The sequence below is a fragment of the Ruegeria sp. BG6 genome, from assembly GCF_056538465.1.
On sequence record NZ_JBQFTB010000022.1, the window covers coordinates 1 to 43,452 of the forward strand.

42 protein-coding genes and 4 pseudogenes are annotated in these 43,452 nt (G+C 53.8%); 21 read left to right on the plus strand and 25 right to left on the minus strand.

The window, feature by feature from the left end; genetic code table 11:
• Positions 1-250 precede the first annotated feature (250 nt).
• Positions 251-1,983, plus strand: a pseudogene (locus ACR0JW_RS22720) (DUF3604 domain-containing protein).
• Between the two features lie 211 nt (positions 1,984-2,194).
• On the opposite strand, the gene ACR0JW_RS22725 reads toward ACR0JW_RS22720, so the two are convergent.
• Positions 2,195-3,148 carry an SDR family oxidoreductase gene (locus tag ACR0JW_RS22725; RefSeq protein ID WP_170682799.1) on the minus strand — a complete coding sequence of 318 codons (954 nt, stop codon included), beginning with the start codon at positions 3,146-3,148 and terminating at the stop codon, positions 2,195-2,197.
• Positions 3,149-3,316: 168 nt separating this feature from the next.
• Here ACR0JW_RS22725 and ACR0JW_RS22730 point away from each other — a divergent pair, with 168 nt between their 5' ends.
• Entirely contained in the window at positions 3,317-4,210 is an 894-nt protein-coding gene (locus ACR0JW_RS22730) for an AraC family transcriptional regulator (RefSeq protein WP_170682798.1), read from the plus strand.
• A 225-nt stretch (positions 4,211-4,435) separates the two neighbouring features.
• On the opposite strand, the gene ACR0JW_RS22735 is transcribed toward ACR0JW_RS22730, so the two are convergent.
• From ACR0JW_RS22735 to ACR0JW_RS22760, 6 genes are all read right to left on the minus strand, one after another.
• A complete protein-coding gene (locus ACR0JW_RS22735; RefSeq protein WP_480714513.1) occupies positions 4,436-5,308 on the minus strand; it encodes an NAD(P)-dependent oxidoreductase in 873 nt (290 codons plus the stop codon).
• A gap of 14 nt (positions 5,309-5,322) precedes the next feature.
• Entirely contained in the window at positions 5,323-6,285 is a 963-nt protein-coding gene (locus ACR0JW_RS22740) for a 2-hydroxyacid dehydrogenase (protein WP_170682804.1), read from the minus strand.
• 203 nt (positions 6,286-6,488) lie between these two features.
• The gene (locus tag ACR0JW_RS22745) at positions 6,489-7,844 is read right to left on the minus strand and encodes an amidase (protein WP_480714514.1); all 1,356 of its coding nucleotides are present in this window, start codon (positions 7,842-7,844) and stop codon (positions 6,489-6,491) included.
• The gene (locus ACR0JW_RS22750) at positions 7,841-9,205 is read right to left on the minus strand and encodes a TRAP transporter large permease subunit (protein WP_170682795.1); all 1,365 of its coding nucleotides are present in this window, start codon (positions 9,203-9,205) and stop codon (positions 7,841-7,843) included. Before ACR0JW_RS22750 ends, ACR0JW_RS22745 begins: the two co-directional genes overlap by 4 nt.
• Positions 9,198-9,806, minus strand: a complete 609-nt coding sequence (locus tag ACR0JW_RS22755) for a TRAP transporter small permease subunit (protein ID WP_170682794.1) — start codon at positions 9,804-9,806, stop codon at positions 9,198-9,200. The genes ACR0JW_RS22750 and ACR0JW_RS22755 overlap by 8 nt, the downstream gene beginning before the upstream one ends.
• A gap of 80 nt (positions 9,807-9,886) precedes the next feature.
• The gene (locus tag ACR0JW_RS22760) at positions 9,887-10,981 is read right to left on the minus strand and encodes a TRAP transporter substrate-binding protein (RefSeq protein ID WP_170682793.1); all 1,095 of its coding nucleotides are present in this window, start codon (positions 10,979-10,981) and stop codon (positions 9,887-9,889) included.
• A 246-nt stretch (positions 10,982-11,227) separates the two neighbouring features.
• Between ACR0JW_RS22760 and ACR0JW_RS22765 the strand changes: the two genes are divergently transcribed.
• Positions 11,228-12,070, plus strand: a complete 843-nt coding sequence (locus ACR0JW_RS22765) for an IclR family transcriptional regulator (RefSeq protein ID WP_480714515.1) — start codon at positions 11,228-11,230, stop codon at positions 12,068-12,070.
• 3 nt (positions 12,071-12,073) lie between these two features.
• Here ACR0JW_RS22765 and ACR0JW_RS22770 read toward each other — a convergent pair.
• Positions 12,074-12,919, minus strand: a pseudogene (locus ACR0JW_RS22770) (IS3 family transposase); the annotation flags it as partial.
• 32 nt (positions 12,920-12,951) lie between these two features.
• Here ACR0JW_RS22770 and ACR0JW_RS22775 point away from each other — a divergent pair.
• The 3 genes from ACR0JW_RS22775 (at position 12,952) to ACR0JW_RS22785 (ending at position 14,309) form a co-directional block, all read left to right on the plus strand.
• Positions 12,952-13,152: a dienelactone hydrolase family protein gene (locus ACR0JW_RS22775; RefSeq protein ID WP_170682803.1), complete on the plus strand. Its 201-nt coding sequence runs from the start codon at positions 12,952-12,954 to the stop codon at positions 13,150-13,152.
• A gap of 72 nt (positions 13,153-13,224) precedes the next feature.
• The gene (locus ACR0JW_RS22780) at positions 13,225-13,725 is read left to right on the plus strand and encodes a peptidase associated/transthyretin-like domain-containing protein (RefSeq protein ID WP_170682791.1); all 501 of its coding nucleotides are present in this window, start codon (positions 13,225-13,227) and stop codon (positions 13,723-13,725) included.
• Positions 13,725-14,309 (plus strand): ferric reductase-like transmembrane domain-containing protein, encoded by a 585-nt coding sequence (locus ACR0JW_RS22785; RefSeq protein WP_170682790.1) that lies wholly within the window; start codon positions 13,725-13,727, stop codon positions 14,307-14,309. The genes ACR0JW_RS22780 and ACR0JW_RS22785 overlap by 1 nt, the downstream gene beginning before the upstream one ends.
• A 456-nt stretch (positions 14,310-14,765) precedes the next feature.
• Here the strand turns inward: ACR0JW_RS22785 and ACR0JW_RS22790 are convergent, their stop codons facing one another.
• Complete coding sequence (locus ACR0JW_RS22790) at positions 14,766-15,428, minus strand: hypothetical protein (protein WP_480714516.1); 663 nt, start codon at positions 15,426-15,428, stop codon at positions 14,766-14,768.
• An 83-nt stretch (positions 15,429-15,511) separates the two neighbouring features.
• Between ACR0JW_RS22790 and ACR0JW_RS22795 the strand changes: the two genes are divergently transcribed.
• From ACR0JW_RS22795 to ACR0JW_RS22810, 4 genes are all read left to right on the plus strand, one after another.
• Positions 15,512-15,745, plus strand: coding sequence for a hypothetical protein (locus tag ACR0JW_RS22795; protein WP_170682789.1), 234 nt, complete (start codon positions 15,512-15,514; stop codon positions 15,743-15,745).
• Between the two features lie 479 nt (positions 15,746-16,224).
• A complete protein-coding gene (locus ACR0JW_RS22800) occupies positions 16,225-16,608 on the plus strand; it encodes a hypothetical protein (RefSeq protein WP_480714517.1) in 384 nt (127 codons plus the stop codon).
• An 81-nt stretch (positions 16,609-16,689) separates the two neighbouring features.
• The gene (locus ACR0JW_RS22805) at positions 16,690-17,268 is read left to right on the plus strand and encodes a S41 family peptidase (protein ID WP_480714518.1); all 579 of its coding nucleotides are present in this window, start codon (positions 16,690-16,692) and stop codon (positions 17,266-17,268) included.
• A gap of 170 nt (positions 17,269-17,438) precedes the next feature.
• Positions 17,439-17,852, plus strand: coding sequence for a universal stress protein (locus ACR0JW_RS22810; RefSeq protein ID WP_170825435.1), 414 nt, complete (start codon positions 17,439-17,441; stop codon positions 17,850-17,852).
• Positions 17,853-17,935: 83 nt separating this feature from the next.
• Here ACR0JW_RS22810 and ACR0JW_RS22815 read toward each other — a convergent pair whose 3' ends face one another.
• The 4 genes and pseudogenes from ACR0JW_RS22815 to ACR0JW_RS22830 all read right to left on the minus strand — a co-directional run bounded on the left by ACR0JW_RS22815 (position 17,936) and on the right by ACR0JW_RS22830 (position 23,249).
• The gene (locus tag ACR0JW_RS22815; RefSeq protein WP_170825436.1) at positions 17,936-19,543 is read right to left on the minus strand and encodes a BCCT family transporter; all 1,608 of its coding nucleotides are present in this window, start codon (positions 19,541-19,543) and stop codon (positions 17,936-17,938) included.
• 665 nt (positions 19,544-20,208) lie between these two features.
• On the minus strand, positions 20,209-21,573 hold the full coding sequence (locus ACR0JW_RS22820) for an alpha/beta fold hydrolase (protein WP_170678879.1): 1,365 nt from the start codon (positions 21,571-21,573) through the stop codon (positions 20,209-20,211).
• Between the two features lie 479 nt (positions 21,574-22,052).
• On the minus strand, positions 22,053-22,592 hold the full coding sequence (locus tag ACR0JW_RS22825; RefSeq protein WP_480714519.1) for a luciferase domain-containing protein: 540 nt from the start codon (positions 22,590-22,592) through the stop codon (positions 22,053-22,055).
• Between the two features lie 65 nt (positions 22,593-22,657).
• Positions 22,658-23,249: pseudogene (locus ACR0JW_RS22830) on the minus strand (YceI family protein).
• Positions 23,250-23,360: 111 nt separating this feature from the next.
• Here ACR0JW_RS22830 and ACR0JW_RS22835 point away from each other — a divergent pair.
• Positions 23,361-23,942: a TetR/AcrR family transcriptional regulator gene (locus ACR0JW_RS22835; protein ID WP_170678883.1), complete on the plus strand. Its 582-nt coding sequence runs from the start codon at positions 23,361-23,363 to the stop codon at positions 23,940-23,942.
• Positions 23,943-24,214: 272 nt separating this feature from the next.
• Here the strand turns inward: ACR0JW_RS22835 and ACR0JW_RS22840 are convergent, their stop codons facing one another.
• Positions 24,215-24,619 (minus strand): DUF4345 domain-containing protein, encoded by a 405-nt coding sequence (locus ACR0JW_RS22840; RefSeq protein WP_170678885.1) that lies wholly within the window; start codon positions 24,617-24,619, stop codon positions 24,215-24,217.
• Between the two features lie 28 nt (positions 24,620-24,647).
• Complete coding sequence (locus ACR0JW_RS22845; RefSeq protein ID WP_170678887.1) at positions 24,648-25,475, minus strand: NmrA family NAD(P)-binding protein; 828 nt, start codon at positions 25,473-25,475, stop codon at positions 24,648-24,650.
• Positions 25,476-25,612: 137 nt separating this feature from the next.
• On the opposite strand from ACR0JW_RS22845, the gene ACR0JW_RS22850 reads away from it, so the two are divergent.
• Positions 25,613-26,620 carry an AraC family transcriptional regulator gene (locus tag ACR0JW_RS22850; protein WP_170678889.1) on the plus strand — a complete coding sequence of 336 codons (1,008 nt, stop codon included), beginning with the start codon at positions 25,613-25,615 and terminating at the stop codon, positions 26,618-26,620.
• Here the strand turns inward: ACR0JW_RS22850 and ACR0JW_RS22855 are convergent.
• Positions 26,587-27,072, minus strand: a complete 486-nt coding sequence (locus tag ACR0JW_RS22855; RefSeq protein ID WP_480714520.1) for a GNAT family N-acetyltransferase — start codon at positions 27,070-27,072, stop codon at positions 26,587-26,589. The two genes, ACR0JW_RS22850 and ACR0JW_RS22855, sit on opposite strands and share 34 nt — an antisense overlap.
• 54 nt (positions 27,073-27,126) lie before the next feature.
• A complete protein-coding gene (locus tag ACR0JW_RS22860; RefSeq protein ID WP_480714521.1) occupies positions 27,127-27,774 on the minus strand; it encodes a class I SAM-dependent methyltransferase in 648 nt (215 codons plus the stop codon).
• A 96-nt stretch (positions 27,775-27,870) separates the two neighbouring features.
• On the opposite strand from ACR0JW_RS22860, the gene ACR0JW_RS22865 reads away from it, so the two are divergent.
• Positions 27,871-28,770: a LysR family transcriptional regulator gene (locus tag ACR0JW_RS22865; RefSeq protein ID WP_170678891.1), complete on the plus strand. Its 900-nt coding sequence runs from the start codon at positions 27,871-27,873 to the stop codon at positions 28,768-28,770.
• 554 nt (positions 28,771-29,324) lie between these two features.
• On the opposite strand, the gene ACR0JW_RS22870 is transcribed toward ACR0JW_RS22865, so the two are convergent.
• From ACR0JW_RS22870 to ACR0JW_RS22885, 4 genes are all read right to left on the minus strand, one after another.
• Positions 29,325-30,491: an adenylate/guanylate cyclase domain-containing protein gene (locus tag ACR0JW_RS22870; protein ID WP_480714522.1), complete on the minus strand. Its 1,167-nt coding sequence runs from the start codon at positions 30,489-30,491 to the stop codon at positions 29,325-29,327.
• Between the two features lie 113 nt (positions 30,492-30,604).
• Positions 30,605-31,207: an NAD(P)H-dependent oxidoreductase gene (locus ACR0JW_RS22875; protein WP_170678895.1), complete on the minus strand. Its 603-nt coding sequence runs from the start codon at positions 31,205-31,207 to the stop codon at positions 30,605-30,607.
• Positions 31,204-31,596 (minus strand): nuclear transport factor 2 family protein, encoded by a 393-nt coding sequence (locus ACR0JW_RS22880; RefSeq protein WP_170678897.1) that lies wholly within the window; start codon positions 31,594-31,596, stop codon positions 31,204-31,206. The genes ACR0JW_RS22875 and ACR0JW_RS22880 overlap by 4 nt, the downstream gene beginning before the upstream one ends.
• 20 nt (positions 31,597-31,616) lie before the next feature.
• Complete coding sequence (locus ACR0JW_RS22885; RefSeq protein WP_480714523.1) at positions 31,617-32,111, minus strand: nuclear transport factor 2 family protein; 495 nt, start codon at positions 32,109-32,111, stop codon at positions 31,617-31,619.
• A gap of 141 nt (positions 32,112-32,252) precedes the next feature.
• Here ACR0JW_RS22885 and ACR0JW_RS22890 point away from each other — a divergent pair, with 141 nt between their 5' ends.
• Complete coding sequence (locus ACR0JW_RS22890) at positions 32,253-33,149, plus strand: LysR family transcriptional regulator (protein ID WP_170678899.1); 897 nt, start codon at positions 32,253-32,255, stop codon at positions 33,147-33,149.
• 346 nt (positions 33,150-33,495) lie between these two features.
• Here ACR0JW_RS22890 and ACR0JW_RS22895 read toward each other — a convergent pair whose 3' ends face one another.
• A complete protein-coding gene (locus tag ACR0JW_RS22895; protein WP_480714524.1) occupies positions 33,496-33,987 on the minus strand; it encodes an NAD(P)-dependent oxidoreductase in 492 nt (163 codons plus the stop codon).
• 339 nt (positions 33,988-34,326) lie between these two features.
• Here ACR0JW_RS22895 and ACR0JW_RS22900 point away from each other — a divergent pair, with 339 nt between their 5' ends.
• Positions 34,327-35,952 carry an adenylate/guanylate cyclase domain-containing protein gene (locus ACR0JW_RS22900; protein WP_480714525.1) on the plus strand — a complete coding sequence of 542 codons (1,626 nt, stop codon included), beginning with the start codon at positions 34,327-34,329 and terminating at the stop codon, positions 35,950-35,952.
• Positions 35,953-36,278: 326 nt separating this feature from the next.
• On the opposite strand, the gene ACR0JW_RS22905 is transcribed toward ACR0JW_RS22900, so the two are convergent.
• Positions 36,279-37,280 (minus strand): LysR family transcriptional regulator, encoded by a 1,002-nt coding sequence (locus ACR0JW_RS22905; RefSeq protein WP_480714526.1) that lies wholly within the window; start codon positions 37,278-37,280, stop codon positions 36,279-36,281.
• 43 nt (positions 37,281-37,323) lie between these two features.
• Here ACR0JW_RS22905 and ACR0JW_RS22910 point away from each other — a divergent pair, with 43 nt between their 5' ends.
• Both ACR0JW_RS22910 and ACR0JW_RS22915 read left to right on the plus strand, forming a co-directional pair.
• Positions 37,324-37,767, plus strand: coding sequence for a cupin domain-containing protein (locus ACR0JW_RS22910; RefSeq protein ID WP_170680718.1), 444 nt, complete (start codon positions 37,324-37,326; stop codon positions 37,765-37,767).
• Positions 37,768-37,771: 4 nt separating this feature from the next.
• Positions 37,772-38,572, plus strand: coding sequence for a glutathione S-transferase family protein (locus ACR0JW_RS22915; protein ID WP_170680716.1), 801 nt, complete (start codon positions 37,772-37,774; stop codon positions 38,570-38,572).
• A gap of 140 nt (positions 38,573-38,712) precedes the next feature.
• Here the strand turns inward: ACR0JW_RS22915 and ACR0JW_RS22920 are convergent.
• Both ACR0JW_RS22920 and ACR0JW_RS22925 read right to left on the minus strand, forming a co-directional pair.
• Positions 38,713-39,470 (minus strand): annotated as a pseudogene (locus ACR0JW_RS22920) (IS5 family transposase).
• A 117-nt stretch (positions 39,471-39,587) separates the two neighbouring features.
• On the minus strand, positions 39,588-39,845 hold the full coding sequence (locus ACR0JW_RS22925) for a hypothetical protein (RefSeq protein WP_170682845.1): 258 nt from the start codon (positions 39,843-39,845) through the stop codon (positions 39,588-39,590).
• 21 nt (positions 39,846-39,866) lie between these two features.
• On the opposite strand from ACR0JW_RS22925, the gene ACR0JW_RS22930 reads away from it, so the two are divergent.
• The 4 genes from ACR0JW_RS22930 (at position 39,867) to ACR0JW_RS22945 (ending at position 43,311) form a co-directional block, all read left to right on the plus strand.
• Entirely contained in the window at positions 39,867-40,562 is a 696-nt protein-coding gene (locus ACR0JW_RS22930) for a DUF374 domain-containing protein (RefSeq protein WP_170682846.1), read from the plus strand.
• 88 nt (positions 40,563-40,650) lie between these two features.
• On the plus strand, positions 40,651-42,174 hold the full coding sequence (locus ACR0JW_RS22935) for an AMP-binding protein (protein WP_170682847.1): 1,524 nt from the start codon (positions 40,651-40,653) through the stop codon (positions 42,172-42,174).
• Positions 42,174-42,461, plus strand: a complete 288-nt coding sequence (locus ACR0JW_RS22940) for an acyl carrier protein (protein ID WP_170682848.1) — start codon at positions 42,174-42,176, stop codon at positions 42,459-42,461. Before ACR0JW_RS22935 ends, ACR0JW_RS22940 begins: the two co-directional genes overlap by 1 nt.
• Positions 42,454-43,311, plus strand: a complete 858-nt coding sequence (locus ACR0JW_RS22945) for a class I SAM-dependent methyltransferase (protein ID WP_170682849.1) — start codon at positions 42,454-42,456, stop codon at positions 43,309-43,311. Before ACR0JW_RS22940 ends, ACR0JW_RS22945 begins: the two co-directional genes overlap by 8 nt.
• Positions 43,312-43,452 lie beyond the last annotated feature (141 nt).

Consider the following 43,452-nt stretch of genomic DNA (forward strand, 5'->3'; position numbering starts at 1 on the left):
CCCACCAGCCCCGGAAACCATCATCCACATGGATCAGAGGCCAACAATGCACTAACAATCAAATTGGACCAGTCAGATGAGGCTGCTCACTTCCATATTTTTACTTTCGGGCGCAGCCGACGCACAGTTTGTACCCTCTGAAGAGTCCCTTCAAAACCTTTACCCCAGCAAAGCCTATTCACCCTATGCTCAGCGCAGCTTTCCATCGCGCGTATTTTGGGGCGACACTCATATTCACACCTGTCTTTCAATGGACGCCGGTCTTTTCGGGAATACGACCGATCTGGACACAATGCTTCGGTTTGCGCGAGGCGAAGAGGTCGTTTCGGCCACAGGGCAGCGTGTTAAGCTGGCGCGCCCGCTAGACTGGATCGTGACAACGGAACACTCGGATGGAATGGGCATGATCACCGATTTGGCCAAGGGTTCTCCCAACATTATGGAGTCAGAACAGGGCTCCCGCTGGGCAAAAGGTCTGCAAGAAGGCGGTGAGGCGTCTGCTGCAGCAGCTCTGGACCTGATCACTACGTTCTCTCAAGGGAACATGGATCCGGACTTGATTGCAGATTATTCCCCAGGATCGCCCATCTATGCCTCGGTCTGGGAAGACATGATCGCAACCGTGGAATCGTTCAACGATCCGGGAGGCTTCACGGCTTTCCACGGCTTTGAGTGGACGTCGCTGATCCGGGGCAACAACATGCACCGCAATATCATTTTTCGTGACAATGCAGATCGGGTCAAACAGGTCCAACCTATGACCACGCAGGCGCCCATCGGCTCTACAGACCCGATGGACTTGTACAAATGGTTGGAGGCTTATGAGGCCGATACCGGCGGACAAGCTTTTGCACTCGCGCACAATGGAAACCTGTCAAACGGCATCATGTTCCCATCTGAAACACGTTACAATGGCGAACCTGTGGACGAAGCCTATGCAATGGCGCGGATGAGATGGGAACCGCTATACGAAATCACCCAGATCAAGGGAGACGGCGAGGCGCACCCCGCACTTAGTCCCGATGACGAGTTTGCGAATTACGAAACATGGGATGCGGGCAACCTCGATCTAACTGAAGCCAAAACGCCAGATATGCTTGCAGGCGAATATGCGCGCGAGGCACTTAAGCAGGGGTTCGCCATAGAGGCGCGCACGGGCGTAAACCCATACAAATTTGGCTTGTCCGGCGCGACGGACGCCATACATCGCTGGCAACCGCTGACAGCGACAATTACTTTGGTAAAGCAACAAATGCCGAACCTTCATTGACACGTGCGTCGCATCCGTTCACCGAAACAGAAAATGGCGTTTTCCCAGGTTGGTCATTGGTGGCGTCAGGCTACACAGGTGTCTGGGCCGAAGAGAACACGCGGGCCAGTCTGTGGGATGCCATGGTGCGCCGTGAGGTTTATGCCACAACAGGTCCGCGCATGGCCGTGCGGTTCTTTGGGGGATGGGAGTTCGACGAGGATGACATGAGGTCTCGCGCTCCAGCCTTTGTGGGATACGAAAAGGGTGTTCCGATGGGTGGCGATCTGCGCCCGGCAACGTCCGATGCGCCAACCTTTATGGTCTATGCATTGCGCGATCCCATCGGAGCCAATCTTGATCGCATCCAGATCGTTAAAGGCTGGATGGACAGCGACGGGAACTTGTCCGAAAAAGTCTATGATGTGGCGTGGTCGGATGAACGTGAACTGGACGCTGACGGTAAACTGCCGGCTGTAGGTAACACGGTCGATCTGGAAGCAGCAAACTATATCAACACCATCGGCGCTTCAGAGCTGGGAACGGTCTGGACAGACCCAGATTTTGATGCGTCAGAGCACGCGTTTTACTACGCTCGCGTCATTGAAATCCCGACGCCACGCTGGGTCGTTTACGACAAAGTGCGTCTGGGCGCTGACATTCCCGAAGAAGCGACATTGATCGGACAAGAGCGCGCATATACGTCGCCGATCTGGTATTCACCAAATAATTAATAGAATGCCCGTTATTCTTGTTTTTTGACTGACCGCCTTGGGCTGACTGCGGTCCTTTGGAGTAAAAATGCGGATGGCAGCAATGTCCGCATACCGGACGTTCACTAAATTCTGCCGAACGTCCACATTGAGCCCATTCTACTAAATGCTGCACGGAGCACGAATGTCCGATGGTGGGTGAAGCGTCACCAGCCGCACGGGACCCGTTGGATCAAATCTCCCACTTGAAGCTTGTTTCTTGTTCAGTCACCTCCCAAAGCCTTGTCATTACCGGTTTGTCATACGCGTGTGGATTCAATGTACCCTTGCCGACCGGGCCAACGGCTTCAAAGCGGCCTGTTGGTCCGTAGAGCGCGCGTTGTTCGGTCAAATTCTCTTCGGTGGCGCACATGACTTCGGGATAGGACCCTTGCTCGGCCGTTTGAACCATCGGCGTCATGGTCATAAGCCACCAGATTAACCGCATCGTCCGGCTGCCACTTGTACTGATCAGTGACGTTGCCGACGAGCCGGGATGGCAGACATAGACCTCGACCTTGGTTCGCCCTGCGGCTGCAAGCCTGTCCTGTAGTTCATAGGCGAACATCATTTGCGCGAGCTTGCTTTGTGAGTATGCGGTATTAGGCCCGTAACCCTCTTCCCAGTTCATGTCGTCGAAATTGATCGTCTTCAATCCCATGTTGTAGCCAAGACTGGCAACAACAACGATCCGACCCTTCGAGGCTTCGATCCGCTCGAACAGAAGACCACAGAGTAGGAAGTGACCGTAATGGTTGGTGCCAAGCTGGCTCTCGAACCTATCTTCTGTCAGCTTGCGGGTTGGCACCTGCGCGATGGCAGCATTGCAAATGAGCGCATCAATCCGGGGAACGGAATTTAGAACATCGTCCGCGGCTTCACGCACGCTTGCGAGCGAAGCCAGGTCCATTCGTATGAAGATCACTTCTGCTTCACTGCCGAACTCACTCTTCAGGTCCGCAACAGCTGCCTGAGACTTCTCAGCCGAACGGTTCAACATCACGACCTTGGCGTTCTTTTTTAGGAGCGTCCGCGCGGCCTGGAACCCGGCACCGGCGTTGGCACCCGTGATGAGGTAGGTCTTGCCGGAGAGGTCGTCGAGGCGCTCGGGCATCCAGCCTTTGGGTCCAAATGTGGTATCTGGCATTTTTTATCTCCTATCCGCGTTGGCACAGGGGCCGAGCGAATTGTGTTTCAACTTGGAAATGCAGATAGCTCTCATCAGAACGCGGAAACAGGCAAGATAATCACAAATACTTGCCCGATTGTATCAAAGTAGTTGCCAGCATCGATCTGGAGCCATTACATCCCTCTTATGAGCAAGGATCAGATCAAGCAAATCATCGCAGACCGAACCGAAACGGACGGCCTGACCGAGACGGGCATCAAGGGTGTACGGCTGTTTCGCGCCACCCAATCAATCCCCTGTGTTCCAGCCGTTTACGAGCCCTGCATCGTGGCCATCGTGAGTGGGGTGAAGGAAGCCGTTCTGGATGGCCGAAGATACGAATACGACAACAGTCAATATCTCTGCTGTCCGATGTCGATGCCGGTCAAGGCGGGGACGCCTTTGGCTTCGCATGACAACCCGCTCTACGGGGTTATGATCTCACTGGAACAACGTGTTATGGCCGAGCTGGCGATGGAGATGGAAAATGCCGGGGGCGTTCTGCCTTCGGTCAAAAGAGAACTGCGGGAGCCCGGAATTAGGCTCGCGCGATGGGACGATGGTTTTACTGATGCGCTGCTGCGGCTACTGCGCCTCGGATACAGCGAGACGGATACAGCGGTTCTCGGCGAGGCGCGATTGCGTGAGGTGATCTATTCGATCCTGAAGGGAGAAGCTGGCACATTCGCACGGCAGGCATTCGGTGCTGGCAACGCCATCGCACGTTCCATTGCGCACGTGTCGTCAAATCTGGATGCGCCGATCTCGATTGACGATATGGCAAGCCGAGCGGGCATGAGCCGGGCGGTCTTCCATCGCAAATTCAAGCAGGTCACGACGATGGCCCCAATCCAGTTCGTTAAGTCGATGCGCCTCAACAACGCCGCCATGAAGATCGCGGGCGGGATGCCTGTGAACGAAGCCGCGATGGACGTTGGCTATGTCAGCCCGTCCCAATTCAGTCGCGAGTTCAAGAGAATGTATGGACAATCGCCGAAGCAATGGGGTGACGCTCAGAAACTACTGGTCAGAGTTGCTTGAAGCTGACTTACGTGAGGAAAGCGGACCTTGGAGCCACCGCAGCGAACGGCAGCTTTGTCGTCAGAACAGCGGTCATTCAGGCGGAGCGCGGCGAAAGACGGCTCAGAGCCCAATATGGACGTCCGTAATCCAAGTTGTCATTTAGCGACTTTTCTATTCGGCCAAATTCCGAGTGAATGCACACAGAATAGGTTTTTGGTATCTCAGCGGCTGCATTCTCTTTGTTTAGTCAAGTGCGCGCAGGCGTTTTAGAAGCGAAGAGGTATCCCATCGACCGCCTCCTAGCTTTTGAACATCCTTATAGAATTGATCAACCAGCGCGGTTACTGGCAGACTTGCGCCGGTTTCGTTGGCAGTATCAAGACAGATACCTAGATCCTTGCGCATCCAGTCAACTGCAAACCCGTAGTCGAAATGATCTTCGAGCATTGTTTCGTGTCTGTTGTCCATCTGCCAACTACCGGCCGCGCCTTGGCTGATAACTTCTACAACAGAACGTCCATCAAGGCCCGCTTTCTCGGCGAAGTGCAGCGCTTCGCTCAATCCCTGAACCAATCCTGCGATTGCGATTTGGTTGCTCATTTTTGTTAATTGCCCAGCACCGCTCTCGCCGATACGTCGACAGATTTTTGAGTATACTTGCATGATAGGTTCGGCAGCGTCGTATACGGGCTGATCGCCTCCACACATAATCGAAAGAACGCCGTTTTCTGCCCCGGCCTGACCGCCGGAGATTGGCGCATCCAAAAAACCCAGGCTTTGTTCTTTCGCCGCAGTGTAAAGTTCGCGCGTGACCTTGGCAGAGACAGTTGTGTGGTCGACTAGCGTTGCGCTCTGTGACATGCCACCGAATGCGCCGTCTGGCCCAATGCAAACGTTCCGAAGATCATCGTCATTCCCGACGCATGTCATGACGAACTCTGCACCTTCGGCAGCTTCGCGGGGTGTAGCGCGCGCAGAGCCACCATGTTCCGCCACCCACGCATCAGCTTTGGCGGTCGTTCGATTGTAAACCGTAACGTCGTGCCCCGCTGCCTTTAGGTGACCGGACATTGGGTAACCCATTACGCCTAATCCGAGGAAAGCTAGTTTTGCCATTAAAGTGTCCTCTTCTACAAAAGGTCTCGCGGTGTTTTGCCAGCAAAGAAGGCGTCTAAATTATCCAAGGCGCGAAAGCCCATTGCGTCGCGGGTTTTCGTCGTTGCGCTTCCGATATGCGGCAACATGAAGATGTTCTCGTACGCGGCGAACTTTGGGTTGCCCCGCGGCTCAGTCTTGAAACAATCAAGGCCCGCGGCGGAAAGCTTTCCGTTTTCGATTGCGTCCAACAGTGCTTCTTCATCAACAAGGGCACCTCGGGCGGAATTCACGAGTATTGCTCCGTTCGGCAGTTCAGCCAAACGTTTGGCGTTCATCAGGTCAAGAGTTTCGGGGGTAGCGGGGCAATGAAGTGATAGGAAGTCAGCGACTGGAAGCAAAGTGTCGATACTATCGTGGTAGATTGCTCCGTTTTCCTGATCGGCCGAGAGGCGGTTGCGGTTGAAATAATGGATTTCCATATCAAACCCGCGGGCTTTTTTTGCAAATGCCCGACCCACGCGCCCCATCCCTATGATGCCGAGGCGCGCACCTGTGACTTGCTTGCCAACCATGAAAGACGGGCTCCAACTGTCCCAGGTGCCCGACCGCATTAGGCGGTCGCCTCGAACCGCGTGTCGCGCCGCACCGAGCATAAGCAGTATTGCCAATTCTGCCGTTGCATCAGAAAGGACATCGGGAGTGTTTGTCACCGCAATTCCTTTTGCCGCCAAAGCCGGAAGATCGCAGTGATCAACGCCAACAGAATGGTTCGCAACAATCTTCAAGCGCGGGTCTAGCTGCGACACGACTTCGCTTGAGAATTGTTCCGAATGGCAGGGCATCATCGCGTCGACCTTTGCACTCATTGCGATGATTTCTTCCGCGGTGCCCGGTGTATCGGCTTCGTTGAGGATTACGTCATAGTCCCGGCGCGCGCGATCGACGGTAGCACTGGATAATCGACGTGGAAGCCAGAGGACTGGTTTATTGCTCATCGGGTCAGTCCTTTTTGATTGCGTCTTCCCATAAATTATAAAGCGCAAGCGCTATTACGAAGACTGCAATACAAAGGAATGGCAGACCGCCCCAGAACCCGGCAAATCCTGTCGAGATACTGTGCGCGAGACCAAGGACGAATATCATCATTAGGCCGGTGCCGATTATGCCCACGAGAATGTTTGTCAGACGTGACATACGTTTACTCTCCGTTTTGTTCCTGTGCTCTTACGCTGCGTTGAACCCATGATGCAGTGCGTAAAAGTCGGTCATCCTCTTCGACAGCCCCAATCAACTGGACGCCGATGGGCAGGTCGTTCTGCCCAACCAGCAAAGGCAGCGTGAGACATGGCAAACCCGCAAGTGTCCAGGTCAGACAGAAAACGGAATCTCCTGTGTGTCCCGCACTCAATGGAACAGCTTCGCCTGTTGCTGCAGGGGCTAAAATTGCGTCGAACTCATTGAAATACTCTGCAAAAAAGCCTTGAGCAGATAACATGACGGCCAAGGCGTCTTCATATTGGGCCTCGCTGAGATCTGCGCCGCGGTTGATAGCATATTGCATCTCGGCGCTGATTTCCGACCAATGTGTATTCGAAATTTCCATCATATTCTGGCGAATTTCGTAGTCATAGATCGTTTTGTGAACGTTGATGAGATCAGCCAGTTGAGGGGATACCGAAAAGTGCTCGACCCGACCGCCTAGGCTGTCAATCACAGCGTTCAGCCCTTCAAGGGCATCTGCATCAAGGCGGTCGTTGAACGGAAAATCCAGCCAGGCAATATTCGGTTGAACCGGAACGTCCGCCTGCGCGCCGGTCAGCATATTCGCTCGCGGTCGGGCAAAGCTGGCGGGATCGCGTTGGTCATATCCGGTCACCACATCTGTAAGCAAAGCGATATCTTCAAGCGAGTTGGCAAATCCTCCAACGTGATCCAGAGAAACCGACGTCCTGAAAACCCCGCTGCGCGAGATCATTCCGCGGGATGGTTTGAAGCCGTATACGCCGCAGAAAGAGGCGGGACGGATGACCGAGCCGCCGGTCTGCGTACCAATAGCCAAAGGTACGTGCCTGGCCGCAACGGCTGCGGCCGATCCGCTTGATGACCCCCCAGGTGTTCTATTCGGGTCGAAGGGGTTGGTGGTGTCGGTCGGATGCATAAAGGCAAACTCGGTCGTCTTGGTCTTGCCCATGATGACAGCGCCAGACTCTCGAAGTAGTTCAACTAGCCTTGCATCTGTTTCAGGTTGTCGACCCGCAAAGATCGGTGTCCCTCGCTGGGTGGGCATATCCTTTGTGTTGACAATGTCCTTCAGAGCTACGGGCACACCATGCAGTGGACCAGTTGCCCGGCCCGCTTTTCGGATGCGATCCATCTCCCGCGCCTGATCCAGCGCTAAGCCCGCGTCAAGGTAAGCCCACGCGCGAATAACACTGTCGGTCCCTTCAATACGCTTGAGACAGTCTTCAACAAGTGCTTCGGAAGAAAAACGTCCGTCCCGTATGCCCTCGGCGGATTGGACTGCCGAGAACAATGAGAGATCATGCTTGGTCATGGCACCCAAACCCCGAACAAGTAGTCAGGCAACCAAAGCGCGATGCCCGGGAACTGGTACATCAGCACCATGCAGAGGATCACGATGGCCAGATAAGGCATCAGACCCTTGAAGATCTCCATAAGTTGGATCTGGTTCTTGAGTACACCTTTTAGGTAGTACGCTGACATAGCCATCGGCGGTGTCAGGAACGAGGTCTGCAAGTTCAGAGCAACCAGCATCGCGAAGAAATAAGGGTTGACCCCAAAGGTCTCCAACATAGGCAGGAAGATCGGCACGAAGATGATGAGAATCTCGGACCATTCCAGCGGCCAGCCAAGCAGGAAGATGATCAACTGAGCAAGCACCAGGAACTGCCAGGGTTGCAGGTTCATGCCAACGACCCAATGTTCGATAACGTCGTGTCCACCGAGATAGGAAAAGATCGAGGCAAAGGTCCATGAACCCACGAACAACCAGCATACCATTGCGGTGGCCTTAGCTGTCAGGAAGACGCTTTGTTTAACCTTGTCCCATGTGAGCGACCTGTAGAGCATCGCTAGCACCAGTCCGCCCAATGCGCCCATTGCAGCCGCTTCAGCCGGTGTCGCTAAACCTCCAAGGATGGAGCCAAGCACCAGCATGATCAAAACGGTCAACGGTACGAATGATACCAGCAAGTCCATATAGATCTGGCGTTTTGGCGGAATGTCTTCCTCTTGGGGCTTCGGTGCAAGCGATGGATTCAACCAAACCCGAACCATCACGTAGACGATATATAACCCTGCCAGCAGCAGTCCCGGAAAAACCGCAGCAGCATACAAACGCAATGGCGAAAGCTCAGCAATCGCGGCATAAACGATCAGCATAATCGAAGGCGGGATCAGAATGCCCAAAGTTCCGCCTGCACAGATAACGCCAGAGGCGAAGCTACGCTGATACCCCGCATTCGCCATCGCTGGATAGGCCAGCAGGCCCATCAAGGTAACAACCGCACCAACAATCCCTGACGCCGTCGAAAACACAGCGCAAGTCAGAAGTGCGGCAATGGCCAGTGACCCGGGTAGATTTCGGGCAGCCATGTACAGCGAGAAAAACAGGCGATCGACAATGTTCGCTCGTTCAACCACGTATCCCATAAATAAGAATAATGGGATGGCAACAAGCGTGTCGTTCTCCATCACCGAGTAGGTGTTTTGGTTGAGAAGATAGAAGATGTTGTTGTTGAAGATATCCGCAATGCTCTCCGGCGCGGATTGGTAATAGGCGTAATACCCAAATCCAACACCCATAGCGAGCAGTGTGAACGCGATTGGAAAGCCTAGCAGCACCAAAACTATGAAGAGGCTGAGCATCAAGATGGCGACCTGAGGATCAGTCATCGTTGCGGCCTCCTTCTTTGGTACCCGTGGTCCGAATTTTGTCGATGGTCTCTTCCATCAACATGTCCTCGGTCTCGCGCACGTCATCCAACCGCTCAAGCCAGACGCCATTCCGCATCGCCAGCCAGCATCGCGCCATTTCCGCAAGTCCTTGCAGCATCAACAAGAAACCAGCAACTGGGATCAGAGTTTTGAAAAAGTAGATTTGGATTCGGGCAGGGCTGTTCCAGCTGACCTCTTCATAACGCCAGCTATCCTTGGCGATTTCCCACCCGTACCAAAACAGAGCGAACATGCCTGGAAAGAAAAAGAGGATGTACAACACAAAATCTACACGCGCCTGCCAGCGGACAGAGAACAGCCTGTAAAGAACGTCGCCCCGAACATGCGCGTCTTGCGCCAAAGCGTAAGCACCGGCCATAAGAAATAACGCGCCATACATCTGGACCATCATGTCGAACGCCCAGACGGTTGGCTTGTTCAGCACGTACCGGACGAACACTTCGTAAGACACAGAAAGTGTCAGAATTAGTATGCACCATCCAAAGGCTTTGCCGACCCATTGGCTTAGCCCTTCGATGGCGTGAATTGTCTTGATCAAGGTCAGTTCCTCGCCTGTTCTGCCCGGGTTCGGGAAGCCGGGTAAAAACACGACTTCCCGTTTTCAGAGATGCTCAGGCCTCAACCGAAGTAGTGCTTGTAAGCCAGCTTGTAGTCCGGCTGGTTGAGGTTGAGGTAGTTCATAACGGTCTTCGCATAGGTTTTTTGGCTGTCGACCACCTTGGCGAAGAACGGATCCTCGTTCGAGATCCTGTCGACCACAACGTCCCATGCCTCCAATTGAGCCTGCATTACGCTGTCGGGTGTACGATAAACATTGACACCCTGCTCTTCGGCCAGCGTTACCAGATCGTCTGCGTAACGCTTTGTATTGTTCCAATAGAAGTTGGAGTTTTCAGCCTCGGAAGCATATTTCAGGATTGCTTGCAGTTCTGGCGCAAGGGCGTTGTACTTGTCCTTGTTGAAGGTAACCTCGAAGAACTCCTGACTTTGGTGGAATGACGCCAAATGGTAATGCTTGGACACGTCCTGCATACCAAAGTCGCGGTCTGATGTCGGGTTATTGAACTCAGCCGCGTCGATCAGGCCAGATTTCATTGCAGGCTGAATTTCTCCGCCCGGTAGTTGTACGACCGACATTCCCATCTCAAGCAGAACGTCTGCCGCAAGACCAACAGTCCGGTATTTCAGGCCGTTCATCTGATCAGCGCTGGTGATTTGCTCTTTGAACCAGCCCAATGGCTGTGCCGGCATGGGCGAGTTGAAAAACGACACGACATTGAGCCCGAGAATGCCCATCAGCTCGTCAAAAAGTTCCTGACCTCCGCCGTAGTTTACCCAACCCAGAACCTCCTGGCTTGACCAACCAAAACAGGGACCGGTGCCGAAGAGCGACGCGGTTTTGGATTTTGAGTACCAGTAGGCCGGCACGTAGTGTGCGGCATCCAGAACGCCGCGATGAACCGCGTCCTGCATCTGACTTGTTTTTACGACCGAGTTCACAGGCAGCAGCTCAATGGTCAGTTTGCCACCGGACATCTCGTTCACGCGATTTACATAGGATTGCGCGTTTTCAAGAAAGATGCCGCCGCCCCAGGCAGCTTGCATCTTCAGGTTGGTTCCTTCCTGCGCATGGACAACCGGGGCTGCAAGCGCGCCGGCGCCCACAACAGCAGAGCCACGCAGAAAACTTCTGCGGTTCAAAGATTTTGTCATGTTTCCTCCCTTGACTGGGCCGTCGCCGAATAACCTACAGCATTGGCACCAATCCGCCCTCCAGCGGACAGGTCTAACGATAAGCCAGATTTCAAATTTTTCAAAATGATTTGGAAATTCCTTCTTTTTGAGCAATCAATGCATCTTAACACACTGGAATTATTTGATTTATTATTTTTCATTTTTTTAACCCCATGAAAGAGCTAGAGTATGGAACCACGTCATAGATCATTGGTTGCACGCATTATGAGAGAGCAGAAAAACGCCAATCGCCGGGGGCGCCCACGCTTGAAGGCCAATGAGGAGAAAACTGTAGGACCTCTCGTTGGGGCACTCGATCGTGGGATTCGCGTGTTGATTTTCTTGGCGGATACGCGTGGTGCGACGCTTGCAGATATCGCCGGACATACAACAATTCCAACTGCAACAGTACACAGGTTGCTGACCACACTTCAGAAGAATGGAATGGTCGTTAACGATACCCGGCAGGGTCGTTGGCGCGTTGGGCCACAGGCATATCGGATCGGCAGCACCTTTGAAGAAGGTTCAGTTTTGCTGGAAGTCGCACCGCCGGTGATGCGGATGCTGTCACAAGAGACCGGCGAAACTGCAAATCTGGCAATCGAAGAAGGTGGAGAGTTGCTCTACCTTGTTCAGGTGGAATCCGAAAACCCAATAAGGGCATCTATCAAGAACGGGACCGCATCCTATTTTCACACGTCAGGTGTTGGCAAAGCCATAATGGCGTTTATGGAAGATTCCTCGCTAGAGGATCTATTGGCACCACTGACGCTTGTAAGTCAGACGCCCAAATCAATCACTGACATACAGCATTTGAAGGCAGAATTGAGCAAGTCCAGGCGACGTGGATGGGCATTGGACGATGAAGAACGTTTCCCTGGTATGCGGTGTATTGCTGCGCCTGTCTTCGACTCGTTAGAAAATGTTGTCGCGGGCGTTTCAGTCTCCGGCCCTATTGCGAGGTTTCCCGACACGAAGCTGGAAACCCTTGCGGCATCGGTCGTCAAAGCTGCGGCAAAAATCTCGGAAAGGCTCCGTGAGCAACCCGATCTGATTGGTCCGAGTTGATTGTTAGTGCATGATTGGGCTGGTTTCCATTGGCATTATGGTTTCTGGAGCTGGTGGGCGATAGCCCAATGCACTGTATGGTCTGTTAGTATTGTGGTGTTTCCGCCATTGCTCGATCAGGATCTCAGCCTCACGCAGGCTGTAGAAGATTTCACCGTTGAGCAGTTCATCCCGCATCCGCCCATTGAAGCTTTCGCAATATCCGTTCTCCCAAGGTGATCCTGGCTCAATGTAAACGGTCTGTGCGCCGACAGCCGCGATCCAGTTCCGAACCGCTTGTGCAACGAACTCAGGGCCATTGTCCGACCGAATGAAGGCGGGAGCGCCACGCAGGATGAACAGGTCGGTAAGAACATCGACCACGTCCGTCGAGTTCAGCCTGCGCTTCACACGGATCGCCAGACATTCACGGTTGTGCTCGTCTAAGATGTTCAGCGTCCAAAAAGCTTTGCCATCGTCGGTTCGACAATGAACGAAGTCATAGCTCCAGACATGGTTCCGATACTCAGACCGCAACCTGGCGCATGATCCGTCATTCAACCAGAGCCGCCCCTTCTTTGGCTGCTTTTGCGGAACCTTCAGCCCCCCTCGTCGCCACAGACGTTCAACCCGACCATCGCTGACAGACCAACCTGCGTCTCTCAACAAAGCCGGGATCCGCCGATAGCCATTGCGACCAAACTGCCTGGCAAGAGCAATCATGTCGGCAACCAGATGATCCTCATCCGAACGCCCTTTCGGGACATGCCTCTGGGTCGAACGATGTTGCCCCAGTACTCGGCAGGCTCTGCGCTCAGATACTTTGAGCCGGCTGTGGAAATGATCAATGCAGGCGCGACGACCAGCGGGTAAATGCCATGTAGCCGGACTACCAGAAAGCGCTGGAGGAAAACGACAAGCGGTACGAAGCACATATCTACACCGGCGTGAACCACGGCTTTCACAACGACGCTACGCCGCGTTACGATGAGCAGACCGCTCGTCTTGCCGAAGAACGCAAGGTGGCCTGGTTCCTTACGTACCTCGCCGGCCAAGCCAGATCGCGCAGAAATCGCGGTGAATTCCCCGTGTGCTGTGCTTGAATGGCCCCTCCACGTGTATAGATATGAAAGATTGCAGAAGTACGAATTTGAAACTGCAGTTGGGAGATCGACATGACAACCCCATGCCTGACCCGAAGAGCTATCGTTTCAACCGCGGGGGCCGCGCTTCTCATTGGTGCCTCCGGCCTAATCTTGCCAGCACGCGCGCAGTCCGTTGCGGCCACTCCGACGATGCGGGGAGGAGCCAACAATTACCGCCCTGGCGCCCCGATCGTGGAAAGGATCGGCGATGGCGGCTTTTGGACCACTGGAACCGTGCGACGCGCGGGCGACGGTGCGCCCCTTTCCGGCCGGCGCATTCAGGTGTGGGCCCATACGACCGAAGGTCACGAACGGGACGCGCGGTCTCATGGCGCGACGCTCACCGACGCCGACGGCGTATTCCGCATCGAGATGCCACAGATTGTACCCGCCTTCGGTCAGCCGCATGGGCATCTGGCTTACGATGCCGAATACGATGATGGCGGATTCGAGACGGTTTTTTTGCGGCCTGTGATGGAGCGGGCATCGGACACGAGCCTGCATGTTGAGTTCGTTCTGCGTCCTGTCTGATGACCTTGTTGCGCGGCGTGGTCGCATGGGGGGCTCTAGCCTTGGCAATTGCCGTGCCCTTGATCGCCGCAGCGCAAAGCCCGCTTCTGCAATGGCGCGAGCCGCTCTATGTCATTGCCGGGTTTTCTGGGATCGTCGGACTAGCGCTTTTGCTTGTTCAGCCTCTTCTAATCACCGGCGTACTTCCGGGGATCCCGGCGCGGCGCATCCATATCTGGACCGGAACGGCGCTGGTTTTCGCGGTAGTTGTCCACGTGGCGGGTCTTTGGGTCACGAGCCCGCCGGACGTGGTGGATGTCCTGCTGTTCCGCTCTCCGACTCCGTTTTCCGTCTGGGGTGCGGTGGCAATGTGGGCCCTCTTCGCAACCGCCATTCTTGCTGCCGTGAGAAAGCAACTGGGATTGCGCATCTGGCGCCTCGGCCATAGCGTGGCGGCGGTCGTGATCGTCACGGGCACGGTCGTACACGCGTGGCTAATCCAGGGTGCGATGGAGGACGTGACGAAAGGGGTACTCTGCGTGATCGTTTTGGGGGCAGGAGCATGGGCCCTGTGTCGCCGCCGCGTATGGCGAATGCTTCGCTAACCGCGGCGATAACAGATCGTGCGTAGCGGGCCGTTCGTCGTCCAACTTCAAGAAAGCCGGCGCAAACAACATTTAGGTAGCTGCGCGATTCCTTTAAATGCATGGCTCAAACGAAAGTTAATGTTCGGCGCGACAAAAGCGCATTTCGTCCGCCCAGCGGTCACTCGCGACAAATTCGTGAACGTCTGCCCCGAGCCCATACCGGAAGTGCTCAGGTCTGAACCCTCGCAGGTGCAGCAATATCACCGATCTCAGACATCATCTGCGTCGCAGAGAGAAAAGCGGCCATTCGTTCACTGCACGAAGAAATTTGGGACTTTGATATCTGAGTCGCGGACTTTGCCCTCATCTAACGCTCCAGAACCGATGACTGTTGTTCTGAAAGCCCTTAGATCGAATAAAATTCAAGCATGATGGTTGAGCACTTGGATTCCACTGTTGATGTTCCCTGACAGGCTAACGCAATGCCCGTCGGCTCTTCAGCGGTCCCTTGGCCACTGCAGCGCGTTGCAGAAAGAGCAGCTCGCCCAACATATCGCGGACAGCTGCTTTTGAAGGGGTAGGTTCCAGAAAGTCAAATAGACGCAACAAATTTGCCGGGTGTTTTACGACCAATGCTGCCAAAACCTCTTTCGCGGTATCGACCTCATAGGCCGCAATCATTTGCGCCGCGGCTTGCATTGGGGTCGGCAGAGCACAATCTTGTGGCCGCATGGATGTTTCTCGCAGCGCGTCAAACGGCGATGCACCAAGCGCACGGAATTTCGGCATATGAATGCGTATGTCAGCAGCGCGGTTCTCAATCACCGAACCGGATCGCTGAAAATATTCGAAAGGGGCGAGTTTTTTCAATGCGCGCCTTCGCATCGGGGCGGACAACATTTCAAAATCTGCACGATCGTAGTGCAAATCGTCAAAGACGGAGATCAGCCGCCGTCCCGCGTCGGCTACCATCAAGTAGGGATCGGCGTTCAGTGCCGCGACCATGTCGGCAGAGTTTGCACGCTGCTGCGCGGATTCATAAGGTACAACCGCGTAAGTCTTCCGGTCAAAAAGACGTTTAAGTTGATCTATCATCAAGTCGAATCCTTCATTCGCTTCGACGCGACGATCCTCCACTAGTAGTCGCTGGCAAACAGATAGGCTTTACGAGGTGCAAAAGAACCCTAATTGCTGAGTAGAAATTCTCAGGGAAAACTATCATGCTGCAAGACAAGAAATCAGAAACCGATGCCGAGAGGAGAAAGGCGCTGCTGCGGCGCTTGTTATCTGACCTGAGCCGGTCCAATCCCAAACTCTACTATCAGTCGACGAGCCAGATTTCTCGGTTGCTGAAAGATCATATTTCTGATGGCAAATCGCTAAACGGAGAAGATCGCAAACTTATGGAACCGCTCACCTGCCGCGACCTCGAAGTCCTCCTTAGTCTACATTAGCGACAGAAGTCCCAGTCTTTCATTTTGACGCGCAAATAATCACAAACGCGGAAAAACAGTCGTTCGTTCATCTTGCAGTGTCAGTCAAGTCGAGCGCGAAACCGTAAAGCTCGATATTTACGAAAGCATGCCGTGCAAAACATGCTGGGCTGTTGAGACAATAAGCGGGTCTCGGCGTTGAACTTGAAGACGCTTTGAGCATTGCTGAACAGATAGACATCTGACCACCCTGCGAGCGGTCGAAATGTCCGTTCGCAACCTCAAACCAGTCATCTGACCAAATCTCTCGGATGTCCGCTTTGAGCCCAATCTGAACATTGACGAGCGGCTATGCCCACTGTGAACCATGTCGCTGACGGAAGACCTGAAGCAAATTCTAGATACTGCCCTGCCAACCGATCCCAGCTTTCAGCGGGTCGAGAAGGCCGTCATAGACAACTGCATTAGTGACTGCCGACGATACGCTTTGGAGGGCTCCATTGAAGCCTTTTTTGTTGTCCGCGATGCGTCTATTGGCACTTCCCGACAATGGGCACACACGGCTGATCCCGAATGATGCGATCTCGGTGCTACCGCTGAGGTTCGTGAGCGTGGGGCGTTCAGTGCAAGTCATTGGGGCGGCACCAGGGGTAACCGCACCGCAAGGAGAGGTGATAGCAGTCAACGGTGCGGCTGTGAGCCAAATCGAAGCCACTGCGCAGAAATTTCTGGCGGGAACCTGCCAAAGGAAACGGGTCATCGGACCGATTCTTCTGGCTTGGCCGTACGCTTTGGCACGATTGGGCTTTACGTCAAACGGCAGCACGACCGAGTATCGTGTGCAGGACGAAAATGGGCAGATAACCAATCTGAAAGTAGCCTAGGGTAATACTGTTCCTGCATCGACGCTCTACCCGAGAAACGAGCACGGCAAGGCTGATCCGGCCTGGGAACCCGAGACCTTTGTGGAGATTAGGGACTGGCAAGATCTGGGGCTATTAATAGCGTTGCCAAGTTTCTTTGATCCGAGCGAAAGTGCGCTGCCCAAAGCTATCTCAGCGGCAGTGGAACGCGTGCGTGCCTGCTCGAACAAAACACTCTTGATTGACGTTCGCGGAAACACCGGCGGCGATTTTCTTCTAACGATGCCCTTAATCGACGCGATCTCGCAAAGCGCAAGTAAGCAGATTGTTGTACTTGTCGATAAATTCACGTTTTCCGCAGCGATCGTGTTTGTGGCCATCCTAAAACATCGTTTTGGAAACAGGCTGAAACTCATCGGGGAAGAAATGGGCGACGGGTTGGTGTTCTTTGCCGAGAGCGGGTTGCTCGATTTGCCGGCTAGCGGAGCGGTCGTTCGATACTCATCAGCCTTCCACTACTGGAAGACCGGCACATCAGACGAAACCACCCCGCCCGAGATCGCGCGGAATATCGTACCTGTAGGAGCACTGAACTTGGATCGGGAGTGGGATGTAAGACTTACTGGTGAGTATACACCTGGCTCGTTCTATCAACGAGTTCTCAAAAGCGTGAGCGATTAGACAAACGACCGCTTCGTCCCGCAGAGCCGACGTTCTCGGCAACTTGGGTGAATGACCGCTGTGCGGACAATGCGGCTGCTGTGTATTGGAAGCGGTCACTCTTGACGGTCCACCTCGCAAAGTCATTGTCTAACACTTACTGACTGAAAGCGTGAGACGGGACGGTGAAGATGCCACTTGATACGAATTTAATCCTATGCCCGATAAATCTTCGTCACGTGAGGCTGGATTACAGCGCCTACGAAGAAGCAATCGCAATGGCTAAACGCCGAGAAGCGCGGCTTCTCGTGGTGACAGTTGCGCCAGAAATGGAGCGAAACTTGAACATTCGCGACTCTGTTGGATATTGGAGCGAGCAACTGAAGAAGTTTGTTGAAGATCACCCAGCAGAAGGCGTCGAACTTGAAACCACTGTCCGGACCGGAGCGGTGCATCGCCAGATCGTGAAACTCGCGGATGAACGCAACGTCGACATGATCGTAATGGAGGCGGCCAATCCAAAAATCCAAGACTACCTTTTGGGTACAACCGCCAGTCATGTCGTTACGCACGCTAGGTGCTCTGTTTTTGTTGTTCGTAACTAGCCGTTCCAACATGGCCAAATATCGCAGTTTGATGCAATGGCTTCCCTATCTCGATGGAAGCCATTACTGTCCTCGACCGTTTCTCAGAGCTTCTTGTATTCAGATCGCAAAGCCAACCACAGGCAGTAGCACATGATGAGTATCACCAGTGTAAACGGAATCCCCATGGACACGGCGGCTCCCTGAAGGGCGTTCAACCCACCGCCGAGGAGCAGTGCAATAGCGACAAGGCCTTCGAGAGTACACCACCATATACGCTGAACGACGGGCGCATCCAACTTGCCACCTGCGGTGATTGTATCGATCACCAGTGAACCGGAGTCGGACGAGGTGACAAAGAAGATCACAATCAACACCAGCGAGATCGGCGCAATGATGTTGTACAGCGGCAGTTCCTTGAGGAAACCGAACAAAGCGCCCTCCGGAGCATAACTGTCGATCACAGTGGCTTTGACTCCTTCAGCACCACCGGAATTCAGCATGTCGATAGCGGCACCTCCGAAAGTGGACATCCACAACGCACAAACAGCTGTTGGTGCAATCAGAGCACAGAGTACAAACTCACGCACGGTGCGACCCCGAGAAATCCGTGCAATAAACATGCCGACGAAAGGCGACCAAGCAATCCACCACGCCCAATAGAATGTTGTCCACCCGTGGAAGAAGCTTGTATCTTCCCGCCCGAACGGATTGGAAAGCGCGGGCAGCAATGTGACATAGTCCACCATGACTGAAACGTAGCGCGCGATTGCGGCAGAAATTCCGGTCATAGCGATCACAAAAATAAAGAGCCCGACGGCCATTATCATATTTATCTCAGACAGTCTTTTTACGCCCGCGTCCATGCCCAAGAGGACGGAGCCAAGAGCGATAAGCGTGATGGCAACGATAATGATAACGGTCAGCGTCGGGGACGGTGAGATGCCAAACACCTCGTTCAGACCTGCAGCAACCTGTTGAGCACCCAGGCCCAATGACGTCGTAAGGCCGAAAAGTGTCGCAAAGACTGCCAGCGTGTCGATGAGATGTCCCCAAAAGCCCCAGACACGTTCTCCAAGCAGCGGAAAAAAAGCCGACCGGAGCGTGAGTGGCAGGTTCAGGTTGTAGGCGAATATCGCAAGCGCCAATCCCACTGCAGCATATACAGCCCAGCCTTCGAGGCCCCAGTGATGTATCGTCCCGACGACACCAATATACTCATTGCCCGGTTGACTAATGTCGATGTTCAGGGGCCGTGCATTCCCGTCTTCCGAAAAGTTGTAATACACTGGCTCCAAAACACCAAAGAACAGGAGGCCGATCCCGATCCCAGCCGCAAACATCATTGCGATCCAACCCGCGTACGAATAATCGGGTTTCGCATCCTTTCCGCCAATTCTGACTTTTCCGACAGGCAGGACAATAAGCGCCAGGCAGAACAATGTGATCGCATTTACCGACAACACCAGAAACCAGTCAAAGGTACTGGTCAGCCATGGCCGGAGCCAGCCGAAGAATGCAGCAGCAGCTTCCTGATTGGCCAAAGCCACGATGACGAAACCCAGGATCAGCAAACCAGAGACAATGAAGACGGGGTTGTGGATATCCAACCCGAGCGGCCTGATGTTGTCTTGTCCGAGTTCATACTCAGTCTCGAAGTCCCAAACACGTGGGTCCGGGTCGAGCATCTTTTTGGGACTTGAATCTGACATTTTGCCTCCCATAGCGCTGTTTCATAAGGTTTATCGTTGCACGGCATGCGACGATCTGTCCAACACTGAGTTGGAGGGAGCTACAACAAGAAACGGCGCATCAAGTCCCAGGACAGCAAAGTCACGAAACAAAAAACAGTTAAATCGGCTTCGATAGGTAAACAATTTCAATAGGGTAACTTTGCCGCGTAGCAACACAGTTAGTGCCGATAGCGCCACGACCCACACGACTTAGTGACACTGTGTTCTTAGGTCTGTCGTAGCCATCTCGGCTAAACCGCGGACCCGTTAGGTCAAGTTCACCCCTGTCTAAAAGCATCGCGGAACTCGCAGTTGGCTCAGCTTCCTTGAATAGTGCAACCATCGAGTTGGCAGAATTAACGCGTTTTTATTGCTTACGCTTTGGCACCGGTACCTCAATCCAATCTGCTGGCCTGTGATATCTGCTTTGGGCTCAAAGCGGTCTTTCGCCGCACTCTGCCTGAGCGTCTGCTTTTGGTCGAAGCAGTCGGCATCCTCCACCACAGTGAACGTCTGCTTCGCGGATAAAGCGGTCGATGACGAGAAGCCTAGAGTTTTTAAATTTCAGTATCGAAAATCGAAGGGCGAACGGCATCCTCTTACCTTCGAACAATAAAGTTTTGGCGATGAACAACGCACACTGCTCAAATTGAATTCAAAAAAACCTCTATTTCCACTAGGGCTTTAGGCCAGGCAGGATCATACTCTGGCATCGTATTGTTTGCTGTCTCAAGGCCAATAAAGCGCGCATTCTGGATGCCGGAGGCGAATATCCTACCTTGTTCAACACTGTGCATCCTGTCTCGATTAGCGTGCATAACCAGAGCCGGACAGGTGATCCGCAGAAGTAGATCGGTTACGTCGACCCCTGCGACCAGTGGTCCAATCTTGAGCCAATCCTGATGGTCCATTGCCACTTTCATAAATTCTGCATAAGTGCGCTGGTCATGTGGACTTGCGGTTGGAGCAAATGATTGCGCCATCAAGTCTCTTGCAGAAGGGTATTCATCGTTCCAGCCTTCAAGACTCATATCCATCATTGCTTGCCCAAGCGCGGCAATTCCGGGCTGTGAACGCACCGCGAGTCCTTGTGCAAATCCACCGAGTAGAACCAACCCCGAAACACGGTCAGGATTATGTGCGGCAAATGCCGCGGCAATGGTTGCCCCAAAAGAAATGCCAAACAATGGAACTTTTTCGATCCCGGCTGCGTCCAGTACGGCCTCAACATCTTCGACGATCCGATTCAAAGACACATCCTGCACGCCCCTCTGGGACAAGCCATTGTTTCTACCATCAAACCGATAAAGGCAGTGATTTTCAGAAAGCAGCGGCAACCACCCGGCGATGGTGTTCATCGTCCAATCGTATTCCAGATGCCTAAGCCAGTTTGGTGTGACCAGTAACTTTCTACCACTTCCAGTGGATGTCCAGGCAAGCGTTGTACCGTCTTTTGATTTTGCAAAGCGGACGTCTTGAGAGCTAGCCAGCAGCTTGTTCTTTGCGCGTCTTTTGTCACCATCTAAATCAATAGAGTAGGCTTCCACTGGATTTGGAATTCCCTTCAACCGTATCGAGCTTTCTGGTCGCAAAGCAACCGCCAGCGAAGTTCCCGCAACTTCAGCAGCTGTCTTGCTGACGAGACAACTTCCAATATGCGCGCTGGACTGAAGGCGCGACGCAACATTCACGGCCTCTCCGAACAAGTCTGTGCCATTTGGCATTACGTCGCCAACGTGGAGACCTCCTCGAAGTGTTACGTCTTCATCTCTCATCTGATTGAAAATCTGGCTGGCAGCATTAATTGCGTCTGTGGCTGCAACAAACTCAACCAAAGCACCATCTCCCATCAGCTTGAATATTCGTCCTTTGTTTTCATGGACCACCGGTCTGATCACATCGTCCAAAATGCGTTGTAGAGTGTTCAGCGTGGTCTCAGCATCCTCTGACATGCGCTTGGTATAATCGACGACATCGAGGCTTAGGATCGCAGCAATTTTCCGCTTCATCAGTCGATGTGATCCTTTTAGCTAAACCAATTCCTCTGAACCAAAATTAACAGACGAATAGATTTTTGTGATCAAAAATTGTGCCTGGGCATTTTGCTAAGCCTGCAAGTTCCCAAACTTGCGTTGAAACACACAGCCGAGCAAAATGTCTTCTTGGCTGGCGAAACCTAGAATTAAGGTGAATGATTAACGCATTTCGCGTCGCTAACGAAGGTTCACTTCGAAATATCCATTCCAATGGTATCAGTCCGTAGTTCTTTTCATCTGTGACCGATGGCAGCCCGAAGCGGAACTTCGACTCCGAGCTTTGCAAAATCTAACAAGCGGAAGGCAGCTACCATTAGTGTGAATGGCTTGAAGGTATCGAGCGCTTCGCCACGGCGACAATTTAAGAAAAAAATGAACGCGAGAAACAAGGTGACTGAAACTGCGCTCTGACAGAAAACAGGCGTCCCCGCACACTTTCGCGCAATTCGAGCTTAGCCCAAGGTGTTGCCGGTGATGAAGGTGTACGAGCTTTCTACCAGATCGATGACGACATCCAACTCTTCTGGTGTGGTCGGTGTATATATCATGACAAAGCCGCTCCACCCAGGACGTTGCTTGGCCCAAGGGTGAGCTACGGCCCAGCCAGCCTCAATTGCCCGTCGCGCCATTGCCGGATGCAGCGACGCGTGCAAGCTGCCATCAGGATGCATATGCGCAAACTCAAACCCACCCACGATAGAGTTCGGTTGAGACAGCAGCATGTCGGGATCAAGCTGAAAACCAATCGCGCCAGGAAGCGATATGCGTGTCGGGCCAAGTGTGACCCCTGGGAGTTGCGCAACACGCTCCAGCAATAGCTTGGCCAAGTCGGTATCAATTTCGACACCAATCTGAGTATGCGGTACGCCGCTTGTCGTTTCAGGACGGGGTGAGGTGCGCTCCGGCAAGGGGCGCTCTTGTGCGGATGCCAACGGGCACGTCAATGCCACCGCCGTTGCAGCAAACGCCAATGCTCTCAGGATTTCATTCATCGTGTTGACCATCCGCCAAAATCAAGGAATGAGCGTTCAGCGCAGTATCGGCGCCCTTGCACACATCATTCAGCCTTTAACGCTTCGATATTGATCAAGAGCTCTATCTCGTCGCTCACCGCTGGCGCAAAGGCCCCAAGTCCGAATTCAGACTGCACGATGGTCGCCGTGGCTGCCAGGCCCAGGGTCGACGTGCCCTCTTTTTGGGCCAAACGGGTGTGGAGCTGACTTGTTAAGCGTTGTTTCCAAAACAACAAGTTTGGTGATGCCATTCATGGTCAGGTCGCCAGAAATATTCGCGGTATTGTCCCCGGTGACTTCAATGCTGGTCGAGGCGAATGTGACCACGTCACTGTCACTCGCGCTAAAAAAGTCATCGGACATGAAGTGTTGCAGACGGGCGTCCCAGCCCGTGATCATGGATTTTACAGGCATAGACACTAAGACAGATGATGATAACGGATCATCTTCGTTGAACTCTATCTCACTGCTAAAACCTGAGAACATTCCAAATGTTTCTGAAAAACCGATGTGGTCGTAGCTGAACAATACCTGGCTATGTCCAGGATCCAGCTCGTAGGTGCCACTCTCGGACAATGCGTTTGTCGCGCCCATCGATAAGAGTACCGCCAGCGGGGTTGCTGCCACTTTGAACATTGATACGCTCCCGTTTTGACAAGACGTATTTGTGGGATTTAGGTTTTGACCGACCAAGCTTTTAGAACAAAATGTTCTACTGTGCAACAAAATGTTCTATAGGAGAGGTGATTGAAAGAAGATCCTAGGCTGATCGCCACACGACAGGCGGCGCTTGATGCGGCGCAAAAGATACTGATGGATGAAGGCGTGCTGCACGTAACTCATGGCGCAGTTTCAAAGGCAACGGGCATTTCGCGCAGTACACTTTACAGGCACTGGCCAGATGCGCGTAGTCTGCGTGATGCAGCATTCCGGCGCATCGCAACACCACCGAACATACCGCCCAAAACCGATGGCCCGCTGCGATCTGACCTGCGTTGGTTACTCGGCGTACTGATGGGAGCCTTGAATGACACACCATGGGGTCAAATTGCACCTCAGGTAGTCGCTGCTGCGTCCACCGATGCAGAAGCGCGGTTGGTGATCACTGAATTCATGAAAGACAGGTTCGCAAGTATTGAAGCAGTATTTGCAGCCGCAATAGACCGAGGTGAGATTGCCGCGGATGTTCCGGTTGAACAGCTTATAGAACTAGCTGTCGCAGCACCTTATTTCCGCAAGCTCATACGTCACGAGGCGCTGAACGAAGAATGGTTGGACAAACATGTCGATCTACTTTGCAGTATCGCGAAAACCAATTCGGGACAGTGACCATCGCCCGAGTTTGAAATCAAAGCGACCTGCACCTGGCGCGAGATTTCGACAGAACAGCAAGTTATGATCAATAGCCTGTCCAGCCAGTTCCTCATAGCTGCCGCTCCAAAGGTCTCGGCAAACGTTCACTATGATCGTTCGTTGAGGTTTGCAAAGTTTGCTTTCTGCGCATTCCTGTCGTTGGGGCACCGTGCAGCATCGGTCAATTTGGGCTCGAAGCAGACCTTAACTTGAGTCAGTTGAAAGGGTGCTTTGCGGACAAAGCCGTCTCAGGCCGGCGCTGTAGATTTCGCATTTCCACCGACAACCCACAAACACAACACCGCAAGCAAAACCTCTATCGCAAATGCGGCAAGAATGTTTTCGGATGGCCAACCATCGAGGACGAAACTGATTGTCCTGCCCACGGTGAAAGCTGAGAAAACCGTAGCCCCAAGCAATGCTGAGGCCTGGACCAACTTTTGATAAAATGCTCCGCACAAAATGATCAGACCAAGTACCGCGAGATTGGCAGCAGGAGCGCGCAACTCACTCATCAGGTTTGGCTGCGGCGAGAGTACGATGCCGTAGTGGGCGTAGAAAGACTGTGGGTCCAGAGTGATGGCCAGACCTATGGCGAATGCAGTTAATCCGGACATGCCCAAGATAAGTCTGCCTCTAAGTTCAAGTTTCATGTTTGTCTCCAATGTCCTTTGGCCTGGCTCAAGCGGCTTTGGTCCACGCGCCAGACATTTCAGCTTTATTTGCGAAGTCAGCGAAGTCGCGTGGCGGGCGTCCAAGCGCACGCTGGACCCCGTCTGCGAGGTTCGCATTGCGCCCGTCCAGCGTTTCACGCGCGATGTCCGTAATCACATCAGCAATCATCTCGCCATTCGCACGCGCGATTTCCGCGTGGAAGTCTTCGAATGAAATTGGCAGGTATTGCACAGTCCTGCCCATGGCGCGCGAAAGCTCTGCGGCCATGTCTGCAAACGTCATTAGACGGGGGCCGGTGACCTCGTACAGCTCACCGGTATGTCCGTCTTCGGTCAGTGATGCTACGACAACATCGGCAATGTCGTCTACGTCGATGATTGGTTCGCGTACATCGCCGGCGGGCATCGGCAAGACACCTGCCATGACCGGATCAAGCAATGCCCCTTCAGAGAAGTTTTGTGCAAACCATGCTGCACGAACGATAGTGAACGGAACTCCGGAATTGCGCACGACTGCTTCCGCTCGTTCCGCATGAAACTCGCCACGCCCGGTTAGCAGCACAACACGCCGTAATCCCTTTTCACGAGCCAATGCTGTGAAGGCTTCGACTTGCTCAACCGCGCCTGGAATTGCGATGTCAGGAAAGTAAGAAATATAGGCAGACGAGACGCCTTCCAGGATTGCGGGCCAGGTCTGCGGTTGTTCCCAGTCAAATGGCGTTTCACTGTTCCGCGATGCGCGCCGGACTGTCTGCCCTTTTTCTTCCAGACGTGTCGCGATCCGCGATCCGGTTTTGCCTGTTGCGCCAAGTACAAGAATGGTTTGCTGTATCATTGGTCATCTCCATGAGTTCACTTGATGGCCCGAAATTAGGCAATCAATAGAGATGTTCTATTCTTCAAAATCCGATATTCTTATTCGATCGTCCAAGACAGGTAGACGAAGAGCTAAATTTCAGCCAAGGTCCGCACATGAACAAGGTTGAACCTCATGTCCCTGACCCAGATGCACTGGCACAGCCGATCGGCGATCCGCTGGGGGAAATCCTCCATTTGCTGAAATTGACAGGTACATTCTATTGCCAGTCTCGCATGACTGCACCATGGGGCGTATCGATACCGGGATTTCCCGGCGTACTGAGCTTTGCGGTCATCACACACGGGCGGTGCTTGATGAAGGTCGGTGACGATGACCCGTTCGAGGTCGAAAAAGGCGATCTGGTCTTGATGACCAACGGAGCACCTGTAGGTTTCTTTAGCTCAGAAGACACGCCGCTTTTGACGCTGGAGGAGTTGCCAATTCGCAAGGTAACCGAGCTTTATGAAACACTGGAATACGGCGGCGGCGGCGCGGAGACGGGCATCATGTACGGCTTGGTCCGAATAGATCACGCCGCCAGTGATATGTTGATGCGCTTGCTTCCGGATGTACTCAAAATCGACCCGTGGGAGGAGGACGCCGGAAGCTGGTTACAGGCAACTTTGCAATTCATCGCAAAAGAGGCGCGGGAATTGAGACCGGGCGGCGAAACCGTGATCACGCGACTGGCCGATGTGGTTGTCATCGAGGCCATTCGTCGTTGGCTGAACAGCGCACCCGATGCAGATCGAGGCTGGTTAAAAGCTGCGCGAGACCCGCAGATCGGGCGCACGATAGTCGCAATTCACCGTACGCCTGCTGCGGCTTGGACAGTCGAGTCTCTCGCGGAGGTTGCTGGTATGTCCAGATCCGCTTTCGCTGCACGGTTTACTGAGTTGGTAGGCGTTCCAGCAATCCAGTATCTTGCAACGTGGCGTATGCACCTGGCCGGCGAAAGGTTGGTGTCCACCGATCAACCTATCTCGCAGATTGCCGCTGACATCGGATACTTGTCAGAGCCTGCGTTCAACAAAGCCTTCAAACGGGTGTTTGGCGCACCACCCGGAAAAATCAGGAAGAACGGAGTTCACTTCGTATCCAGGCGAAACTTGAGAAACTGAGCATCTTCGTATTCGATCTCGCCGATGAATTTGGCACCGAGCTTCCTGAGCGCACCCAGATTTTTTCTACTTGGTGGCAACAGAAACGTGACAAAGGGGATACGTTTGTCAGCAATCGCAAAGTCGATTGCCATTTTGGAAATCCGTTTCCCAAGGCCAAAGGCGTCGGGCCGCAAAACCAACCCAAAATCCCACTTGTCATCTTCTTTTTGAAAGCCCCCCCAGCCAACATACCGACCGCCTGACAAAAACGCCCAATGTCCAAGACCGTCCCGCGCCCAGTTGCCTTCCTTGTTGGCGATAAACTCTCTTGCGACCCCAACATTGCACTTGAAGGTCAAAAGCGGCATATGCTCTGCTACCCGGGGGTCAGACATATGAACCGCAATGTCATTCGGATCGATTTCCGAAAGGCGTGCAAATGAAATCCCATCTTTCATCATTATACTCATTTGATGGCCCGAGCTGTCCCTTGCATGCAAAGCAATTATGTTGCCAATACTGTTTCACAGCTTTCTCGCGACAATGTACCGGCTCGGCAATAGCCCGGTTTGATCAGCTGTCTCAACGATATCGAAGCCCGCACGTTCAATAGCCTGCTGGAGTTCAGCTACGGATACGAAATTTACGAACGGAGCTTTCCCGAGCACCTGCATAATCGGGATCGCTATTCGGCTGATCACGCCATATTTGAACCCTCCACTCTCTGGAGCGCAGACGGTCTTGGAAATAAAAACTCCACCGGGTTTTGTAAGGGTCGAAATGTGTTCGAGAGCTTGGCTCAGGTCGGGAACAAGGTGCAGCAAATTATGTGCGAGGACAGCGTCGAAAGAATCGTTGTCAGGATCGTGCTGCAGAACCTCGGCCACTTTGAACGTGACATTCTCCAGCTCTTCTTCGGCGCGTTTCTCGTTGGCGATTTCGATCATCCCCGGTGCGAGATCGGAGCCAGTTATTTGAGCCACATGCGGTGCCAGCAGCAACGCGGTTGACCCTGTCCCACAGCCGATTTCCAGCACGCTGTCTTCGGCTTTCAGGTAGGACTTCGTACGTTCGAGCGTGTTCAGATACCCTTCCATATTTCGGATAGGATCAGCCGCATACTTGCGCGAAATCTTGCTCCAAAATGCGGCATCTTTGGACAATGCAGCCATATCGTTTCTCTTTTTCTTTGGTGTCACCGGAGCCAATATCTTAAAACGTCGATTTATCAAATTGCCAGATATTGTAGAACTGTTATGCATTAATGCATGAATTGGAAGGCTATCAGTTTCGATTGGAACCAGGCTCGGTCCTTTCTTGCAACGGCAGAAGAAGGCTCGTTTTCCGCAGCGGCGCGCGTGCTTGAGCAGACCCAGCCAACCGTTGGTCGTCAGGTCGCCGCGCTGGAACAGGCGCTTGGCGTCACCTTGTTTGAAAGGGTCGGCAAGTCGCTTAATCTGACAACCGCCGGTGCTGAGCTGTTGGTACATGTCGGTGAAATGGCAAATGTCGCGAACAGGATTTCTCTGACCGCAACAAGCCAGTCACAAGCAATAGAAGGGCAAGTCAGGATCACTGCGTCCGACGTGATGTCAGCCTATCAGTTACCGCCTATTCTCAAACAGATCAGGCTCGCGGCGCCGCGCCTGGAGATCGACGTTGTCGCAGCAAATGACATACGAGACATACAGCGGCGCGAGGCAGATATCGCAATTCGGCATGTGCGCCCGACACAGCCGGACCTGATTGCAAAGCTCGTGGCAGAAGCGTCGGCACATTTTTACGCTGCCCCTTCATACCTCGAACAGGTTGGGCGACCACGAAATGAAGACGAACTTACTAAGTTGGATTTCGTCGGCTTTGGCGATGTTGACACGATGATTGGATTTCTCAATCCGGCTGGCATCGAAGTAACCCGCAAGAATTTTCGGATTGGATCGCAGAGCGGGATGGTGTCATGGGAGCTCGTGCGCCAAGGCTTCGGCATTAGTGTTATGTCAGACGATGTGGCGGCCCTTACACCCGGTGTGGAGCGTGTTCTGCCCGAACGCGAGCCATTCAAATTTCCTATCTGGTTGGCCACACACTCTGAGTTACAAACAGCGCGAAGGATCAGGTTGGTTTTTGATCAGCTTGCAGACCATCTCGGCTCGCGGACAAATTATTGAACTTGAGTTGGTCCGGTGTCGTGGACTGGAGTCTGCTTTGGGCTCGGAGCAGTCGTTCGCTGCACGTTGCGCTAGGGCCTGCTACACGGACGAACCAGACAGTCGGGCCGCAAGCTTCAACGTCGAAAAACCAGCCGATTGTGGTCTTTCATCCTAACCGTATCCGCTGCGTTGAAGCTTCCTCAAAGCAGGCATTGATTGAAGTCGCTGCATTCCAGTATCACCGACGTTGCGAGCATTCTCATTAAGCGCATCATGAGGAAGTTGTAGTAGGCCAACACCGGGGAACGAAGCTGCCGTTCCCCTCTACGTCTGCCTTGGAGACAGCACCATCAGCGAAATCACACCAAGGGTGGGCTGCGGTCATTCTCTATTGACCCGATTCAGTGGTTTAACTTCACCCAAAACAGAAATTGGTATTTCAACCAAATCCAGAGGCACGTGGCCAACCTGTGTTCTTTTCTACTTTCCGCCGACTGGTATCAAAGTGCAGAAAAAGCTATATTCTTGCGATCGGTACGAAAATAACAATTGAGTTCGCCGAATAGTTGATTTCAGGAGCGATTCTCTCGGGTCTTAAACACCTCGATTTCCTCAGGCAAGCCGCGAACAGAATGATAGCCGGCTGACTGGATTTTTCGCATCATGTGCTCGGCGACGCTCTGTGTCACCAATATCTTTTCGTCCAGTTTCTTACACAGCTCCTGAACCCGACTGGCCACGTTCACAGCCTGACCGACGACCGTGAAATCCAAACGGTCCGGACTGCCGATGTTGCCAAAGGTGACGCGACCGAACTCAATGCCGACTACGAATTTGATTGGCTCTTTTTTCTTTTCGACTGCTGCATCGTTGTAGTCGCGCAGATTTGCCAGGGCTTGTTCTGCCGCCTGTACCGCAGATCTGCACGAGGCTGCCGCATCGTCATCAACGTTGAAAATAGCGAGTATGCCATCCCCCATGAATTTAAGAACATCACCCCCATTGTCCTGGATGGGTGACACCGCCATCTCGAAATACTCGCCCATCATGCAAAGCAAGTCGCTTTCGGACAAGGATGAAGCTTTCTCAGTGAAACCGCGCAGATCCGCAAACAGGATTGCTGCAGAAACTGTTCTGTGTTCGTTGCGCATTATGTGCCCCTGATCGATTTCTTCTGCGGGGCCGTGCCCCAGATAGGTTTGAAGAAGGCTCTTTTGCGACTGGCGCATCGCAATGGGTTCCAAAGCAGCGGCAAGTGCGTATCGCGTGTCTTCGATGTATCGGATATGCGAGTCCGAAAACCCAGCATCTGCGTTAGAGGTAAAACTGGTGCCCTGAACCGAGCCGTTTCCATGTTCAAGCGGGATGGCCAGAAAATCGGTGGCGCCTGCTTCGGCCAGCTCGGCATAGACCGGATGTTCTGCCCGGACATTGAGATCCGTCAGACGCTTGCGCAATGGGCGCCGCTGGGTGACGACATATTCGAACGGACTGCCTTGCCACGCACTGGTCGACAAAACCGTGGTCGGTACGGTGTAACGGCGGGTTTCCTCGGGTGTCCAGATGATCCCCCACGCGCTGAGCAAAGGGTTAGAGTAATTCTGTGCAATCCTTGCGCGGGCCAAAGGTACGCCAAGCGCGGTCAATCCTTCGCAATACCCTTTGACGATGAGCCTCTCGTCGCCCAGCAGGCGACCATCGGAAATCAACCAGTGGTTCAGGCGATCAATCTCGGTCACTGGGCTCTCACACTCTTGTTCCGCGCTGATAGTTTACCCGTCATTGGTAGTTAGAAAACCCGCGCCGGCTGGAAAAACCTGTGCTTTTCTGCCGGGCGCAGGATAGGTCGGCCTCAGCTTACTGCCGCTGCCAGTGAGGGGTCGTCTTCCAATTGTTTGAGCAAACGGGCCTGTCTCACCTTGGGGTCCAGTTCGGGGTCGCTCAAATACGCCAACATATGGGGGACGTTCGCGTCAATCTGCTCCTGAGTGGCCACAGCCATGCCATGAGCCACGAACGGCCTTAGATACGTCATTCCGGCCAGGTTCGCTGTCTGTTGGAACGGTTTCAGAAACTCGGCCATCGTAAAGTTGTTGTATCCGCCTGCGTGATAGCTGTGCTCGGGACCTCCGGTCGAGACAAGGATGAGGAACTCACGACCTTTTAGTTGGTCGCCGCCCGGCCCATAGGCAAAGCCATAGTTCAGCACCTGATCCATCCAAGCTTTCATCACCGGGGGTGCTGAATACCAGTAGAATGGAAACTGGAACACGATCCGGTCATGGGCCAGCAAGAGGGCCTGTTCGGCTTCGACGTCAAAACGCATATCGCCGCGGCCAATGGCGGCCAGATCGCGGGTTGTCACGTCGGCGGCCTCTGAAAGTGCGTCAAACCAGGCGCGGTTGATGCGCGATTTGCCCAGGTCCGGGTGAGCGGTGAGTACGAGAGTTTTCATGTGTCTGCCTCTTGCAGGAACTTAGCGGAATAATGAGTGATCAGCGGGCGGCCATCTGTGCGGGTTTCGAAGCGCCAGTGTTCCTGAACGCGGGCTTCAATGTGGTCTCCTGAAACGGTCGTGGCACGAAACAGAACTTCGAACTGTGCGGCACCGGGCTTGATTGCAACCTTGCTAACGTGATGCTCGGTTGGGCGCTGCAAAGTCTCAAGCACGCCACGATACCAGGCCCGCACGCGGTCATGCCCGCTGAGTGTGGTGTCGACGTCAGGCATGTCCCAGTGCACGTCTGGGTGGAGATCAGGCAGGAATTCCCCGATCGGATCCAGCTTGTCAAACCGGGCAAACCAGTCTGCGATGAAACTGCGGATTTCGGGGTAATCGGGCACTTGAAACACCTGTTGATCGTTTATTTGGCCAGTCGCTCAGGGACCGGAGCCAGCGAGTATTGGGACCAGAAAAACGTGTTTGCTGCATCCTGATCGGCGGACAAGTTGGTTGCTTCGACGATCTTGCCATTCTCGATCCGATAGACGAGGGCCCATGTGGTATCGACATTCGGTTTGCCATCTGCGTCCGACCAGCCACGGTGGATATCAACCACATTGGTCTCGTCCGCTCCGAAATAGATTGGTTCAGCCTGAAATCCGGCTGTGCCCAGTTGTTCGAAGAAGGCCCGCACCTCATCACGACCAATCTTGGTTCCGGACAAGGGGTGGCGCCCCGGAATGTACCATTTGACATTCGCGTCCATCACCGCTGCGATGCCTTCCAGATCACCGGTGCCATAGGCGGCGAAGAAGTCCTGTACGACCTTGATATTTTCTTCGGGGGATGCGGCCATGGCGGTCTCTCCTGAGATCAGAGCGGCGGTGAGGGCAGCAACTTTGGTCAGACTGTTCATCTTGTGTCCTCCTGAATACTTGGTGACAGCCTTCTGGGCTGCGATGACACGAAGATATTAACTTCGGCGATAAGTGATAATTCACTCTTCATTCACCTTTTTCATGTATACAATCTAATAATGGAGTAATTCGGGGACACGATGCGCCTGCCACTTTCCACCCTCGAGATCTTTACCGCCATCGCGCGCCATGGGTCGTTGCGTGCTGCGGCCGAGGTGCTGGGCATCAAGCCGTCGACCGTCAGCCACCAGCTGAAAGCGCTGGAAGAACAGCTGGGCACCGCGCTTTTTGTCCGGACGACCCGCTCAATCAGCTTAACAGAATCCGGACGGGCCCTGATCCGTGGCGCAGGCCCTGCCTTCGACCAATTGTCCGAAGCAGTCGAAAGCGCCCGCAGCACCGGTCACGCCGCGCGGGGCACGTTGAAACTGGCGATGCCGGAATTCGCCTACCACCTGTATGTTGGTCCGGCGCTCAAGAGTTTTTGCGGCGCATATTCAGAAATGGAACTGGAACTGTCGCTGACCGATGCGCTGTCAGACATACTCGGCGAGGAATTGCATGCTGGATTCCGTCTGGGGGATCGTGTGGCGCAAGACATGGTGGCGGTGCGGTTGACCCCGCCGCTTCCGGTGACCGTTGTCGCCAGCCCGGACTACCTTGCGACACGGGGTATCCCGGAAACGCCGCGTGATCTACTTGGGCATAGCTGCATCCGCTACAGGTTTCAGTCTTCAGGTCAGATTGCGCCATGGAGTTTCCAATCGAACGAGGGGGAGTACTCTGTCGATGTGCAAGGCAATCTGATCGCCAACGCCCTTCCAGCCTCTGTCGATCTGGCCAAGCGAGGGCTTGGGCTGGCCTATACGTTCAAGGCCTATGTTGATGCGCAGATCGCTGCAGGAGAGTTGCAACCGGTTCTGGATGACCATTTGGCCCTCACCCCAGGAATTTTCATGTATTTCCCGCGCGAGTATAAATCTATGATGCCCTTGAGGTTATTCATCGACCACATGAAGCACCAGCAACCTGTTTGACCTTGCACGCGCAGACCTCACATATCGAGTATTGCAAGCCGGAGCCGCTTATTGCCCCTAAGATACGCTGATATCTACCCGTCAGAACCTTTGCTGAACAGCGATGCGATGCAGCGCCCTTCGGCGGCTGGTTTAATGTCAGTGCGTGATTTTCGGGCCGAACCTGATCGGATGCCAGAGTGAGCAGCCTCATCTGACTGGTCCAATTTGATTGTTAGTGCATTGTTGGCCTCTGATCCATGTGGATGATGGTTTCCGGGGCTGGTGGGCGATAACCCAATGCACTGTGGGGTCTCTTGTTTGCCATTCGTGGTCCTCCGTTTCCTAAACATAACGGTCGACCAGTTCAGTTGGGGAGGCTCAATTGCAGCTTTGCCCAAGCTGCGATAACAGGCTTCAACCGCTCAAAAACAACTGGGTCGGCGCCGACCATGGTCGCCAGCTCTCCGTTCTGTGCCTGCACGGGTGTCACGCCCAACGGCGCGTCCGCCATGTGGTGACCGGCCTGCGCTAACTTATTCGCGAGTGCGATAGTGGAATTCGGGTCTGACGTGGAGCAGTCTACAATGACGCTACCGGCCTGCATGGACGGCATCATGGCTGCCACGATTGCCTCGACCTGAGGAGAACCGGGCGCACAAACATGGATAACTGATGACACTGCTGCAAGCTCCGCGAGGTTTTCCGCCTCCGTCGCACCCTGAGCGACCAACTCATCGACAGGGCCACGGTTTCGATGAGCAACCACATTAACAGTGAAGCCGGCTTTCAGCAGATTTGCGGCCATACCTTGCCCCATCAAGCCAACACCAACAAATCCGATTGTTTCTTCGCTCATCGGGGTCTCCCTTTAACTCTTACTGAGAGTCAGTTTGGACCAGTACGGAATGTAAACACAATGACGGCTTAACATTGCTTCGCGAACCAAGACGCGGGACGCAGTGAATGAACGTTTCTAGTCCTTTTTGACAGATGCTGCGCTTGAACCAAATGTCTGCATTGGGCTCGAAGCAGACATTCGCTGCAACTTGCTTGAACGTCTACTTCGCGGACGAAGCCGCCATTCATTGCATTGCTTTGATGGTGCCCAGAGGCCGCTTCGCCCGTTTCAAAAGATGACAATACCTGAGCGTTGTCTTAACCTTGCTTTATGAGAGCTCGCCTGGCCGTAATCTTGATGGCTGACCTGGTCGGCTATACGTCCGCAATGGAGGCGGATCAGTCGCTCGCAATCGGGCTGGTCCATGAACTTCGGGATAAACTACTGGAACCAGCGGCCGTACAAAGAGGCGGCGAAATACTGAAGCGTATGGGCGATGGATGGATTATTGCCTTTCCTTCAGTATCGGCGGCAATCGAAACCGCTCAATTTGTGCAATTGGGATTGGTCGACCATAAGAAAATCAGGCTGAGGATGGCAGCGCATCTCGGTGAGATCGTTCAAGACGAGGCCGACATTTATGGCGCCGGTATAAACATCACCGCCCGCCTACAAACCGAAGCGCCACCCGGTGGTGTGATGATCTCCGAAGACCTTAAGCGGCAGTTGGACGAAAAGTTCTCAGCGGGTTTCAGCGATGCGGGCACGTTCGATTTGAAGAATCTTGCTAATCCGGTGAATGGGTTTCAATGGCGGCCCGCCACGCAGCGTGAAATTGAACTAACCGAATTGCCTTCCATTGCGGTCGAGCCGGTCACAAGTGCTCCCGAAACGAGAGAGACTCTTGAGGTTTGCGCTGACCTGCAGGAGCAGTTGGTTCACAGTCTTTCGCGCCGCACAGGTGTGCGTGTAATTGCAACAGATTCAACATCCGAGACCAAAGCAACTTACAGCCTGAGGTGCAGGTTGCGCTGCCGGGAGACTGAAGCAAGGATATCCTCCAGCCTTACCCGGTTGGGAGATGGACAGGTAACCTGGTCGCGCTTCCTAAACGGAGATTCAAAGGATTTGTTTGAACTAAGCGACCGGGCTGCAGAACAGCTGTCAGACGATTTACGTCTGCAGATCAATGCGTTTGACGGTGACCGTCTTAATGACATTCCAGACGATCAATTGAGCCCAAGTGAGTTGAGATCCCGAGCGGCAATGCTGTTTTACCGTGCCACCGTCGAGGACTATAAGCATGCGGGTAAATTGCTGGAGCGAGCGCTTCGACTTGATCCCGAGAACGGGTCCGGGCTTGCAATGTGGTGTGAAGCCAAATTGTACCCCTTAGAGGCATGCTATCGCGAGGCTGATCCTGATTTGCGAATGCGGATCATAGAGTCATCGAACAAGGCCGTTCAGGCTGCGCCTCGCTCTGACTACTGCTGGTATACGCGGGCGCAGGTGCGCGCGCGCCTCGCGGGTGATCTGCATGGCGCCCGGAAGGACATTGATAGGATTTTCAGACTGAATCCCAACTATGTTTTGGGTATGGAGGCGAGCGGTTACACCGAAGTTATTGCCAGCAACTGGGAAGCTGCTCGGAAAAGTTTAGCGAAGGCCGTGAGTCGTTCCACCGAGGATCCGTTTCTTCCGTACCGGCTTTATCCCCTTTCGATTGCCCACATGATGGCAGGTGATAAGCAACTCGCGATCGAAGCAATTTCAGACGCTACTGAAATGCGCCCCTACTGCAGACACTTTTGGTTAGTGAAGGCGTGGATACTCAGGAAGTCGGGAATGCACCCCAAAGCAGAAACTGCTGCAGAACGTGCGGAAGCGCTGTCAGAAAAAGCGGATATCCTCGCACAAAATCTTCATCTGCCTGACCCCATCAGAGAGGCTATAGGGTTGCCAAGTGAACCGATCCAAGCATAGAGGCTTAGATGGGTTACTAGAGCGTAGGCTAATAATCGAATGGCAGATATGTAAGATGTTCTCGCCTTTCGATATTCTACCACGACCCAACCTAAAGCACGCTATCTACATTCACCGCGGGCGACGAGTTGCGTCATTTTTCAGGGTCGCTTTGGGCTCAACGCGGTCATCCGCCGTACTTGCCATTAACGACCACTTTGGGGACCAAAACGTTCGTTCGCTGCGGCTGCGCGAATGTCTGCATTGGCTGATAGAACCTATTTCGATTCTGTTATTCGAAACGTCAACTTGTATCTGCCATACGGCCGCTGCTTAGAACAATTTGACTAACCGTCAAACTCCAAACCCTTCATTAATTCGAAGACTTGGCTACGCATCCAGGCCGCCATCGGGGCGTTGTCTGAACGCTTGTGCCAGATGCCGATGATCAAAGCCGGTTCAATATGCATCGGAGGTTCGAACACGTTCAGTCCGAATGTTTTGGCCACTTTCTTTGCAAGCTGCGCGGGTACAAGCGCGATAAGGTCGCTTTCGCTAACCGCCCGGCAAACGCCACTAAAGACGGGCACTGTCATAGCAACCTGTCGCTGCTTTCCGACGCGATTAAGGGCAGCATCACCCATTGCAGCCAGGTTCCCTTCTGGGGAGAACAAGACGTGGTGGAGTGCGCAGAAGGTATCCATGTGCATTTGCGTCCCTTCCTGAAGCCCCTCAAGCTTTGGATTTCCCTTGCGAGCTATCACGTGGAACGGGGAATGGAAGAGTGGCTGCCGATTGACCCAGTCCGGCAGGAGCAAATCCGGGATCAGCGCAATGTCAGCGTTGCGTTGTTCAAGGCTGGCCACATAGTCATTCGGAACCAGATCAACCAACTGCGCTCGTAGATTGGGCGCCGATTTTTGCAAAAGATCAGCCAAAGGCGGCATCAGGAGTTCCGCGAAGAAATCGCTGGCAGCGATCCGGAAAGTGCCTTCAGCGGTTTGCGGATCAAAGGTTGTTGGTGGAGCTAGCAAAGCCTCAAGACGTTCGAGTTCTTCGCGCAAACCGAATTCAATCTTGGACGCGTAATCGGTAGCGACCAAACGGTTTCCCTGCCGGACAAAAAGGGGATCGTCCAAGGCATGACGAAGACGCGACAATGCACCAGAGACTGCGGATTGCGACATGGCTAGCCTGTCGGCCGCCTTGACGGTTGAGCCTTCGCTAAAGAGGGCGTCCAATACGCGTAAAAGATTGAGGTCCAGTGTAGCGAAATTCACCTGGCCGATATCCTGTATTTGATATTGCGGTTTGCCTGATAGGTTGGCCTTCGGATAGGCTTCTGTCAACGGAAGCGCTTTCGTTTCAATCCGATGCTAATGGAGAGAAACGATGAAGGACCTGGCCCAAATCGACGGAGCCATCGAATGGCTCGGCGTAAAATACAAAACCATCCTCGGCCCAGAACAGACAGGCGGCACTATGTCTATAGTGGACAGTTGGTCTCCTGCTGGTAGCGGCCCTCCGCGCCATGTGCATCAAAACGAAGACGAAACCTTCGTAATCCTGACCGGCACGTGCAGGTTCTGGTTGGAAGGCGAGGAGTTTTCCGCAGGGGCCGGCGAAAGCGTATTCATCCCACGAGGCAAAGAACATACCTTCAAGGTGACAGACGACGAACCTTGCCGCCATCTCGTGATCCTTACACCCGGCGGATTCGAAGGTTTCTTTTCCGACATGGCAGCCGGTCAGTGCCGCATTCCCGAGGATATGCCTGCTATCGAAGAGAGCGCCAAGCGGCACAACATGGCCTTCACTGGCCCACCATTGGATTGATACCATGACTGGCAAACACATCGTCTATCATATCCCCGTCTGTCCCTTTTCGCAGCGACTGGAAATCCTACTAGCGCTGCGCGGACTGACGGATGCCGTAGAATTTCGTGTGGTGGATATCACCAAGCCGCGCGACCCTGAATTGCTGGCCAAGACCCGAGGGACGACAGCCTTGCCCGTGCTGGAAACCAGCGACGGCCTTATTTTGAAAGAAAGCCTCGTGATCCTGCGCTATCTTGACGAGGCTCTACCGGGGGCACCATTGCGCCGAAGTGATCCTGCCGAGCACGCCATTGAGTCGATGCTGATCGCCCGCGAAGGACCCTTTACAATGGCAGGCTATCTCTTTGTCATGAATCAGGATCAGGCGCGCCGAGATGAGCATTTGAATAAACTCCTCGCGCTCTATCGAGACCTTGATGATTTCTTAGCTCATCATAATCCGACTGGCCCATTCCTGTTCGAGAACTTCGGTTTGGCAGAGGCTGTTTTTACCCCGATGTTCAAGCGGTTTTGGTTCCTTGACTACTACGAAGGGTTCAAACTACCCGCTGGCAAAGAATATGACCGGGTACGAGCGTGGCGTGATGCATGCATAGCGCATCCAGAAACAGCACAGGTGACCGAGGAAGAAATCGTCAAACTCTACTACGACTACGCGCTCGGGGCCGGAAACGGTGCCCTACCTGACGGTCGCAGCGTATCAAGTTTCACCTTCGAGCCGGCCTGGCAGTCAAGGCCCATGCCCCCGAGGGAAAAGTATGCGGGTACAGCCACCGACAAACAGCTGGGCCTTGTCGCCTGACTATTGATTAGATGCCCAGTACCGGACATTCGTGCGCCGCGCGGCATTGGACAAAATGGGCTCGAAGCGGTCAATCGCTGCAACTTACATGAATGTCTGCTTCGCTGACAAAGCTGACCACCGTCACTTAGACTCAGGACTCATAGCCAATAGATAACAAGTGCGGCAAGCGCGATTGCGGACAGAAAGAACTTCGGGCATCTGTCGTACCTTGTTTCCACTCTCCGCCAGCCCTTCAGCCTGCCAAACATGATCTCGATCCGGTTACGTCGTTTGTATCGTCGCTTGTCGTATCGGACTGCTGTCTTGCGTTGCTTTCGACCGGGGATACTGGCGCGTATCCCTTTGTCCTTCAATGCTTCTCTGAACCAATCAGCGCCATAGCCTCGATCACCCAGCAGCCAATCGACCTTTGGCAGATTGGAAACGAGAGCCCGAGCGCCGATATAATCACTGACCTGACCGGCGGTTACGAAGAAGTTCAACGGTCGTCCAATGCTGTCACAGATCGCGTGAAGCTTGGTGTTCAACCCGCCCTTTGTCCGCCCGATCAGACGGCTACGTCCACCTTTTTCACCGCAAGGCTCGACGCCGTGCGATGGGCTTTGAGGTAGGTCGCCTCGATCATGATTGTCTTCTTTTCACCGTGATCTGCGGCCAAACCAATCAAAATCTCGGCAAAAATTCCCTAATCGCTCCATCGCTTCCAACGATTGTACAACGTCTTGTGCGGCCCGTATTCTTTGGGTGCGTCACGCCACCTCAACCCATTGCGATTGATGAAGATAATTCCGCTCAGTACGCGCTTATCGTCAACTCGGGGCTTGCCATGGGACTTCGGAAAGAAAGGTGCAAGCCGCGCCATCTGCGCGTCGCTCAACCAGAATAGGTCCGACATGTTCACCGCTCGTTTTTCTACGCGTGAATCACGCAAACAAACGGAAATCAATGAGTCCTGAGCCTAGGGCAGTGGATGACGCGGAGCCGACGGCCACTCCGTTCACGAAGCAGTCGCTTACACCGAAAGCCGCAAATTACTAAATCGAGCCCAAACCGGAAGCGCCTCTGCTCTGGCAACAGCACGTGCAGTAACATGAATGACCGAAGTATTCAGTTCAGACGCAGAGAGATAAATTGCCAAATGGCCAAAAAACCTTCCTTGTGCTGAGTATCGACGCGCTGGCCCTGCCTGCTGAAGAGACTTGTTCATCGCAGCACAAGAATCTTCCAGCTCTTTATTGCTTTCATTAACCCGGTTGCCGAAGATAGCCACAACGGTTGCCGGTGAAAAGTGATGGGAAAAAAAAGAAAAATTGCAGACGTCCCGTGGCTCAACCGCAGCGTCGAAGCCATGGTAGCGGCATGGATTTGGCTGGCATTTTCGACATCAAGGTGGGAGAGGATCGGATTTGAAGACCTCGAAGACTCATTGCGGAGCGGCGAGCCAGCAATCATCGTGCTCTGGCACCAACGACTGATGATGTCGCCTTACTTGTTTGACCCTTCGCTTGGACCAATTTGTTCGCTTACATCCTCTTCAAGAGCTGGTCAGCTTGCTGGAAATGTTGTCAAACGATTTGGGTTGGGTACGATCAGCATGTCTTCGCACCAACGCCATGTCGCGCTGACGCGGGCGGTGTTGCGAGGCATTCGCGAGGGCGTATCTCTTGGAGTGGCAGCAGACGGCCCTAGAGGACCAGCCAGGATTGCTTCGCTTGCCCCAGTAACCTGGGCACGCGCTTCTGCGAAACGCGTTTTTTTAGTTAGTTACTCGGCGCGGCGGGTCCACGTCCTGCCGACTTGGGACAAGATGTGGTTTCCCGCGTTGTGGACTCGCGGCGTTTTGTTTTGCCAGGAATGGCATGAAGCCGTATCGAGCTTTCCAGACGACATCGAAAGCGAGAGGCTTCGACTTAGCTTGCAAAAAGCGCTGAATGCGGTGACAGATGAGTCCGACCGCGCTGTAGGTCGTATGCCCGAAGGGCGATAGAAGCAGTCCGGTAGGATTCGCCATTTTCGGTTGATAGCTGACTCCGACTCGATCATCTTTTAGAAAATGGCATAAAGAGATTTTCCATATGAAAACATATTGGCCCGAACATTTTGTGTTTGTTGGAAAAACGTCTCCAGATGGTGTGGCGGTTCCGAGGGCACGCATCGCCCGTCGCGCCGCGCTGATCGCGGAGCTTTTGAAGTCGAACGGTGTATCGCCGGGTGATCGCGTCGCCATGTGGTTGCACCGAGGCGAAGACCAGATCGCGGCAATGTTCGGATGCTGGTCCGCCGGCGCGGCTTTTTGTGTGCTGCCTTCCTTTGCGGGTCGGACTGCGACTGAACGGTCGCGGCACCGTGTGGATGATGTCTGGTCCGTTCTGCAGCCAAGACTGTTGCTCAAGGAGGCGGGCACAGACTTGCCCGAGGCCTTGGATGCTACAGTTGACACGCTGGAGTTGCCGCAAGACGACGCCCAATCGGATTTATCCTTAGATCCAAATAGTTTTCTGGCAAATCGAAGCCCGGACGACATTGCTTTCGTTCAATTCACCTCGGGCAGCACAGGCGGGGCCAAGGGGGCCGTAGTTCGCTTTGGGCAACTTAAGGCCAACCTGGACGCAATAGCGCAGAGATCAAAGCTGTCAGAGACAGATCGGATGGTGTCCTGGGCACCTCTTTATCACGATATGGGCCTCATGGCAGTTCTGCTTCCATTGAGCCGCAAAGCGAACCTAGTACTCATGGAAACTGAACATTTTGTACGTCGCCCGGCCGCGTGGCTGGAAACGATTTCAAACTATGGTGGTACTATTACAACGGCTCCGCCCACAGCGCTGAAACTATTGACGCGCCGGACAGTCAAAAATGTGGACCTGACTGCTCTTCGATATGCATGGATCGGCGGCGAGATGGTGTTTCCGGCAGTGGTTGACGCTTTCGAGGAGGCATACTCCGCTGCAGGATTAAGCAAAGGGGTGGTGCAGCCGACCTATGGGATGGCGGAAACTGTCGTAGGCATTTCCTGTGGTGCTTCTGGTGAAACGTGGTCTGTCAGTAACGGGTACATCTCCTGCGGGCCAGTGCTGCCGGACATGGAGTGCCGGATCGTAACCGAAGACGGAACCAAGATTGGCGCCGGTGATGAGGGGCATATCCAGGTCCGTGGACCATCAGTTTTGAAAGGCTACCTCGGGCTTGAAGCATTCGCATCGGACGCGTGGTTTGATACGGGCGACTTGGGTTTCATGGATGGCGGTCGATTGTATGTTACCGGTCGAACGAAGGACGTGTTGAAGCGGGGCGCGGAAGCATTCCCTGCAACTGTGGTTGAAGCGGTCGCGGAAAATGCGCTGAACCTCGGCGTCGGACGCGCCGTGGCCTTTGCGTGCATACGTTCCGGCGCAGACCGGGAAGAGATTGTTCTCCTAGTAGAGTGTCGCAACTGGGATGATGATCAAGCCCGTAGGGTGGGCGCTGCAGTGGCTGGCGAACTGGGTTTACAGGTCGATGTAATCAGAAATGCGATAGGAGGGCGTTTACCGCGCACCTCCAGTGGAAAACTCATGCGCCAGAAGGCGGCGCAACTATTTAGGGAAGGACGGGTTTGATGGACCAGAAAAACCGGAATGACTGGACAGTTGATCGGCTGATCTCAATTCTGCGCGATCTCGCCAGCGAGAAGGTCCTGCCGAACCATCTTGTAAACGGCCACATTTCGGGTTCGGATACCGTATCTACTCTGGGGATTGATTCCATTGGCGCCGTCGAACTCATCGACCATCTTGAGGCCGAATCTCAGGTCCTGTTACCTGATGATTTCCTCGACTTTGAAGACAGAATCGAAGACATTGCTGATCGCCTGAACTCGCTGAAGCCGGGGGCAGCCAATGACTGAATCAAACTCCGGGGCGTCGCAGGAAGCTATTGAGTTTCACTACGATATGCCCGCCGATTTTTTTTCGCTTTGGCTCGGCAGATCTATGACTTACACGGCAGCGCGCTTCACGCGACCAGGCATGACACTGGACGAAGCGCAGGACGAAAAAATCAACTATCACCTCAGTGCCGCGAATGTTGCGTCGGGGCACCGCATGCTGGACATCGGTTGTGGCTGGGGTACTCTGCTGAGCGCTGGGGTCAAACGCCTGGGAGCCGCCTCGGCACACGGCCTTACGCTGAGCCCCCTTCAGCATCGTTACATCGGGTCTTTGGGCCTGCCCAACGTAACCGCGGCTCTGCAAAGCTACGAACATCATGAACCTGAAGAGCCCTACGAGTCCATTGTCAGCGTCGGCGCTTTTGAGCACTTCGTGAAACCCAGTATGTCACGGGAAGAAAGGCTGCGAATTTACTCGGAACTGTTCCGGCGTTGTGCCGAGTGGATGACGCGAGATGGCCGGTTTTCCCTACAGACCATGACGTGGGGTGACGCTGGTCCGGCAGAGCGTGATATGAATAGGATACATGAGATTTTCCCCGAAAGTGACCTGCCAGAAATCGCGGACGTGATCGAAGCGTCCCATCCGCATCTGGAACTGGTTTCAATGGAAAACCGCCCGGAAGACTACCAATACACTCTGGCCGAATGGGCAAAGGGGCTGATAGCCAACAGTGACGCTGCGATCAGGATCGTTGGTGAAGAGCGGTTCAAGTTTTATCTGAACAGTTGCAGGGGTGGGTCCCTGCTATATCGACGCAGACGTTTCTATCTTTGCCGTTTCGTGTTCAGGCGCAGGGGCAGATAGATTGTCCGGCCGCGAGCCGGGTTTCGATGCGTTTGACAGCATTGAACGTCGGCTTCGGGCTGTGCCCAGGCGACCGACTTCCACAAGCCACGGCTGCTCAGCGACAACGGGTCCAGCTACATCTCTGGTGAACTTGCTGAA

Coding starts and splice junctions, on each gene's coding strand:
- ACR0JW_RS22865 (WP_170678891.1), top strand. CDS start 27,871: ATGAATTGGAAGGCTATCAGTTTCGATTGGAACCAGGCTCGGTCCTTT.
- ACR0JW_RS22850 (WP_170678889.1), top strand. CDS start 25,613: ATGAACAAGGTTGAACCTCATGTCCCTGACCCAGATGCACTGGCACAG.
- ACR0JW_RS22930 (WP_170682846.1), top strand. CDS start 39,867: ATGGGAAAAAAAAGAAAAATTGCAGACGTCCCGTGGCTCAACCGCAGC.
- ACR0JW_RS22815 (WP_170825436.1), bottom strand. CDS start 19,543: ATGTCAGATTCAAGTCCCAAAAAGATGCTCGACCCGGACCCACGTGTT.
- ACR0JW_RS22740 (WP_170682804.1), bottom strand. CDS start 6,285: ATGAGCAATAAACCAGTCCTCTGGCTTCCACGTCGATTATCCAGTGCT.
- ACR0JW_RS22910 (WP_170680718.1), top strand. CDS start 37,324: ATGAAGGACCTGGCCCAAATCGACGGAGCCATCGAATGGCTCGGCGTA.
- ACR0JW_RS22875 (WP_170678895.1), bottom strand. CDS start 31,207: ATGAAAACTCTCGTACTCACCGCTCACCCGGACCTGGGCAAATCGCGC.
- ACR0JW_RS22915 (WP_170680716.1), top strand. CDS start 37,772: ATGACTGGCAAACACATCGTCTATCATATCCCCGTCTGTCCCTTTTCG.
- ACR0JW_RS22795 (WP_170682789.1), top strand. CDS start 15,512: ATGCTGCAAGACAAGAAATCAGAAACCGATGCCGAGAGGAGAAAGGCG.
- ACR0JW_RS22730 (WP_170682798.1), top strand. CDS start 3,317: ATGAGCAAGGATCAGATCAAGCAAATCATCGCAGACCGAACCGAAACG.
- ACR0JW_RS22860 (WP_480714521.1), bottom strand. CDS start 27,774: ATGGCTGCATTGTCCAAAGATGCCGCATTTTGGAGCAAGATTTCGCGC.
- ACR0JW_RS22935 (WP_170682847.1), top strand. CDS start 40,651: ATGAAAACATATTGGCCCGAACATTTTGTGTTTGTTGGAAAAACGTCT.
- ACR0JW_RS22940 (WP_170682848.1), top strand. CDS start 42,174: ATGGACCAGAAAAACCGGAATGACTGGACAGTTGATCGGCTGATCTCA.
- ACR0JW_RS22890 (WP_170678899.1), top strand. CDS start 32,253: ATGCGCCTGCCACTTTCCACCCTCGAGATCTTTACCGCCATCGCGCGC.
- ACR0JW_RS22820 (WP_170678879.1), bottom strand. CDS start 21,573: ATGAAGCGGAAAATTGCTGCGATCCTAAGCCTCGATGTCGTCGATTAT.
- ACR0JW_RS22750 (WP_170682795.1), bottom strand. CDS start 9,205: ATGACTGATCCTCAGGTCGCCATCTTGATGCTCAGCCTCTTCATAGTT.
- ACR0JW_RS22885 (WP_480714523.1), bottom strand. CDS start 32,111: ATGAACAGTCTGACCAAAGTTGCTGCCCTCACCGCCGCTCTGATCTCA.
- ACR0JW_RS22765 (WP_480714515.1), top strand. CDS start 11,228: ATGAGAGAGCAGAAAAACGCCAATCGCCGGGGGCGCCCACGCTTGAAG.
- ACR0JW_RS22785 (WP_170682790.1), top strand. CDS start 13,725: ATGACCTTGTTGCGCGGCGTGGTCGCATGGGGGGCTCTAGCCTTGGCA.
- ACR0JW_RS22810 (WP_170825435.1), top strand. CDS start 17,439: ATGCCACTTGATACGAATTTAATCCTATGCCCGATAAATCTTCGTCAC.
- ACR0JW_RS22760 (WP_170682793.1), bottom strand. CDS start 10,981: ATGACAAAATCTTTGAACCGCAGAAGTTTTCTGCGTGGCTCTGCTGTT.
- ACR0JW_RS22840 (WP_170678885.1), bottom strand. CDS start 24,619: ATGAAACTTGAACTTAGAGGCAGACTTATCTTGGGCATGTCCGGATTA.
- ACR0JW_RS22900 (WP_480714525.1), top strand. CDS start 34,327: ATGGCTGACCTGGTCGGCTATACGTCCGCAATGGAGGCGGATCAGTCG.
- ACR0JW_RS22725 (WP_170682799.1), bottom strand. CDS start 3,148: ATGCCAGATACCACATTTGGACCCAAAGGCTGGATGCCCGAGCGCCTC.
- ACR0JW_RS22845 (WP_170678887.1), bottom strand. CDS start 25,475: ATGATACAGCAAACCATTCTTGTACTTGGCGCAACAGGCAAAACCGGA.
- ACR0JW_RS22825 (WP_480714519.1), bottom strand. CDS start 22,592: ATGAATGAAATCCTGAGAGCATTGGCGTTTGCTGCAACGGCGGTGGCA.
- ACR0JW_RS22780 (WP_170682791.1), top strand. CDS start 13,225: ATGACAACCCCATGCCTGACCCGAAGAGCTATCGTTTCAACCGCGGGG.
- ACR0JW_RS22855 (WP_480714520.1), bottom strand. CDS start 27,072: ATGAGTATAATGATGAAAGATGGGATTTCATTTGCACGCCTTTCGGAA.
- ACR0JW_RS22945 (WP_170682849.1), top strand. CDS start 42,454: ATGACTGAATCAAACTCCGGGGCGTCGCAGGAAGCTATTGAGTTTCAC.
- ACR0JW_RS22895 (WP_480714524.1), bottom strand. CDS start 33,987: ATGAGCGAAGAAACAATCGGATTTGTTGGTGTTGGCTTGATGGGGCAA.
- ACR0JW_RS22735 (WP_480714513.1), bottom strand. CDS start 5,308: ATGGCAAAACTAGCTTTCCTCGGATTAGGCGTAATGGGTTACCCAATG.
- ACR0JW_RS22745 (WP_480714514.1), bottom strand. CDS start 7,844: ATGACCAAGCATGATCTCTCATTGTTCTCGGCAGTCCAATCCGCCGAG.